The sequence below is a fragment of the Megasphaera massiliensis genome (assembly GCF_000455225.1).
In the GTDB taxonomy this organism is placed as follows: domain Bacteria; phylum Bacillota; class Negativicutes; order Veillonellales; family Megasphaeraceae; genus Megasphaera; species Megasphaera massiliensis.
In genome coordinates this window covers 1,299,588-1,357,258 of sequence record NZ_HF954537.1, presented here as the reverse complement: position 1 = coordinate 1,357,258, position 57,671 = coordinate 1,299,588, and the positions used below count along the sequence as shown (strand labels likewise).

At 43.4% G+C, this 57,671-nt stretch carries 70 protein-coding genes and 1 tRNA gene (1 of these 71 only partly in view); 66 read left to right on the top strand and 5 right to left on the bottom strand.

Annotated features, from left to right (window positions below):
* The 4 genes from TX77_RS09845 to TX77_RS09835 all read right to left on the bottom strand — a co-directional run.
* Positions 1–629, bottom strand: the 5' portion of a protein-coding gene (locus tag TX77_RS09845; protein WP_044504721.1) for a tyrosine-type recombinase/integrase. The gene continues 448 nt to the left of window position 1, outside the view; only the first 629 of its 1,077 coding nucleotides appear in the window; the start codon lies at positions 627–629; the stop codon falls past the left edge of the window.
* Between the two features lie 63 nt (positions 630–692).
* Positions 693–866: a hypothetical protein gene (locus TX77_RS13645; RefSeq protein WP_154651895.1), complete on the bottom strand. Its 174-nt coding sequence runs from the start codon at positions 864–866 to the stop codon at positions 693–695.
* 13 nt (positions 867–879) lie between these two features.
* Positions 880–1,272, bottom strand: coding sequence for an ImmA/IrrE family metallo-endopeptidase (locus TX77_RS14360; RefSeq protein WP_420891009.1), 393 nt, complete (start codon positions 1,270–1,272; stop codon positions 880–882).
* Between the two features lie 59 nt (positions 1,273–1,331).
* Positions 1,332–1,724, bottom strand: coding sequence for a helix-turn-helix domain-containing protein (locus TX77_RS09835; RefSeq protein WP_044504717.1), 393 nt, complete (start codon positions 1,722–1,724; stop codon positions 1,332–1,334).
* Positions 1,725–1,883: 159 nt separating this feature from the next.
* Between TX77_RS09835 and TX77_RS09830 the strand changes: the two genes are divergently transcribed.
* From TX77_RS09830 to TX77_RS09545, 57 genes are all read left to right on the top strand, one after another.
* On the top strand, positions 1,884–2,078 hold the full coding sequence (locus TX77_RS09830) for a helix-turn-helix transcriptional regulator (RefSeq protein ID WP_044504715.1): 195 nt from the start codon (positions 1,884–1,886) through the stop codon (positions 2,076–2,078).
* A 59-nt stretch (positions 2,079–2,137) separates the two neighbouring features.
* Positions 2,138–2,899 (top strand): phage antirepressor KilAC domain-containing protein, encoded by a 762-nt coding sequence (locus TX77_RS09825; RefSeq protein WP_044504713.1) that lies wholly within the window; start codon positions 2,138–2,140, stop codon positions 2,897–2,899.
* Positions 2,900–2,904: 5 nt separating this feature from the next.
* Positions 2,905–3,207: a hypothetical protein gene (locus TX77_RS09820; protein ID WP_044504711.1), complete on the top strand. Its 303-nt coding sequence runs from the start codon at positions 2,905–2,907 to the stop codon at positions 3,205–3,207.
* Positions 3,204–3,470 (top strand): LysM peptidoglycan-binding domain-containing protein, encoded by a 267-nt coding sequence (locus TX77_RS09815; protein ID WP_044504709.1) that lies wholly within the window; start codon positions 3,204–3,206, stop codon positions 3,468–3,470. Before TX77_RS09820 ends, TX77_RS09815 begins: the two co-directional genes overlap by 4 nt.
* Before the next feature lie 85 nt (positions 3,471–3,555).
* Positions 3,556–3,837, top strand: a complete 282-nt coding sequence (locus TX77_RS09810) for a hypothetical protein (RefSeq protein WP_044504706.1) — start codon at positions 3,556–3,558, stop codon at positions 3,835–3,837.
* Complete coding sequence (locus TX77_RS09805) at positions 3,838–4,899, top strand: DUF1351 domain-containing protein (RefSeq protein WP_044504704.1); 1,062 nt, start codon at positions 3,838–3,840, stop codon at positions 4,897–4,899.
* Positions 4,900–4,902: 3 nt separating this feature from the next.
* Positions 4,903–5,580, top strand: coding sequence for an ERF family protein (locus TX77_RS09800; RefSeq protein WP_044504703.1), 678 nt, complete (start codon positions 4,903–4,905; stop codon positions 5,578–5,580).
* Positions 5,581–5,609: 29 nt separating this feature from the next.
* The gene (locus TX77_RS09795) at positions 5,610–6,122 is read left to right on the top strand and encodes a NinB/YbcN family protein (RefSeq protein ID WP_044504701.1); all 513 of its coding nucleotides are present in this window, start codon (positions 5,610–5,612) and stop codon (positions 6,120–6,122) included.
* A complete protein-coding gene (locus TX77_RS14355; RefSeq protein WP_081651724.1) occupies positions 6,107–6,379 on the top strand; it encodes an HNH endonuclease signature motif containing protein in 273 nt (90 codons plus the stop codon). Before TX77_RS09795 ends, TX77_RS14355 begins: the two co-directional genes overlap by 16 nt.
* On the top strand, positions 6,372–7,184 hold the full coding sequence (locus TX77_RS09785; protein WP_049917340.1) for an HNH endonuclease: 813 nt from the start codon (positions 6,372–6,374) through the stop codon (positions 7,182–7,184). Before TX77_RS14355 ends, TX77_RS09785 begins: the two co-directional genes overlap by 8 nt.
* Positions 7,162–8,040, top strand: a complete 879-nt coding sequence (locus TX77_RS13010) for a hypothetical protein (RefSeq protein WP_049917339.1) — start codon at positions 7,162–7,164, stop codon at positions 8,038–8,040. The genes TX77_RS09785 and TX77_RS13010 overlap by 23 nt, the downstream gene beginning before the upstream one ends.
* Positions 7,982–8,548, top strand: coding sequence for a hypothetical protein (locus TX77_RS09775; RefSeq protein ID WP_044504699.1), 567 nt, complete (start codon positions 7,982–7,984; stop codon positions 8,546–8,548). Before TX77_RS13010 ends, TX77_RS09775 begins: the two co-directional genes overlap by 59 nt.
* A gap of 5 nt (positions 8,549–8,553) precedes the next feature.
* Positions 8,554–9,132, top strand: coding sequence for a hypothetical protein (locus tag TX77_RS09770; protein WP_044504697.1), 579 nt, complete (start codon positions 8,554–8,556; stop codon positions 9,130–9,132).
* Between the two features lie 14 nt (positions 9,133–9,146).
* Positions 9,147–9,533, top strand: coding sequence for a single-stranded DNA-binding protein (locus tag TX77_RS09765; protein ID WP_044504695.1), 387 nt, complete (start codon positions 9,147–9,149; stop codon positions 9,531–9,533).
* 206 nt (positions 9,534–9,739) lie between these two features.
* Entirely contained in the window at positions 9,740–10,183 is a 444-nt protein-coding gene (locus TX77_RS09760) for a dUTP diphosphatase (RefSeq protein ID WP_044504694.1), read from the top strand.
* Positions 10,184–10,195: 12 nt separating this feature from the next.
* The gene (locus tag TX77_RS09755; RefSeq protein ID WP_044504692.1) at positions 10,196–10,441 is read left to right on the top strand and encodes a hypothetical protein; all 246 of its coding nucleotides are present in this window, start codon (positions 10,196–10,198) and stop codon (positions 10,439–10,441) included.
* Positions 10,442–10,598: 157 nt separating this feature from the next.
* On the top strand, positions 10,599–11,051 hold the full coding sequence (locus TX77_RS09750; protein WP_044504689.1) for a RusA family crossover junction endodeoxyribonuclease: 453 nt from the start codon (positions 10,599–10,601) through the stop codon (positions 11,049–11,051).
* The gene (locus TX77_RS09745) at positions 11,052–11,297 is read left to right on the top strand and encodes a hypothetical protein (RefSeq protein ID WP_044504684.1); all 246 of its coding nucleotides are present in this window, start codon (positions 11,052–11,054) and stop codon (positions 11,295–11,297) included. It abuts the gene before it with no gap.
* A 36-nt stretch (positions 11,298–11,333) separates the two neighbouring features.
* Positions 11,334–11,609: a hypothetical protein gene (locus TX77_RS09740; protein ID WP_044504683.1), complete on the top strand. Its 276-nt coding sequence runs from the start codon at positions 11,334–11,336 to the stop codon at positions 11,607–11,609.
* Positions 11,602–11,967 (top strand): hypothetical protein, encoded by a 366-nt coding sequence (locus TX77_RS09735; RefSeq protein WP_044504681.1) that lies wholly within the window; start codon positions 11,602–11,604, stop codon positions 11,965–11,967. Before TX77_RS09740 ends, TX77_RS09735 begins: the two co-directional genes overlap by 8 nt.
* Position 11,968: 1 nt before the next feature.
* Entirely contained in the window at positions 11,969–12,367 is a 399-nt protein-coding gene (locus TX77_RS09730) for a hypothetical protein (protein WP_044504679.1), read from the top strand.
* Positions 12,368–12,385: 18 nt separating this feature from the next.
* A complete protein-coding gene (locus TX77_RS09725; protein WP_044504678.1) occupies positions 12,386–12,907 on the top strand; it encodes a crAss001_48 related protein in 522 nt (173 codons plus the stop codon).
* Positions 12,900–13,808 carry a DNA cytosine methyltransferase gene (locus TX77_RS09720; protein WP_044504676.1) on the top strand — a complete coding sequence of 303 codons (909 nt, stop codon included), beginning with the start codon at positions 12,900–12,902 and terminating at the stop codon, positions 13,806–13,808. The genes TX77_RS09725 and TX77_RS09720 overlap by 8 nt, the downstream gene beginning before the upstream one ends.
* Before the next feature lie 14 nt (positions 13,809–13,822).
* Positions 13,823–14,203: a hypothetical protein gene (locus TX77_RS09715; protein ID WP_044504675.1), complete on the top strand. Its 381-nt coding sequence runs from the start codon at positions 13,823–13,825 to the stop codon at positions 14,201–14,203.
* Between the two features lie 11 nt (positions 14,204–14,214).
* A complete protein-coding gene (locus tag TX77_RS09710; protein ID WP_044504674.1) occupies positions 14,215–14,517 on the top strand; it encodes a hypothetical protein in 303 nt (100 codons plus the stop codon).
* Positions 14,518–14,575: 58 nt separating this feature from the next.
* Entirely contained in the window at positions 14,576–14,908 is a 333-nt protein-coding gene (locus TX77_RS09705) for a hypothetical protein (protein WP_044504673.1), read from the top strand.
* Positions 14,886–15,278, top strand: a complete 393-nt coding sequence (locus tag TX77_RS09700) for a hypothetical protein (protein ID WP_044504672.1) — start codon at positions 14,886–14,888, stop codon at positions 15,276–15,278. The genes TX77_RS09705 and TX77_RS09700 overlap by 23 nt, the downstream gene beginning before the upstream one ends.
* Before the next feature lie 34 nt (positions 15,279–15,312).
* Positions 15,313–15,702 (top strand): hypothetical protein, encoded by a 390-nt coding sequence (locus tag TX77_RS09695; protein WP_044504671.1) that lies wholly within the window; start codon positions 15,313–15,315, stop codon positions 15,700–15,702.
* Between the two features lie 2 nt (positions 15,703–15,704).
* Positions 15,705–15,911, top strand: a complete 207-nt coding sequence (locus TX77_RS09690) for a hypothetical protein (RefSeq protein WP_044504670.1) — start codon at positions 15,705–15,707, stop codon at positions 15,909–15,911.
* Between the two features lie 17 nt (positions 15,912–15,928).
* Entirely contained in the window at positions 15,929–16,324 is a 396-nt protein-coding gene (locus TX77_RS09685; RefSeq protein ID WP_154651894.1) for a hypothetical protein, read from the top strand.
* 19 nt (positions 16,325–16,343) lie between these two features.
* Positions 16,344–16,556 carry a hypothetical protein gene (locus TX77_RS09680; protein WP_044504667.1) on the top strand — a complete coding sequence of 71 codons (213 nt, stop codon included), beginning with the start codon at positions 16,344–16,346 and terminating at the stop codon, positions 16,554–16,556.
* A gap of 19 nt (positions 16,557–16,575) precedes the next feature.
* A complete protein-coding gene (locus TX77_RS13640; protein WP_154651893.1) occupies positions 16,576–16,731 on the top strand; it encodes a hypothetical protein in 156 nt (51 codons plus the stop codon).
* Positions 16,732–16,749: 18 nt separating this feature from the next.
* On the top strand, positions 16,750–16,911 hold the full coding sequence (locus tag TX77_RS13635; RefSeq protein ID WP_154651892.1) for a hypothetical protein: 162 nt from the start codon (positions 16,750–16,752) through the stop codon (positions 16,909–16,911).
* 14 nt (positions 16,912–16,925) lie between these two features.
* On the top strand, positions 16,926–17,378 hold the full coding sequence (locus TX77_RS09675; protein ID WP_044504665.1) for a YopX family protein: 453 nt from the start codon (positions 16,926–16,928) through the stop codon (positions 17,376–17,378).
* 12 nt (positions 17,379–17,390) lie between these two features.
* Positions 17,391–17,576 (top strand): STAS domain-containing protein, encoded by a 186-nt coding sequence (locus TX77_RS09670; RefSeq protein ID WP_044504664.1) that lies wholly within the window; start codon positions 17,391–17,393, stop codon positions 17,574–17,576.
* Between the two features lie 12 nt (positions 17,577–17,588).
* Positions 17,589–18,194 carry a hypothetical protein gene (locus TX77_RS09665; RefSeq protein WP_044504663.1) on the top strand — a complete coding sequence of 202 codons (606 nt, stop codon included), beginning with the start codon at positions 17,589–17,591 and terminating at the stop codon, positions 18,192–18,194.
* A 5-nt stretch (positions 18,195–18,199) separates the two neighbouring features.
* Positions 18,200–18,595: a hypothetical protein gene (locus TX77_RS09660; RefSeq protein WP_044504662.1), complete on the top strand. Its 396-nt coding sequence runs from the start codon at positions 18,200–18,202 to the stop codon at positions 18,593–18,595.
* A gap of 209 nt (positions 18,596–18,804) precedes the next feature.
* Positions 18,805–19,239, top strand: coding sequence for a deoxycytidylate deaminase (locus TX77_RS14350; protein ID WP_044504660.1), 435 nt, complete (start codon positions 18,805–18,807; stop codon positions 19,237–19,239).
* A 382-nt stretch (positions 19,240–19,621) separates the two neighbouring features.
* Positions 19,622–20,137: a hypothetical protein gene (locus TX77_RS09640; protein WP_044504657.1), complete on the top strand. Its 516-nt coding sequence runs from the start codon at positions 19,622–19,624 to the stop codon at positions 20,135–20,137.
* Between the two features lie 230 nt (positions 20,138–20,367).
* The gene (locus TX77_RS09635) at positions 20,368–20,658 is read left to right on the top strand and encodes a hypothetical protein (RefSeq protein WP_044504656.1); all 291 of its coding nucleotides are present in this window, start codon (positions 20,368–20,370) and stop codon (positions 20,656–20,658) included.
* A 14-nt stretch (positions 20,659–20,672) separates the two neighbouring features.
* Positions 20,673–20,915, top strand: coding sequence for a terminase gpP N-terminus-related DNA-binding protein (locus TX77_RS09630; protein WP_044504655.1), 243 nt, complete (start codon positions 20,673–20,675; stop codon positions 20,913–20,915).
* Between the two features lie 10 nt (positions 20,916–20,925).
* Positions 20,926–21,477 (top strand): hypothetical protein, encoded by a 552-nt coding sequence (locus tag TX77_RS09625; protein ID WP_044504654.1) that lies wholly within the window; start codon positions 20,926–20,928, stop codon positions 21,475–21,477.
* 62 nt (positions 21,478–21,539) lie between these two features.
* Positions 21,540–23,066 (top strand): terminase large subunit, encoded by a 1,527-nt coding sequence (locus tag TX77_RS09620; RefSeq protein ID WP_044504653.1) that lies wholly within the window; start codon positions 21,540–21,542, stop codon positions 23,064–23,066.
* 134 nt (positions 23,067–23,200) lie between these two features.
* Positions 23,201–23,275 (top strand) — tRNA-Met (locus TX77_RS09615).
* Positions 23,276–23,308: 33 nt separating this feature from the next.
* Positions 23,309–25,549: a portal protein gene (locus TX77_RS13280; protein WP_071822353.1), complete on the top strand. Its 2,241-nt coding sequence runs from the start codon at positions 23,309–23,311 to the stop codon at positions 25,547–25,549.
* Positions 25,536–25,808, top strand: a complete 273-nt coding sequence (locus tag TX77_RS13855; RefSeq protein WP_044504651.1) for a hypothetical protein — start codon at positions 25,536–25,538, stop codon at positions 25,806–25,808. Before TX77_RS13280 ends, TX77_RS13855 begins: the two co-directional genes overlap by 14 nt.
* Before the next feature lie 5 nt (positions 25,809–25,813).
* Positions 25,814–26,980, top strand: coding sequence for a hypothetical protein (locus TX77_RS09600; RefSeq protein ID WP_044504650.1), 1,167 nt, complete (start codon positions 25,814–25,816; stop codon positions 26,978–26,980).
* A 15-nt stretch (positions 26,981–26,995) separates the two neighbouring features.
* Positions 26,996–28,192 (top strand): SU10 major capsid protein, encoded by a 1,197-nt coding sequence (locus TX77_RS09595; protein WP_044504649.1) that lies wholly within the window; start codon positions 26,996–26,998, stop codon positions 28,190–28,192.
* Between the two features lie 61 nt (positions 28,193–28,253).
* Positions 28,254–28,589 carry a hypothetical protein gene (locus TX77_RS09590; RefSeq protein ID WP_044504648.1) on the top strand — a complete coding sequence of 112 codons (336 nt, stop codon included), beginning with the start codon at positions 28,254–28,256 and terminating at the stop codon, positions 28,587–28,589.
* Positions 28,586–29,239 (top strand): hypothetical protein, encoded by a 654-nt coding sequence (locus tag TX77_RS09585; RefSeq protein ID WP_044504647.1) that lies wholly within the window; start codon positions 28,586–28,588, stop codon positions 29,237–29,239. The genes TX77_RS09590 and TX77_RS09585 overlap by 4 nt, the downstream gene beginning before the upstream one ends.
* Before the next feature lie 12 nt (positions 29,240–29,251).
* Positions 29,252–29,719 (top strand): hypothetical protein, encoded by a 468-nt coding sequence (locus TX77_RS09580; RefSeq protein WP_044504646.1) that lies wholly within the window; start codon positions 29,252–29,254, stop codon positions 29,717–29,719.
* Between the two features lie 4 nt (positions 29,720–29,723).
* A complete protein-coding gene (locus TX77_RS09575; protein ID WP_044504645.1) occupies positions 29,724–31,580 on the top strand; it encodes a hypothetical protein in 1,857 nt (618 codons plus the stop codon).
* Between the two features lie 5 nt (positions 31,581–31,585).
* Positions 31,586–32,029: a hypothetical protein gene (locus TX77_RS09570; protein ID WP_044504644.1), complete on the top strand. Its 444-nt coding sequence runs from the start codon at positions 31,586–31,588 to the stop codon at positions 32,027–32,029.
* Positions 32,030–32,116: 87 nt separating this feature from the next.
* The gene (locus TX77_RS09565; protein ID WP_154862485.1) at positions 32,117–34,177 is read left to right on the top strand and encodes a hypothetical protein; all 2,061 of its coding nucleotides are present in this window, start codon (positions 32,117–32,119) and stop codon (positions 34,175–34,177) included.
* A gap of 4 nt (positions 34,178–34,181) precedes the next feature.
* Positions 34,182–35,036, top strand: a complete 855-nt coding sequence (locus TX77_RS09560) for a phage baseplate protein (protein ID WP_044504642.1) — start codon at positions 34,182–34,184, stop codon at positions 35,034–35,036.
* Positions 35,037–35,587: 551 nt separating this feature from the next.
* The gene (locus TX77_RS09550; protein ID WP_044504640.1) at positions 35,588–36,184 is read left to right on the top strand and encodes a hypothetical protein; all 597 of its coding nucleotides are present in this window, start codon (positions 35,588–35,590) and stop codon (positions 36,182–36,184) included.
* Positions 36,185–36,328: 144 nt separating this feature from the next.
* Positions 36,329–36,844, top strand: coding sequence for a phage baseplate protein (locus tag TX77_RS09545; protein WP_044504639.1), 516 nt, complete (start codon positions 36,329–36,331; stop codon positions 36,842–36,844).
* 436 nt (positions 36,845–37,280) lie between these two features.
* On the opposite strand, the gene TX77_RS09540 is transcribed toward TX77_RS09545, so the two are convergent.
* Positions 37,281–38,225 carry a tyrosine-type recombinase/integrase gene (locus TX77_RS09540; RefSeq protein WP_230198101.1) on the bottom strand — a complete coding sequence of 315 codons (945 nt, stop codon included), beginning with the start codon at positions 38,223–38,225 and terminating at the stop codon, positions 37,281–37,283.
* Between the two features lie 95 nt (positions 38,226–38,320).
* On the opposite strand from TX77_RS09540, the gene TX77_RS09535 reads away from it, so the two are divergent.
* From TX77_RS09535 to TX77_RS09495, 9 genes are all read left to right on the top strand, one after another.
* Complete coding sequence (locus tag TX77_RS09535) at positions 38,321–38,608, top strand: hypothetical protein (protein ID WP_049917338.1); 288 nt, start codon at positions 38,321–38,323, stop codon at positions 38,606–38,608.
* On the top strand, positions 38,605–38,931 hold the full coding sequence (locus TX77_RS09530) for a hypothetical protein (protein WP_044504637.1): 327 nt from the start codon (positions 38,605–38,607) through the stop codon (positions 38,929–38,931). The genes TX77_RS09535 and TX77_RS09530 overlap by 4 nt, the downstream gene beginning before the upstream one ends.
* Positions 38,928–39,557, top strand: a complete 630-nt coding sequence (locus TX77_RS09525) for a GH25 family lysozyme (RefSeq protein WP_044504636.1) — start codon at positions 38,928–38,930, stop codon at positions 39,555–39,557. Before TX77_RS09530 ends, TX77_RS09525 begins: the two co-directional genes overlap by 4 nt.
* An 11-nt stretch (positions 39,558–39,568) precedes the next feature.
* Positions 39,569–39,985, top strand: a complete 417-nt coding sequence (locus TX77_RS09520) for a hypothetical protein (protein ID WP_044504635.1) — start codon at positions 39,569–39,571, stop codon at positions 39,983–39,985.
* Positions 39,986–40,084: 99 nt separating this feature from the next.
* Positions 40,085–41,443, top strand: a complete 1,359-nt coding sequence (locus tag TX77_RS09515) for a hypothetical protein (protein WP_044504634.1) — start codon at positions 40,085–40,087, stop codon at positions 41,441–41,443.
* Between the two features lie 11 nt (positions 41,444–41,454).
* Complete coding sequence (locus TX77_RS09510) at positions 41,455–41,913, top strand: hypothetical protein (protein ID WP_044504633.1); 459 nt, start codon at positions 41,455–41,457, stop codon at positions 41,911–41,913.
* Positions 41,914–41,917: 4 nt separating this feature from the next.
* Positions 41,918–43,033 carry a hypothetical protein gene (locus tag TX77_RS09505; protein ID WP_154651888.1) on the top strand — a complete coding sequence of 372 codons (1,116 nt, stop codon included), beginning with the start codon at positions 41,918–41,920 and terminating at the stop codon, positions 43,031–43,033.
* A gap of 5 nt (positions 43,034–43,038) precedes the next feature.
* A complete protein-coding gene (locus TX77_RS09500) occupies positions 43,039–45,321 on the top strand; it encodes a hypothetical protein (RefSeq protein ID WP_044504630.1) in 2,283 nt (760 codons plus the stop codon).
* A 17-nt stretch (positions 45,322–45,338) separates the two neighbouring features.
* Positions 45,339–57,473, top strand: coding sequence for a transglycosylase SLT domain-containing protein (locus TX77_RS09495; protein ID WP_044504628.1), 12,135 nt, complete (start codon positions 45,339–45,341; stop codon positions 57,471–57,473).
* Positions 57,474–57,671: the final 198 nt, after the last annotated feature.

Below are 57,671 nucleotides of genomic sequence, written 5' to 3'. Positions count from 1 at the left end.
TCGCCATAGCGCATACCGGTATAATAAGCTGTCATTACGATCGTTTTGTAGTATTCATACCCAATTGCAGTTGGGCTTTGTAGTAATGTCCTAAACTCCTCGCTCGAAAGGGTGCGGAGTTTTTTTCGTTGCCGCTTATCAAGTTTAATCCGTTTTACCGGATTTTCACGGATAATGCCATAAGTATTGGCTGCACTAGATAATACAGCCTTTAATATAGTAAGTCTAAGTCGTTGTGTTGCGACTGAATAACCTTCTGTTTTTCTTCTTGTTAAAATGCGTGCGACGTTTTGAGTGGTAATTTCGTCCATTGGAATATCTGCAATTTCCGGAAAAAACTTACACACATCACGATACTCAATAAGCGTTGACGAAGAAACATCGCCAGCTTTTGCCTTTAGAAATACGGGCAAAAATTGTCTAAGTGTTGTTCCCTTCATAGCGTTTGAAGAAGGAACAAATGTTCTTTTAAGGTCGGACAAAAGTTCCTCGCCCATGGCTTTTGCCTGCTGCTTTGTCTTTAGTCCCTGTTTGCTTTTTTGTCTCCATTTGCTACCGTCTTTATAAGACAATATGACTTGCCAGCCCTTGTCTTTTTGGCGGTAAGTGAAGTTGTAGTCTATATTCATAGTTACCTCCTGACAATACGCTGGCCGTGGATGAAGATAAAGGATAATTGGTTTTGTATTAGCCTACATTCGGTGAGATGATTGGTGCCCCTTTAAAATAAACCAAGCAATCATAAGAACGATAGTGATAATAAGAAGTGTAATACCTTTAGCCTTATTGTTTCTTTTTATTTCTCCTATGGAGTATTTGCCAAGACCAATAAGAGCAAAGAATACGGCCCATAATATAAAATTCATAAATAACACCATCCTATCTTTCAATACATCTACATAACAATAAATGAGCTTCTTTATACGTCATTACATCGCGATTCCTGGGGGCTGACTGCAATAGACGTTCATCGACGTCATAACAGTACGATAGCAGATACAGGGCAAATAAATTGGCCTCATATTCACTACGGGCGCAACAATAGTTAACCGTGTCTGCATGAAAAGTGCCTGCCGCACCATGCATAAGCGCATGACCTAATTCGTGCGCAACGACAATAGGGACTTCCCGTTCATCCAATTCGTCGTTAAGTACGATTATTTTCCTTCTAAGCGGCCTTGTAAGATAGCCTCTTATACCGTCCGGCAGTTTAGCGTACACGATCGGTATTTTCAGCGCATCCGCAATTTGAAGGGGGCCAGCCGTTCCCATTTTCCTCACGAGGTTTTTGACTCGCAATTTTATATTTTTCCTAACCATAGGCGACACCTCTATTTATCAGTTGTGTCGCTTTTTTTGCGCTTGTTAGCTTGCTTAGCCGCGTAGAAAGCGACTTCTAGGGACTTCATAACCATTTGACGTTCATCGTCGCTCAAATTGTACGTATCTCCATCAAATACAATTTCGGCTTGTTCAAGGAATTTATTTAAGTCCTTTGGATGACGTTTTGAATTGTCAAAGCGATTATTGGTTCTTCCGACGAGGTAGTCAAGTGAAACGCCATAATAATTGGCAATCGAAATTAATATGTCGGTTTTCGGCACCCTACGATTGTTTTCATAGTTGGCCAGGGTGCTTTGTTCAAGTCCTAAAGCACTACAAACTTCTTGTTGCATCAGGTCTTTTTCTTCTCTAAGCTGTTTCATTCTGTCTCCGATTCTCATGGTGTCACCGTCCTTTTTATTTCACATGGAAATATTTCCCTATGAAATAATTATATTTCAAAAACGATGATATTTCAAATTTCCTTATGAAATAATGATTGACAAAAATTTCATTATGAAATATAATAATAGTGTAGCAAGAAAGGGGGGAACGAAAAAGTGAAACCGAAAAACAAAATAAAATATTTCAGGGAAAAGCGAGAATTAACGCAGGTTGAGTTAGGCCGAATTTTAGGCATAAGTCAGACGGCCGTTTCTCTTTATGAATCTGGAGATAGGAATCCAGATGTAGAAATGGCAAAGGCTATTGCAAAGGCGCTTAACCAGACACTAGATGCTATTTTTGCGCCCTGAATATTTCTTTTCGAAATACATATTTCATATAGAAAAACAAACAGAAGGGAGAAAAGAAGATGAACGATTTAAAAATATTCAGCAGCCCAGAGTTTGGGCAGATAAGAACTGTCAGTATCAACAATGAACCTTGGTTTGTTGGTAATGATGTTGCAACGTCGCTTGGCTATTCAAACACCCGAGACGCCCTTGCAAAACACGTTGACGGAGAAGATAAGAATACCGTAGCGATTCGCGACGGTATTGGCAATCCTAACAAAACAGTCATCAACGAGTCTGGAATATACAGTTTGGTATTCAGCTCTAAACTCCCGACAGCAAAGAAATTCAAACACTGGGTAACCAGTGAGGTTTTACCGGCAATCAGAAAGCACGGCGGATATCTTACGCCGGAAAGGCTGGAAGAAGCGTTGTTGAATCCTGACACACTCATCCGGTTGGCGACAGAGCTAAAAGAAGAACGGGCCGCAAGAGTGGCTGCCGAACAACAAATTAAAGATGATCGGCCGAAGGTATTGTTCGCCGGGGCAGTTAGCGCTAGTCACACTAGCATATTAATTGGTGACCTGGCTAAGCTGTTGAAGCAAAACGGCTACGACACAGGACAACACCGACTATTCCGACAACTTCGCAATGAAGGATTTCTCATGAAAAGCGGCAGTTCACGGAATATGCCGACTCAAAGAGCGATGGAACACGGCCTCTTTGAAGTCAAGGAAACTACAATTAATAATCCTGACGGTACGATTCGGATTACAAAGACGCCGAAGGTTACCGGCAAAGGGCAGTTGTTCTTCATTAATCGATATTTAGGGAGGTGAACACAATGAAAATGCTGTACTCGGCAGAAGAACTTCAAAAACTGTTCGGGTGCAGCCGCTCAACCATTCAGCGGATGGAAGGAGATGGGCGGTTGCATCGCCTGTATGAAATTCCTGGGTGCTTCTACCGTGCAGCGGAAGTACAGGCTCTTTGCCAGTATGAAGAGCCTGCGCACGGCCCGCTAGAGTGGTCAGAGCTTGAAAACGAAAACAAGGCCTTGTCCGAAGAGAACAAAGCCTTGAAAGAAAAACTAGCGCGTATATGTGGCGTCCTTAGCGGCGCATTAAGTGAGGCGACAAGAATATGACCTTAAAAAAATGGGCAATACTTGTTTCTGTATCCGCTTTGGCTGGAGTAGCGTGGGGATACTGTGAAAACCAATTAAAAGAAAAACCAACGGCACCGACTGTACATGTTGTAGAAGAAGGAGAAACAGTTTGGTCCCTGGCCAGGCCGATTGCCGATCGTCGCGGCGAAGATATCCGCGATACGATCTGTCAACTGATGGCCGATAACGATATTGGCATTGATGCCGTTATCTATCCTGGGCAGAAAATCGTAATAAAGTAAAAAGGCTGCCGCCTGCGCCAACAGGAGACAGCCAAACAAAAAACATTGATTAGTTTTATTGTAGAGCAGAAAGAAGGGATAGTCAATGGATTGGAACGAAAGGTTTTGGGCTGACGTTGCTAGAGCCATTGAGCGTCAAAGAATTGGCGAAGAACTTGTTTCTATTGCGAACAGGCTTGGAATAGGAACACTAAAAACAATTGGAGAAAAAATCGTCGAAGGGACAGACACCTACTATATTGACTTTAATAGCCTTGTTGGAGCGTTTGAACACTCTATTTGGGAAGTTGAAGACAAAATAGATATTGAAGATCAGGATGAATTATATAACCTTCTCGAACGTGCTGAAATGGCGAAAGGAGCATAAATGATGAAAAACGTAACTAATAATAGTGAATTTAACGATGAATTAATTCCGGTAGTTCCCAAAATAACAAATAAGCCGGTTGAACTTGGATGGAACATGGAAGACGTCAAGAACTACTTGAAGTCGGTTACAGAAAAATACACCAATATGGTCGTGACAGATGAAAATGTTGAAGATAGTCAACGGGCGTTACGCGAGGTTGTGTCATTACGGACCAGCCTTAAACGATTTGAACGGGAAGGCAAACAGCTATTAAGCATGCCCACTCACTTATTCAAAAACCAATGTGACGAGCTGGGAATGATTATTGAAGACGTCGAAAAGCCGCTCCGAAAACAATTGGATCGATATGAAACGGCTAGAATCGAAGCTATCGACAGGATGGTAAATACAGAGTTTAGCAAAAAGGCTTCGGCGGCAAAGTTAAAAGCAGAATACATTGCTAAGTTTGTTCCGGATAAACGCTGGTACAACAAAACGGCAAAATGGTCGGATACGACCAAAGCTATCGATAGTGAAGTAAGTCGATTGATGGCAGAACAAACCGCCGAAGAAGAAAAAGTAAAAATGATGGAAGAAAAGAAGGTTATGGTAAAGACCTTCATTACTATGACCAATGAAGCCGAAAAGCTTTCTACGCCAATTAATGCAAACAAATATATTGGTATGGTGGAAAATATCAGTTTCAACGAAATTAAAGATTTCATTGAGTCGGATGTGAAAAGACAGAAGGAAATTGAAGTTGCTGCTGCAATGAGAGCGCAAGAGGTCCAGAAACAGCAAGAACAAAATGAAGACAAGATTTTATCGATTGATACGGTGAAACATGAATATGAAATTAACTGGAATAGCGCCGAAGACGAAGAGAACTCGTTGCCGGAAACAAAAGAAACAACTGTATTACCACCAGCTACGAAATCAGCCACCGCCAGAGAAATCCCACAATATACGGTAACCGTAAATTTCTTCGGAGTTCTAGGTGAATACGATCTTGAACAATTACAAGATAAGCTGGAAAGAATTGGTTTTGAATTTGAAGTTACCGAAGTAAAGGAGGTGTAAGGCATGGCTTCTATCTATGAAAAACTTGTTGACGTCCAAGTTAAGCTCCGGGCTCCAAAATCACAGTACAACAGTTTTGGGAAATATTCATACCGGTCCTGTGAAGATATAGTGGAAGGCGTTAAGCCTCTTTTGAAAGAGAGTGGTGTAACCTTATTGATTAGTGATGACGTTGTTTTGATTGGGGAAAGATACTATATAAAAGCGACGGCAACGTTGATTGATAATGAAAACGGTGAACATGTATCCGTATCTGCGCTTGCTCGTGAACCACAGTCCAGAAAGGGGATGGATGATAGTCAGGTTACTGGCTCATCATCGTCTTACGCAAGAAAATATGCCTTAAATGGACTGTTCTGCATAGACGATTCAAAGGACCCTGATACGCTGAATAACAAGTATTCTGAAGAAGGGAAAAAAGAGGAGAAAGAAAAAAAGGATAGCGTCGTTCCTGCTGGTGTTCCTCAAACCGTTAGGGAATACTACCAACTTGTAACTGCCTGGGCGAGAAAAAATGGAGCAGTTCCGTTTATTATCCCACTCGTAAAAGAAAAGTATAAAAAAGAAAGATTTTCTGAGTTAACTCTTCCGGAAGCGAAGGCCTTCTATGAAAGCGTCGATAAAATGGTAGCTGCCATGCAGGAAAAAGACGATGCCGCTTTGATGGACGGTGTTGGTTGATGAAATTCCGCTGCAAAGGTGTGCAGGTAATGAAAGGCATGAGTGGTTATCAGCTACTCATGCCGGCACCCAAAACCGAAGATATCAACAGACTCAAGAATGACGTTGAGTATGAAATTGAAATAAAGCGGCCTGGCCGTAAACGCTCATTAGACGCAAACGCGTTATGTTGGGCTATCTGCCAAGAGATTGCCGAAGCATTGAGTAAGGACGGCCAATACATTTCAAAAGAAGAGGTGTATAGAGAGGCTATTCAAGACTCGCAGCCGTTCCAGGCGATTCCGGTTCGGGACGACGCCGTAGATACCTGGCAGCGCAACTGGGAAGCCGGACATACTGGGCAGATATGTATCGTCGTAGGGCCGTGCAGACGAACGCCAGGTTACACCTTGACTCAATGTTACTACGGCAGCAGCACGTACAATACGGCGGAAATGAGCAGACTTATAGATTGCTTGCTTGACGAATGCAAGCAACTGGGAATAACGACCAAAGCACCGGAATACATTGAAAGTCTAATTGAAGAATGGAGTCCCGCGTGAATAAAAGAAAACGTCAAGACGACGCACTGTTCAGAAAAAACAAAATAATTGCCTATGAACGGGCTGATGGACTATGTGAAGTCTGCGGGGCGCCGGCGGTCGAATGTCATCATATTATTTTTCGATCTCATTGCGGTACAAGTGTGTTAATTAATCTGATCTGCTTATGTCGGGCTTGTCATGAAATGGCACACGGACCAAAGGCAAAGCAGATGAGAGAACTATTTATAAAGATAAGAGGTAGAGACAATGACTAAAAGAAAGGATTTGTCGAAAAGACTTCGGTTTGAAGTTTTTAAGCGCGATAGCTTTAAATGCGTATACTGCGGAAAATCAGCTCCTGACGTTGTGCTACATGTTGACCACATTGTTCCGGTGTCTAAAGGTGGAACAAATGAAATAACAAACCTTGTTACCGCTTGCTCCGACTGTAATTTAGGCAAAAGTAACATAATGTTGGACGACAAAAGCGTAGTAATTAAGCAGAAGAGACAACTAGACGAATTGAACGAACGACGCGAACAACTAGAAATGATTAAGCAGTGGAACGATGAATTAAAAAATCTTGAGACTGAAACCGTAGATTATGCTGCCGACTTCTTCACGTCAATAACCGGATATACTCCAAACGAAAGTGGAAAGCGAACATTGCATCGACTATTAAAGAAATACGGCACACAAACCGTACTCGATGGAGTTAAAGATTCTGTTGAAAAGAATTTCATAGATACGGATGAAAGCGCGGAAATATCATTTAACAAGATTGAGAACAACATTTTATATGAAATTAGAAAGAAGACAGACCCGGAGTTAAATAAGATTCTCTATATTCGTGGAATTTTGAGAAATAGATTCCCAACAGAATTAAAGCCTGGCGACCTTCGCTTTATTGTGCAAACCATGAAAAATGTTGTTTCCGAAGGAATTATGACGGTTGATGAATTGCAAAATAACGCATTGATCGCGGCTGATATATGCGAGTGGTATACGGCGATTGATTGTCGAACCGCCATGTACAAGAAGGAGATGGATAAAGGTAATGAAAGTAAAGAGGATAGTTAGTACTGGATTTTGGACGGACGAAAAAGTAATTTACTGGACGCCAGAAGATAAATATTTCATGTTGTATCTTCTTACAAATCCACATTCTGAACCATGTGGGATATACGAACTTCCACCAAAGATAGCAGCCTTTGAACTGGGATACAGTGAAGATGCTGTCAGAGGCCTTCTTGATCGTTTTGAAAACAACTACAAAGTGATAGCGCGAAGCGGATGTGAAATAGCGATTAAGAATTTTTTAAAATACTCTACCGTAAAAGGGGGTAAGCCTATCTTTGATTGCCTCGTTAAATCAGCAAATGGCGTAAAGGATAAAGTACTGTTAAGCGTGATTAAAGAACACTTGAAGGATAGCGATGAAATTAATCAAACCGTAAAGGACTTTTTAGACACAATTAAAGAAAAAGAAAGTAACAAAGAAAAAGAAAGTAATGAAAGTGAATGTGTATGTGTATGTGAGAACACTGAGTGTACGGTGCAGCGTACATCGAGTGTACGTGAAGTGTACGCTGATGAACCTGCAAAAGAAAAACGGACCAAGCGCTTTGTAAAGCCAACCGTGGAAGAAATTCGTGCGTATTGTGAAGAACGTCAAAACGGTATTGATCCGGAATACTTCTATGACCACTACGAAAGTAATGGGTGGTATGTTGGGAAGACCCACATGAAGAATTGGAAAGCAACGGTCCGTAACTGGGAGCGTAATAACTATAACAATCAGCAGCAGCCCAAACGAATGAGCAGGGCTGAACGGCAACGGTTAGAAGATGCAGAGTTAGAAAGGTTGTGTAAAGCCTATGACAGCGGAAACAGCGAAACAAATCCTAATGATATTGCGGGGAAGTTATCCCGCTGATGGATGGAAGCTGGATGCAGACAATGCCAAGTTGTTTATCGCGTCTATGTTGGCGCAACTTGGTAAGTATCCGGACAGGGTGGTTATGCGGGCCATTGAAAAGGCGATTGAGGCGTCGCCAGAAAAAATACCAAGCGTGCCGTTGATACGCCAGATTGTAAAACAGGAAGTCAACGCGGTGCAGGAATACAAGGCCCTGCCAACGCCGCCGATCAATGAAGAAGGCCGGCAACGAATAAAAGACAAGATAGACAAAATTCAGGAGCGATGGAGCAACTCGAAAAATCGAGAAAAAGAAAAGAAACCGCCGGATATAAGCGACCTTCCTAGAGATCTGATTGAATTCGTACATCGTGTATTTCCAGACATGGACAACGCAACGATCATCAGAAATGCAGATGTATTTAGGGAAGGACAGCGTTCCGCGATGATGATGGGAACGGATAAATGTAAGTTTTCTTATCAGCCTGAAACGGGACTAGTTGATATTGTGGTAATAAGGAAGTGAAATGATTGAATTGGGTTACGAGTGCGCTTGATAAGCAGCAGGAGAAACGGCAACAGATCAGACGGGAAGCAGGAGCAGAAAGCGGAACGGACTGGGCGACAACGTTGTTATTCAATTGCTTGCACGATAAATACGGGTTTGGCCGGAACCGTTTTGCAAAAATGAACGACATGTGGTCGCACTTAGATGAATTTCAAGAAGGATTCATTTATGACTGGCGAGATGAGTTAGAAAAATATGGCTTTAATCGATTTGATAACGAGAAAATCGCGGAAAAGATGCAGCGGATTATTACTGGGCCGACGAAAGACAGAGTCTTAATGGCCCATACACGGGACATGGTAGCCGGAGTCGCAATCGTTATTTTCTGGACGATGTACAGCGTATACGGGTGGAGAAAAAAGAGAATCACGGACTTATTCGGGTATTACAAAGACAAGGTGTATGTCTTAACACACGGAGAAGTACCGATTTGGGAATTTATGAAGTGTTTGAACGTCGAATGTGGGGTTGAATATCCTGCATTAGACGAATATGAAAGGATAAACGGTCCCGTAGACATTTACGGCGGCAATAAAAATTAAAAGGAGCAAACAACATGAACACAATCACGATCGTTGGAAACATTGGCAAGGACCCAGAAAGTCGCGTCACAAGAAAAGGAACGCCTATCGTTTATTTTTCCGTAGCTGACAATAAAAAGAAGCCAGGCGGACAGGGAAATGAATGGGTATCCCAGTGGTGGCGCTGCACGGCATTTAAAGAACAGGCGGAAGCAATTGTTCAGGAGTTACATTCTGGGGATCGTGTCGAAGTAACTGGTCGATTAGATCAACAAGAATACGTTTCTAAGGACGGAAATAATAAGGTTGCCTATAACGTCATCGTTAATCGGATTGCGAAGGTTGTACGGCCGATGAGAAACAATAACGGAGACTTTAACAATATGGGGAGCGAGGTCGTTGAGGAAGATATTCCGTTTTAAGAGGTGACGGTATTTGAAAAGTTGCTATTACTGTCACAAGAAGATTTATGGTTATTGTCATTACGTTGTAACAGCAGACGGCAAATTAGTGCCTGTATGCGCCGATGACAGGGCTTGCAAACCGCGAGCTATACAATGTCATGGAACGCGGCCTAAAATCGCCCACAAGGCTAAAAACAAAGCATTAGAAAGAAATAGGAGACACTATGAAGATTAAAGTAAAAAAAGTATTGGGAACATATCCAAGCGAAGATATTAAGCTGCCACTAATTACCGATGGTAACGCCTGCTTTGATTTTTATGCACCAACGTCGTTTTTGATTTGTGGTGGTGCTAAAGGTCAAAAAATACCCACCGGGTTGGCGTTTGAAATTCCAGCGGGATATCACATGAAGCTGTTTATGAGAAGTAGTTACGGAGCTAAAAGTAAGTTGCGATTATCTAATTGTGTGGGTATCATTGATGCTTCATATAGAGGCGAAGTACAAGGATTGTTTGATAATGTTGGTTATGACCTTGAGGGTATTCAAAAAGGCGATAGGTTCATGCAGGGATTGATTGAAAAGAACGTTGATATTGAGTTTGAAGAAGTCGACGAGCTTACCGAAACAAAGCGAGGAACGGGCGGATTCGGAAGCACTGGGAAATAAAGGAGAATTACTATGGATACAAATCAATCGCTTGATATTATCGATCAGTTAACAATGACGACCGGATTAATGAAGTCCGTTGAACGGAATGTATTTGCAGGCATGGATAGGGACTATGCATATGGAGTTGTCCCAATGGCTGCAACTAGAACGGCCATACATAACAAAATAGTTATTTTGAGAGGCGAGTTACTCCGTTTAGATCAACTCGTTCAAAGCGTAGATATCTATGGAGGTAGTAGCGATGCTGAAGAGTAAACGTTGGTCGTTTAGAGAAAAAACATGCAGACAAAAAGAGCTGGGTGCAAATCTATGGATGTGGTTATATGCCCATGGTGAAGACCTCAAAACGACTCGTATTGTGATGTTATACAGGGCATATAAGCTATTGAAATTGAAGCGTAGGTCGTGAGACATGATGAAGACGTACATTATAAAAGGCCGGCCAATAACCAAGAAAAACTCCATGCAGCGGACAAAACACGGCCTTATACAATCAAAACAGTATAGGGAATACGAAGAAAGCGCATTATGGCAGTTAAAGCCACAACGGCCACGTATCCCAATTGACTGCGCGGTGTGCATGACGGCCCGGTATTATATGCCGGACCGGCGCGGCTGGCCTGACTTATTCGGATTGATCCAGGCGACCGCCGACATACTGGAAAAGGCCGGAATAGTAGAGGATGACGGATTTATTGCTGATGTTGATGGCTCGATGATAGTAGGCATTGACCATGATAATCCGCGAGTAGAAATCACGCTAGGTGAAATCACTGACCTTGATTTTCCGGCGTATTGGCTGCACCCCAAACTCGTAAAAAGAGTGGAAAGTGGGCAGTTTGAGAGATTTAAGGAGGTGCGATAAGTGACACAAGACGAACTAGAAAGATGTGAAGCCGGCATTGAGTTGTGGGACGATATTGAAGACACGAATGCGGTCATTAAAGTGCTGGAAAATGACAAATGCAGTGAGATTAAAATTATTGATTGTCATAACAAAGATTATTCTTCAAATCTTTTGACAGATACAAAAAAGGACCTCAAAGCGATGTTATTAAAAAGACTGGAAGAAGATTTAGAAATGTTAAAGAAAAAATTTGAAGAGTTATGAGGTCGGTGAAAGGAACTGTAAAAGAGAGAATAAACGATGAAAAAGGACAAGATGAAGAACCAGGTCAAAAGCACTATGTGGTCGTTCCTCATGATGGGTGGCCAAAAAGCGAATATTCCGGCACTCAAAGAAGCCGTACTGAAATTATGCAAGGCTACACGGCAGAAAACGGCCGGTCAGCGTAGAAAGAATGGAGACGTTGATTGGGACGAATTGTGGATATACCAAATGACCATTGTCTGTGAGGCAACAGCACTTGTATTGTCTGGGGAACTCGACAAATTAGAAGAAGGTGAAAATAAGGATGATTAGCTCGAATGGAGAATGGACTTATTCCATATACGGCGAAGAATACAGCAATGTATTTTTTAGCAGTAAAGAACAGGCCATTCGCGCGGCCCGCATAGACGCGGTACTACATGGAGTGGAATCGTTTTGGGTTGGCATGGTATATAGACAAGCCCCGTATCGAGATTTTACTGAAGATTTGAGTCGCAAGTTATTACGCGAAGGCGTTGCTGTTTATCCGGAAGCAATGGATAAACTTGCTAAAGCGATGGGGATCGAGTTTTGGAAATGGGTTGATAATAATCCGGAGTATAGAACGTGTTTTTGGTTTGTCGAAAACGCTGAAAAATATGATCTTGAATCTATAGGGAGAGGCGATTGAAATGCTAAAAAAAACAGGTGAATGGGCGTATTCATTTAATGGTGAAATTTATGAATTTGTTTTTCTTGACAGCAAAAAAGAGGCAATTAAGACAGCTACTGAAGAAGCGAAAGAACGGGGGGAGACTATATTTTTTGTCGGTCAAGTTGAACAGTTTGTGCCGGAAATAGACGTCGCAGAAAACATGCTTTATGGTTTACAGGACCAAGCTGATGAGGATTTTGGTGAGTGGAGTGATGGGTATTTAGAATCAGTCAGCAATAAGGAAATGGACGATTTGAACAAAAAAATAGAAGCAGCCTTCTTTGCTTGGCTTGAAAAATATCCCCAACACAAACCAGGATTCTTCATAATTCGGGACGGCGAAGAATATAACGTTAATGAGGAGAATAAAAAGTGAAATTTGGAGGTAGTAAAAATGGGAGATTACTATGTTTTTAAACTAAAAGAAGAGCGAAATCAGTTGAGTGAAAGACTCATGAAGCTAATTCGTCATTTAGATAACAACAAAGACATTATGAATACCGTAGAGTATTATCTAATGGCCAATCAAATAAAAGCGATGCATAAGTATTTACGAGTTTTGGAGGCCAGGATTGAATACACCGGCTCTAATCGCACGACGCAAGATGAAGATATCCCATTATACAAAGAACGAGTCCGCATTGGTCCGTACGTTTCAGACGAAAATGCCTTTTCCATGGGTACTAGAGATTATGAAAGATTTTTCGTATCTTTCGACAATGGGTATGGCGCGAAAATCATTAGATATATAGCCTTATCAGGAGATGTTGAGTACGAACTATCAGTAGTAAAAAGCAATAAAAAGGGAGTATATGGGTCTTGTAATGAGCCAATCAGGGAGTATAACTGCCGATATCAAAGTGAAGAATACATTATCAATACATTGCGGAAGATTGAGGAATACAAAAATGATTAAAATCTTAGAGCTATTCGGGGGGATTGGAAGTCCACGGATAGCATTGAGAAATCTAGGTGTGCCGGTTAAATCAATCGATTACGTCGAGATAGATGAAAAGGCGGTCCGGTCGTATAACGCGATGTTCCGAAACGACCTTGATTATAAGGCCCAGGACGTTCGTGGTTGGGATTTAAAGCCCGATATCCTGATTCACGGTTCACCGTGCCAAGATTTTTCTATCGCAGGAAAACAAAAAGGTGCCGATCCAGGCAGCGAAACACGTTCTTCGCTGATGTGGGAAACGGTCAACATCGTTCAGAACATGGGCGTGTGGCGTCCAAGGATCATAATTTGGGAAAATGTGAAAAACGTGTTATCAAAATACATGGTCCGGAATTACCAACAATATGTATTGGCCTTGGACCGGTTAGGATACACCAGCTCATACGAGATTTTAAATGCTATTGATTTTGGCCTTCCACAACGCCGTGAACGAGTTTTTACGGTATCCATGCTAGGAAGTATGCCGTTCGACTTTTTAAGGCTTAAAAAACGGAATATGCGGCCAATCAAAGAATTTCTGGAAGCCGGTCCAGTAGACGACTATTACAGAGTAAAAGCCCCGTCTATGCTTCGGGCAATCGGAAACAAGAAAGGTGTAAGACGGTTGCCAATTATTAAGGACTACTGTTACACGATAACGGAACGTCCGGACCGCGCACCTGGAAGCGGATGCTTACCAATCGGTAACGGGAAATACCGGTACTTGACAGAACGCGAGTGCTGGCGGCTGCAAGGATACAGTGACGATGATTTCGCAGCGGCCGCGGCGGTTAATTCTAGGCGGACACTGTACCGCCAAGCGGGAAACAGCATTCCCGTCACTATATTTGAAAGTATGTTTCGTGAGTTGTTATAAGGAGGAACTATATCATGTTTGAACGAGTATCCAGTTTATTAGTTGTTGTTATGTTGTTCGGTGGTGTAGGCGCTGGCATTGCTTATGGCTACCCTAACTATTTGGTATGGCAGCAGGGAAAACAGGGCGAAGCGGCACTTGCTAAAGCTACGCAAGATCGTCAGATTAAGGTCCAGGAAGCGGAGGCTGAATTAGAAGCCGCCAAAAAGCAAGCAGAGGCCAATAGAATTTTAGGCGAGTCTGTCCGTGACTATCCGGAAGCGATGGAACAAAAGTGGGTAGAGGCCATAAAGGAAACTAAGAATCAGGTCATCTATCTGCCGACGGAAGCGTCGGTTCCGGTTACGGAAGCGGGACGAATGGCAGTAAAAGCGCAGCACCAGGAACAGAAATAGGAGAAATAAAAATGGAACAAACAAAGATTAGAGTAACCATAGAGTCGGATGTATATAGAATTGTAGCCTATAAGGGTCTACACGAAATTGGAACGGTCTCCATTTTGCGAGGAGAATTTGGGTTTTTAGTCTACTACAAAGATGGCAATGGTCATGGTATACAACGAGGCCTTAGATTTGATGAGGATGGTAGTAAAATCCTTGCGACACAAATGGAAAGATATGGCATAGATACTAGGAAAATATGTGAATCCCTTGCTGTGTTGGAAGCAGGCGCAAAGTATTTAATGATGGACTTGAAACAAGTTGAGTGATTTTTCCTTCCGACGGAAGTATCTATCCCTGTTACAGAAGGAGGTCAGAAAGTTTGAAATGGAAATCAAAGTAACCATAAATCAAGATCGTTATACAATGAGCGTATTTAGGCATGGCGAAGAGATTGGAAAAACAGTAATTAAGAAAATAGGAGATAAAACCATAGAACAGTACGAAAACGGTAATCATATTATGTACCGTGAGATTGACTATGATCGTGTCGATGGAATGTCCCTTGCTATGCAACTAGAAATGGCTGGCGTAGACATGACAAGCTTAAGAGAACCGCTTGATCGCCTGGCGTTGTCAGTGGTTAAAGTAAGCCACGAATTGGAACAGATTGATTCAATGTTACGAGGAGAAAAAAATGAAACCATACGACCTGTGTAAAAAAGAAAAAGAGTTAGCCGATATTAAAAAACAAATTGAGAAGGTAGCGACAAAGATAACTGATATGAAGAAAGGCATGGAACATAGTCGGGAATTTTATGAGCTTGGTTTCCAGTTAGGGGAACTAATGAAGGAAAAAACAAGGCTGGACTTTGAGGTGAAAAAATATCGCCAGGAAAGAGGAATGATTAATCCTGATATGTTGATGGATGGTACTAGACTGTTATATATGCTTAGACATGGTTTTTGCGAGGAACAGGCAGGTTGCGCCGGTTGTCCGGCAAACGTCGAACTGGATGACTGCGCAGGCGATTGTATTTTCGAAATGGCGAGCTATGTCTTAGAAGATAGGTTAAGATCTCTTAAATGATAGAAGGCGAAAGTATCACATAAGGAGGCAAAAAATGGAAAAAAACAATGTAAACAAAAACGCCACGAACGAGCTTTATATCGTGGAAGCATTGGTATACGAGTTAAAAGCTGGATCCCCCTTCAAAATCGGGTGCGGGGATATCTTATACATTGGCAACGACCAGCACGGGAAGACGGTGAGAAAGGGGCTTATTAATGTACTCGAGGAGTATCAGTACGATTTGGAAGACCGAGAATTCTACGAGGTAAGACAGGCGGTAAACACTATCATCGATTATTGTGAGAACTATTGTACCCAACAAAGAGAATGCGACGGTTACGTAGAATGCGACCATTGCGCCATATATGATTTTTGTAACAAGGCAACGAACGGAGATAATTTGAGTGAACTCCCCAAATATAAAGTCGATAAGGAGGAATAACCATGATAATTGAAACAGACACGCAGATAATTCGACCGGAATATATAGAGAGTATTGAATTGTTAGAAAGCACTGGGGGAGAACATAAGTTAAGATTTTACATGGTATCTGGGAATATACTGAAACTTACAGGAACCGAAGAAAAAATAAAGGAAATATACAATAAGTTGGTAAACATTTGGAGTGAAGATAATGGATTGGGGGAATAGCAGTGACGGTGGGGGATATGTTGGAGATAACAACAATAACTACATTTCTGATGATAATTTTCCTTATTGTCTTTGGAATTGTGCAACATTATGCCTTTAATATACTCGATCGGCTAGAGCTGTATTTAGAAAATAAACATAAAAAAGAACGGGAAGACATGTCGCCAGAAGGAATCTATAAGCAGGTCAGGTCGTTATCAACGGCTATTGGCAAGATACCGGCTAATGACGATGATGTCGTAATACTATTGGCGGATTTTAGACGGTTGGGGTGCATTGGTGGCATAAACGGTAAAACAGGATCGGCACTTGTACAGCTAATTAAGTTGGTCAATAAGATTGTTGATAGGTGTGAAACGGAAGATAAAGAAAAGGCAAAGAAGTTAGTAATAGAAGCAGTCAAGAGAATGTAGAACAAAAGGAGTGATAACCATGGATAAATTCGACAAAGAGGAGTTAATCAAGTGTGCCAATACGCTCATAAGGTTTTGCGATAAATATGGTCCCATGGATGGTAATGGCAATAAGGTTAGGGTTTGCAACGACTGTATAATGTATCGGTTTTGCGACCAAATAGACCATAGCGAAGGGCTTGATGATATTTACGAGTTGGATGAAAACGGAAAATCGACTCATCGATATTAATAAAAAGGAGTAGATAACCATGGAAAAAGAATTAAAGCAGTATCGTATCGTAGCGAATGTAATTATTGACATATACGCGGAGTCGGAGGACGATGCATGGGAAAAAGCATCAGAAGAATTCGGCGGCCTGACCGGCTTATATGAATATGACATTGAAGACGTCTGGGATGATTAAGGAAAAGGAGCAATAACCATGGATAAAGAAATCAAATCCTATAGAGTTGTGATCGTTACGTCAATAGATATTGATGCTGAATCGGACAACGAGGCCAAACAGATTGTGATTGAGCAAATTAAAGAAAAGTTGCCAGCAGCAAACAGCAATGTATACAGTGTCGATGAATTAGAAGAATAAAAGGAGAGATAACCATGAATCCTAAAAACATAAAATATCGAGCCTGGCACAAAGAAAAAGAAGTAATGATCCAGGTATCGGAGCTGGACTTACGCAAAAAACGCATTAAAGGCCGCGCCGGTGATGAAGTGATTTCAGCCCGGTTTGATGAAGTCGATATTATGCGGGCAACTGTATTAGAAGATAGTGACGGGCAACTGATTTATGAGGGCGATATAGTAAAAGTTGTTGAAGAAGATGTCCCAACTTATTTTTTTAAAATTAAATTTGATGAGCAAGACGATCGTTTTTATTTCTATGACATACGGCCGAAGGGATTGCGTTATTGTTTAAATGATCTCTTCGGGTGTGATTCTATGACGGTAATAGGGACCCAATACGATGAAGAAAAGCTTAATGATAACAACTATGAATTATTGCATTATAGTTTTATGGACCAAGACGGCACCGTTATTTTAATAGATTAGGGAAGTGAATACATGGATATCAGCGCAAGACATATCGATAAATTAATTGAAAAGGCGTACAGGCACGGGAAGCAGTACGTGGCCATTGACCTTACGGGAGATGATAACGTAGATCGTGCATTGGCTCATACGCTCGATGAGTTAGGGTATAAAGTGGCAATGAACGACGACAATATCTTGATTAGATGGGGCTATTAAGGGGGGATAATCATGAAAGAATCAGAGACAAGATACCAACTTATATTGACAGAAGAGCAGCTGCAACTTATTGAAAAAGCACTTGAACAATGGGGTAGGTTACATATTGGGCAGTGCGATAGCTTAATTGATGACTTGTCACTTGAAGGGAAGTCGCTGACGGAGAAAATAGCCGACGATGAAACGGACGAGGACTACCAATATCGTAAAGACGTTGCTTATACATACATGAATGATGCGCTGTCAGTGGCGATGCCAAAAACCAAGTATCAGCATGACGCCGACAGTAAGCTGGCCTTCGACGTCTTGAGACATATCAAGTACCGGTTATATATTGACGACGGTGGCGAGCCAAACAGTTGGAATGTTTGGTCGTATAAGCCTGACATGCTTTTTACCGGCGGGACTGCACCAAAAGTAGAACAATACGATTTAAAAAATAACGTACTTACGGCTATTGATGAAATGAGTGACTATATGTGTGAAAAGACGGAAAAGACCAGTAAGCAGATGTGGCCAAACTGCAAATCATGCCCGGCACACTTAACCTGTAATGGCTCGAAAGAGTGTGTTATGGAGTTGGCAAAACAAGCGGTATGCACATTTTGGAAGGAGTGAAAAATATGGGATTAGCACTGGACTTTCTTAACTTCGACGCAATGCGACGAAATAACTCCCGTGTATATCTTGTACATGAAATAGTAGACGGGTGTGTCGGTAACGCGCACGAAGTAATAGCAAAAAACAAACAAGATGCCATTGATTCTATTGATAGGAGATGCAAACAGAAGCCAGATGAATGGTACGCCGAAGATATTACAGAAATGGCCATGGACTACAAAAACAATGTATTAACGTCATTAGACGGGTTAGTATCAGAGTTAAAAAAGTTAAAATTAGCGGCCTGCAATCGGCATGGACGAGACTGTTTTTCTTGCATGTTTGCCAGCTATAAAGATGACTATTATGATGAGAGTTCCGGTTGTAGAATTTTGGACTTGCTATATAGAATTGAGTAAATTGTATGGAGCGTGATTGTAGTTGGAAAATTATTATAAGCCAGGTGATGTGACAATTAGTCACATGACGCCGGAAGAGTTAGCAGCTGATCGGATTAAAATGAAACGGGAAGCTAAGAAATATCCCTGGCGGAGAAAGAAGGACGCAGCGAGAGACATTGAGCAGCATATTTTTGGCTCTATCAGGGGGCGGAAATGGGGGAAGAGGAATGGCAAATAGAGAGCGACCGACGAAGGACCAATATTACTTAGACATTGCTAAGGCCGTAGCGCAGCGGTCAACGTGCTTGAGACGTACATACGGGGCCGTTATCGTTAATGACGATGAGATCGTTAGCACCGGTTATAACGGCAGTCCTAGAGGGGAGCGTAATTGCTGCGATACCGGAAAATGTTACCGCCGCCTGCATCAAGTGCCGCACGGTCAAATGATTGAACGTTGTGTGGCCGTACATGCAGAGGAAAATGCAATTATATCAGCCAGTAGACGAGCAATGACGGGTGCGACCTTATACTTATGGGGCTACGATGTAGAAACAGAAGAAGAATTGCCCAGTCCGGAGCCGTGCAAACAGTGTCAGCGCAGAATCAAGAACGCCGGCATTACACGAGTAGTCACGATAGCTGGTGATTATCATGCATAATCTGCAACGTCAATCATCCGACGCAATGACGCGATGTGTTGACGATAAATTTTATCGGGAAAGGGAAATCAGGTACGCGGTAACACGCCGGAAGGCCTGCGACTTGTCGGGCCAGGAAATAAAAAAGATAGTCTTGATGGACGGAACCATTATAGACTATCCGGAACGGTGGCTGAAGGTGATTGACGCAACGTATGAAGAATTAGAAGGCCTGGCAGTAGCCGTGAAAGAGAAATACCGCCGTCGTGATTACAAGGATATCATCACAAGGCATGGATTGACTAAGGACTGTTACTATACAACGGTCAACGAGGCGCGTGTATTCGCAAAATGCGCAGCGTGCCAGTTAGGACTTATAAGGGTTATAGAATAGGAGGAAATCATGGAATATTGGATTGGTATATTGATTGAGATATTAAACAGTTGGCTAGTAAAAGTTATTGTTGGGTATTTAGTACTTAGATTTTTATGTAAGGTATTTTTATACACCAAATACAAAAAAGGCGTAAAAACCGGAAAAGAAAGCGACATTGTTACAATGTATAGCAACTGGCTTATGAATAACACGGTAACCAAAGCCGACGATATGTATGAAATGATATGTTTGCCATACTTAGACATCAGGAACGATCACATAATGGTGCTTGTTTCCAAAATATCTAATGGCAAATATAGTGTGTCGGACGGAATATATGTGTTTAACGAGGCGCGGTTATATGGATTTCAAGGTATCCCTGATGAAATAAAACCTATGATTAATAGCGCTGATATAAGAGTTGAGTTTGACTTGTTGGAAACCTTTTGTACCAAAGAAGAGCTGCCACAGGCCATTAATAATATGGCAATGGCAATGGTAGTAGCTAGTTATCTGCTGCCGGAAATGGCTACCAAAAAATAAAATATCGATAAACTAAAAGCGCCCACTCAAAAGAGCGGGCGCTTATTTGGCGACTTACTGTTTACTGTCACCACATTACGCTTATTCGCGGAATAAGTATGCCCATAAAATGAGATAATTAATATAAGAAATGGGCGGCGAGTGGCGCGGAAATGGTTATAAGTACGCGCTCCGCCGCAACCAATGGCAAATTATCTGGGATTAATAATGATACAAGGGAGGGGCTGACTATGGAAAACGAAAATAAGACGGAATGTTTTATGGAGGCAATGGACATGTCCAATGAAAGCAAGAAGACACTGATCCACAAAATACGCAATGAAATTAAGTCAAGCGCATTGAGTGGGCAGTCTGCTGTGCTGATTAAGCTTCCGGGGACATATGATTTCATCGTGGTTGATGAAATTATGTTGGACCTCAAAAAACTGGGATATCATGTGGAGCGCAGGCATAGCACAGATGAGGTATATATCGACTGGATGTTGGGACACATTCCAGGAATGACATTTACGGCTGGGTAAGGGGGAGCTAGTGTATGGCAAAAATGAAAGAATGGGTTAAGAAAGCACATTGGCTATCTACCGCGGGACTTATGAGTATTGAGTATTGCCGATCATTTAAGGGCTACAGTAAGGAACGGATTGCGAAGGAAATTGGTGTAGACTATAACACCTTGATGCGATGGGCAAAAGAAGATAAACGACTTGCCAAGGCGTTAGACGGCAAAATGAGTCCCATAGCGGAGATGTTGTTAGGACCTGTATTAGGAATTAAATGAGAGCGGGTGATTGGATGGGGTGAAGCGTAAAAAACAGCGTCCTAGTGCTGAAAAGCTGTATTGGTTATCGCCTGCCGGACTAGCACGAATACGGTATCACAGGGCAATTGAAGGCTACAGCGAGGAAAGAATAGCCAAGGAAATCATGGGAATTGCCTACAGCACGTTACAGGAGTGGAAAAAGACTGATTCGGGACTTTCGGCGGCGTTAAAAAGTAACAAGTCTGCGGAGATTGCACGAGCCTTTGAGCAGCTTGACAGGAGTTCTGAGGGTGGCGTAATAGCTGGCAAGGTAACGACTAAGTACCAATACAAGTACGATGAGGACGGAAACGAGGTGGCTACAGGCAAAGAAGTGACTGTCACGGAAGAAAAAGCAGCACCAAACACGACGGCCATTATATTTAAGCTTAAGAATCTTGATCCGCAGCATTTCAAGGATCGCGTGGAAAACGCAGTAACGGGTGCAGATGGTGGACCGGTACAGATTGAGGCACTTACAGGTGACGCACTGACAGCCAGGATTAAAGAATTACAGGACAAATTACAGCAGGACAAGTGATAAATTGTTCTGCTTTTTGTTTAATTATTCAATATTGATTGGATTGACGCGGGGTTGATTGTATGAAAGCGGCAAAAACAGCAAATAAAAATGAAAAAGAACGTCAAGAGCTGGCTATGTTGATGCAGTTGCAGGTATGGTCGCAAAATCCGACGGAATTTATCGATAATTGCTGCTTCACGGTCAACGAAGCAAAACGCGGTGCTGTCGAACACTTCCCCAAGCTGGACTATCTCGCACGAGTAGACAAGATAATACACGGTGAGCAGGTCGCCGCGTTCCCGAAATCACGTCGAATGATGATGACCTGGAGATGTTTGGCTAATCTGCTGCACTTCGCAATGTTTGGCAAAAATCTTTCTATATTCGTCCAGTCCAAGAAATACGATGACAGCGCGTACCTATTGGGAGATAGCCGCTTATTATTCCTGTATGAGCATCTGCCTGCCGGGTACCCATGGCCGAAGGTAGAGCGTAAGACACGATCTAAGATGGGCTATGACTACATTAAGCTGTCTAATGGTGTCGAGTTCCGCGCGGTCGCTGAAGGTGCTGACCAATTACGTCAGTACACTGCATCCGTCGTATATTGCACCGAAATGGCCTTCTGGGACTTCGCACAAGCAACATGGAATAGTTTACGACCGACGATTGAGGGCGGTGGGCGTATCTTCATCGACTCATCGGCCAATCCTGGGTTTTTCTGCCAGCTAGTTACCGGCCAACTCAACGAGGATGAGCCGGAAGAAGAGCAGGAGCCACACGACGTAATGCAAGGCGTACATGAGTACCGTCGTAACGGCGTGTACGTAGCAAGGATACATTACAGCGCGGACCCGTCGAAGCGGTCGGAAGAATGGCGCACCAACGAAAAGAAAGGTACGACTACAGAAGGTTGGGAACGAGAATACGAAATCAACTGGACTGTCAGTGCAGAGCCTAAATATTATCCGGAATTTAATTATAATTTCCACGTTGCCAATGAGGAATTGAAACCAGTCCCAGGACGTCCGCTTATACGCGGATGGGACTACGGATTAACTCCGGCAACTGTAATCGGTCAGACGACGGCCAAAGGGCAGTTACTCATACTTACAGAGCTGCAATCATGGGATTGTGGCATGTTGGCTCATGGTCGTGCTGTATCGGCTGAAATGGCTACGTACTACAACGGCTATGACTGTACCGACATAGGCGACCCGGCAGGCAATCAACGCGCACAGAGCGATGAGAGTACTGCCAACCAGCTACTGTATGACAACTACGGTATCCGGGTAGATCCGGGCGAATTGTCACAGACCGGACGCAGCGAGGCAATACGTTACTTTTTGACGACGTTGACGCCTGATGGCAAGCCATTATTGTTATTAGACCCACGGTGTCAGATGCTTATCGAGGCATTTACGGGCGGTTATCATCGTAAGGTAGTCGCAGGCAGGACACTGGATGAGCCGGAGAAAAATGAGTATTCGCACCTTATGGACTGTCTGGCCTATATGTGTGCTAAGTTATACCGCGACAAGGACAATGGAGTGGACAAGTGGCGCAAGATGACACGAGGCAAGATGCATCGTGCAGGATTCATGTAATTTCACGCGGGGCAACGCAGCAACGGCGCCCCTTTGCGACCCCGCGTATTCATAGTTACACCTCCTTTCTGGCGGTGGACGTTTTGGGGGTTAGCGACCGTTTCCCAGACGGTCCCCAGGCGTCCACTTGTCATGCCGGAATATCTCAATGGTAGAGACTCCGCCTCATAAGCGGCACTATCGCGGTTCGAGTCCGCGTTCTGGCACCATTATTGTTATTTGCACAGTTACGAGGTGATGTAATGGACGATATTAACAGCGGCCTGTCTAATGCACAGGAGCAGTCATCCTTATTTGGGCGGGATGCACCGCAGATTAGTGTAACTGACTGGCTCTTACAGCAAGCGGAGCCAGAAGAACGTCCCGTATCATTGGACACACTCAAGGATGCGGAAATCGAGAAGATTATGGCAAGTGTATGTGACGGCATAGACGTAGCCAATAAGTATTATGAGGGTACTGTAGAGCCTAAATTGATACACCGGCAGCGTCTCCGATACGGGGAACAGAAACTCTACAAGGAAAAACTGCCTAACCTGTCACGTAAGAGTAAATTCGTGAGCATGGACTTGGCCAACGTCATCGAGTGGATGAAACCGTCGCTTGTAGAGGTATTTACGGGAAACGAGTCTCCGGTAACTATCGCGGGTAGCACGATACAGAACGACGACACAGCGACCAAGATACAGCAGCTCATTGAGTACCAGCTCATGCGTAAGAATAACTACACCTCCATGGTATCTGACGTAGTGGATGAAGCGTTATCGACCAATTTAGGAGTTACCAAGATATGGTGGAAGCGGGAAGAGAACCGTACACGATACAAGCTGATGTACGACGTAAACGATATGCAACAGGCTATGATGCTTACGCAGGCGTCATTATCCGGTGAAATTGAAATCAAGAGCATAAAGCCCTTGAAAGACGCGCCTGATCTGTACGAGGTGCAATTCGACCATGTTAAGGTGACGTCTAATCATCCGGTAGTTGAGTATGTACCGCCGACGGAGCTTAGATTCACGCCGGAGGGCAGTAACCTTCAAAGCTGCAAATTTGTCGCTCATCGGAAAATTGTGAAGGGAGACTACCTCAAGCGCAAAGAGTTAGACGGGACCTATCAAAACGTCGATAAGGCACTGGATGACGCAGGCGATACAAGGTACACCAATGCCGATGAGTACGTCAATCCGGCACGTAATCAAGGTGGTATGAAGCCAACTGATCATGACAAGGCGTCCAAGGACGTTGAGTTGTACGAGTGCTATGTAGACGTCGACTACAACAACGACGGCGTATACGAGCATCTTATCGTGCATTGTGTCGGTAATGTACCGCTGTCTATCCAAGTCAATGAGTTTGACCTGGCTCCGTTTTTTGCCCTGGGAAGCGTTCGGGAAAGTCGCAAAATATTCGCAGACCATGCATTAGCAGAGCAAGTAGAGGGGCTGCAAGACCTCAAGACCGCTCTTATCCGTCAAATCATCATCAATGTCGCCAAAAATAACGACCAGCAGAAATTTATCGATTATTCCAAGGTTACTGATATTGATGCGCTCATGAATGGCGATGAATACGTGCCTATTAACGGCGACCCAAGCGCAGCGATTGCCAATCCGCCTCCGGCTAATCTGTCTCCGCTGTCTATGGATCTAGTCAACTACGCAGAAAGCGAGTTGCAAAACCGTACAGGCAGCACCAAGTACAATCAAGGCCTTGACTCCAACAGCCTTAACAGCACCGCGACCGGGATTACTGCAATATTAGGCCAGGCAGATAAGCGTATACGACTTATCGCACGATTATTTGCCGAAAACTGGATTGTTCCCATGATCCGGTTCTTGATATTGCTTAATCGTAAGTACGGCGAGGATGTACAGACGTTCCGATTTAAGGATTCAGAAGTCTCGATATCAAGCAATGACCTTGATATCGACTACGACCTTGTAATCAACGTCGGCAATGGAGCAGGAACCAAAGAGGCGCGTATCCAGTCTTACATGATGTTGTTATCTAATGTATATCCGACGCTTAGCCAGGCCGGAGTTGCAACGCCAAAAAGCTATTATGCAGCCGGCACCGCATTACTGGAGGAAATGGGACTCAAGAACACGCAAGGTATCTTGCTTGATCCTGACAGCCCGGAAGCACAGCAGATACAGCAACAGGCGGCACAACAGCAGCAGGCGCAGGAAGCGGCCAAAGAACAGGCAGACCTGCAAAAACAACTCATCATCAAACAGGCGGACTACGAAGGCAAGGTTGCCGTCGCAAGTATCCCGTCGGTACGAGCCAACATGAACGATTTGCCGCTTAATACGCAAGTCGGGATTATTAACAGTCGGACAGCCGGTAATGCAACGATTGACGACTTGATTAATAAGGTCGCTCATGACGACTCATTACAGGTTCCTAATCAGCCACAAGGGCCGATACCGGAGCAATTGCAGCAGTTACAGCAAGGGATGAACAATGGCCAGACATGACGAGCTGACGCAAGCACGCGTAACGGGTAATAGAGACAGATACCTCGCACGAGTGCTTACGGACGGCAGAAGAGCAGAAGACCTACAAGAATTTCTAAATGACTGGATGGAAGTCGAGAAACAAAAGGCACTAGAAGAATTAGCAGCCAGTAAGACACCGCAAGATATACAAGCCTCATATCAAGCGGCGATTAGATTTTACCAATATATGAATGGCATTATCGTGCAAGCTAAAGGCGCACGACGGAAAGGAGAATAGACGACGTGACCAATTTTGAATTTAATCTTCAGTTGTTTGCCGAAGGAGAAGAAGCCAGTGCAGCAACCAATGAAACCGTCGCGGTCCCCGCCCAGGAGTCAACAACAGATACACCGGCGGCAGAAACGCACGAGCAACCTCAGTCTAATGACACCGGAGCTGTATACCTTGTAACTGATCCGCAGACAGGCCGAAAACGTATCGTAAGCAATACGCCGCAGGCCAGTGAAACACCGGAAGAAGAAAGCGGCAACGACGATGCCGAACAGCAGCAACCGGAAGCGGAACAGAAACAGGAAGAAAGCACTACTCCGGAGCAGCAGACCAGCCAGCAGGAACCACAGGCACAGCCTTTACTGCATACCGAACCGTACACGTTGGATGAGCTTAATAGCGCAATTCAAAACAATCATGTCGATGAATCGCGTATTCCGGCTCAGTACCAAGTACAGTATGCACAATATCGACAGGAGCAGATGCAACGCCAACAGCAGTTACAGCAGCAACAGCAGGCGTTTGCCGCGCAGCAGCAACAACAGCAGTTGGAGCAGCAGAAGCAGATGTTCGCGCAAATCGACCAGGCCGCAACTAATCAAGCAATGCAGGCCTATGGATTGACGCAGGATGACATCGACACCGCTGAATATTCGGACGATGAAGACCTGAAAAATAAGGTCGCACAGTATCACACCGCGAAAGATTATTTTAAAGGTCAGTTAATCAACGCTATTCAGCAACAGCAGATGCAGACGCAGGCGGCGCAGAACGAACAGAAGGCAATATATGCCAGCATTGTAGATTACACTCGCAAAATTCAGGCGGAAGAGCCTAATTTTGACGAGATTAATCAGATGATGGGTACATATTACCAGTCCATGCCGTATAAGGACGCCGCGGCAGTGTCGGACGCTATCAATGCGCTTAACGCCGGCAATATTAACCAGGCGCAGTGCAAGGTGCTGGAAGGTTATTATAACCAGTGTCGCACCGCGTACTACGCCAAAAAGAACGACTTAACGAAGACACCGAAGAAAGTACCGGTGCCGAAGGTTGAACAGCCCGGAAACGGAGCGAAGTCTCAGCCAAAACCGTTTGATTTTACACAGCTTAGAAATATGACAGAACGTGAACGCCGCGCAGCTATGGCACAGTACTGGCACAGCGGCAAATAAAAAGGAGAGATGCAAATGCCAGATGTAATTCGTGACCTTAATAAATCGGTAAACCAGTCCTTTACTTATGATGCGATTGGCCATGCTGAAGACCTCAGTCCGATTTTGACCAATATCAGCCCTGAATCTACGTTATTTTACAGCAAGTTTGGTAACACCAAACCGGCAACAGAAACGTCTTTTTCTTGGATGACTAAAGGCCTGCGCCCGCCTCAGACGAACGCACACCTTGAATACGAAAAGTATGAATTTGAACCGGTCGGTTCCATTGAAGGTATGAGCAATAATGTTCAGAACTTCCAGAACAGCGGCCTTGTATCGGACATACAGAACGAAGTAACCAAAGCATATAACAATGAACACGGCACTGATCTTGACGACGCTAAATTCGACGCCTACAAATATCAGGCCCAGGACATTGAATACATGCTCGTCAACGGTGAAAAGAAGGTGGATGGGGCAAAAGACGTTGCGCCCCTTTCCGGTGGTGTACCGTTTTTTATGTCAATGAATACTATCGACGTAACCGTAAGCTCTACAGACGGTACTATTACTTGCGATAAGAATCCGAACCTTGATACTGGTGATATCGTCTATTTTGTTGCCAAAACCATGCCTACGGGCCTCAAGAAAGGTATGTATTACTATGTCCGCGTAGACGGTACAGACCGTAAAAAACTGACGTTGTTTGACACGCAGAAAGGCGCTGTCGAAAATATTACCGATAAACAGGTTAAGCCTACCGCAGCAGGCACGTCGGTGCAGATAGTTGCTAACAACATTATCTCTTGTGGAGGCAATGCAGATTTTACTCTGGATGACATCAATGATGCGATGGAAATGGCCTTTAAGCGTGGAGGTAACCCGTCTGAAGCGTATATGTCGTCTTCTAAGTTCCGTCACTTCTCAGACCTTGTATTGGCACAGACTACGACCTACCGTAAGTCCGGTGAGAAAAAAGCGGCTATGGTCGCAACTACGTACCAGGGCGCGTTCGGTGTAGTCAATGCCAATATTCACCGCCTGTATCCGGACGAACGTATCGATATCCTCGATATGCAGTTCTGGGACATGCGTTACCTGTCTCGTCCGCACGAAGTCAATAATCTTGGTAAGGACGGCACATATGAAAAATTCGTCATTGAAACGCGCGTCGGCTTACAGGGAACACAGCCGAAAGCATCATGTGCAATCGTCGATATTCAGCGATAGTTTTAAGTAATCTTATAAGGGGGTACTCGTAGTATCCCCTTTTTTATAAGGTGGTGATTGGATGATAACAAACCAACGACTGTATAAAGACGACGGTAAGATCGTGTTGCGAAACACTGTTAACGTATCTAACGAAATCGACGCGACACGGAAGGCCAATGAAGCAGATAACGGCGGGTGGTTTGGTGACAAAAACGAACGAATGCAGCTAATGGGATATATACCGCCTGAATTTTGGATGTTTGATCCATGGTTAATAACCGCCAAACGCGCACAAAAAGAAGGCGATATGCGTACTTACATGAAATGCATGAAGAAGTTTTTTGAGGTACACAGCGCATTTAAAGTCAATCATAAGCGTACCGTATGGCGGGGAACCGGGGCGGTGCTGTTATGATTACAGCAGCCGAACTCAAGCGACTCGTAAGGTATAAGGCAGGCGATAACAACGAAGTAAAATACAGTGATTATGACGTGTTGCAGGCCATTAATGAGGTATTACGGTATATCAATCAATACTATATCAATAGCGATTTTTTAGAGAAGATACAGCACTATCGCCAGGACGCAATGAATAAGGTTATCGACGAATATAACGACAGCATCAAGCCGGACCCGGACGACGAAACGATAGCTATAGAGCCTAAAGCGCACATCGACATGCGCTATACCGGAGTAGACTTGCCAGATGATTTCTTAACGTTGGTAAGGATCGTTGATGGTCACGGCCATGATCTGCATACGTGCGACGCTATCCGGCCTCCGCGGTGGGACGAATACAAGATACTGCAAAATAAGCTGTATACGGGCGTAAAAGACGTAGACATGTTATATAATGCAGCTTTTCTTAGTGTTGATAGCCTAGAGGACAGCAAAATCGAATTACCGCGCGTCTTTCTTGATGCGATGTGCAAGCTAGTTGTTATGGTGCTGACACAGCAGCCGGACGGAGATACGATGCAACAGGCCGTAGAAGACATTCTTTCCCATGTCGTACCAATGCGAAAATACGCCAACGTTGAAAAACGTATGCCGTTCATATGTTAAGGGGGTGAGGGCATGAACGTAGATACCGCAGTAACGAGAATCCAGCAGGAAACGCATGATATCAGTGATGAGTATAGCCGCGAAAGGTGCATACAATTCATCAACACGGCAATACAGCAGGTATCAAGCCTTCTCATAGCTGCAAAATGGCCTGTACTCGTGCAGGAAACAACCGTGCGTGACGGCGATTCTATTCCCCGAAACTATATGAATGCATGTGGTACGTATCCCTTATCTATGACAAGCGGAGCCGTAAAAATAACTGATCCGTCCGTAAAGGATGTACGCTTTAGGTATTTTGCGACACCTAATTTGATTGACGATGCATCGAAAGCGCTGCCGTTTACGCATGATGCAATAAACGATGTTATTGTTAAGTCTGCCGTGCTTATCGCACTCAATGAAAATGAGTACGATATCACGCAGGACACGAATATTGTTAATGCCTTACAACAGGCAATAAGCGCGGGAATGAGTTGATATTATGGCGGATTATAAGAAACAAGTATTGTCTATGCCGGACCTTCCGACCGCGATACAAGGCGACGGTAGGCAACTCATATCATTGCTTAGAAAGTACCTAAAATCAGTCAATGAACAGGTCAATGTAGCTAATGGCTTTACGGCTGACGATGTGGACGCCTCGAACAAAGGCGATTTTCAAATGCCACGCAACTTCACTTTGACGTTTGACCGACTAGGCGGCGTCATGAATTGGGATTCCATAGAAAATGACGATCTGGCGTACTATGAACTGCGCACAAACGCCAATGTAGGTAATGCTAACGGCTTACTAGAGCGCACGACGGCAACGTCTAGTTTGGTTATTCCTCCTACGGCTAGTGGCAAGATATATCTGTTCGCTGTCAGTAAAGAGGGCAAGGTATCTAATGGACGTACTTTGTCGTATAACAAGGTACGACCTAACGCGCCGGCTGACGTATCATTCACTAAAAACAATGAAGGCACGCTCATTACCTTCCTTGAAATTCCCTCAAACTGTATCGGTGCCAATCTATATATCTACGGCGTTAAATATCAAACGGTCGACAATGTATATCTGTATCCATATCCCAATATCAAAGATATATACATCGCTTACTACGACCAATTCGGGGAAGGTGAGCGTACATATCTTTCCTGCTACGTTCCGAACGTAACCGGGTTTTGGGCCGAAAAAAATGGCGCAAACCTATATTTTTATTGGGATGCGCTAAGCATATACAATATCAAGTATATCGTAAAAGTAGGTCAAACACGGGACTGGGAACAAGGTACGGAGATTTTCCGGAGCAAGGTCAACAAGTATCGGTATATCCGACCTAATCAAGGCGACTACTATTACATGATTAAGGCGGTTGATGACCATGGAAACTATTCACAGGATGCTACATGGTATCTCATGACCGCCGACAAAGAAATCAATAAGAACGTCATCATTGATTATAACCAATTGGACGTCGGTTATAGCGGTATCAAGACTAACATGTATTACAACGCTCAAATGCAAGGCTTGAGACTCGAAAAAACGTCATTTAACGGCGAATATCTCATGCAAATCAATTTACCGCAGAAAATCAAGGCCCGTAACTGGATTGACTGCAAACTTAATGCCGTTACAGAACAGACGTTACGAGTCCGTGACATGACCTTCGCTGTCAATTCTTACGAGGCCGAACACGTCCTTGTATGTGGAATTTTAGGTGACCTGGACGGAGTTGAGCTGCAAAAGCAGATAGCACGTTATACAGGCAAAAACGATGACGTTTTTAACGCTATTATCGACGGAACAACAAAGCCGACTAATGGCACTATCATAGAAGAACGTAATACGCAATTTTCTCCGGTTAAATGGGGCGATGGTGTACTTATTACCGATACAACGTCACTAGCCTATTCATGCGATATTAACGCCAGCTTTTCTATGGGCTTTTGGTTTAAAAACAATTCGCTGCTGAACGATTGCATCATTCTTGAGCTGCGCGGCTCTAAACCTAATAAGAGTGACTATATTTCAGTCGGAGAAATGTCTTTTACAGTCAATTCTTATGAAGCTCAACATTTATGGGCTGACGGTATATTTAGGGATATTACCTTATACATTGGCTATGACGCTCGATCAAACCAATTTTATTTAAAAGACAGTGTAAGCAAAAAGACACTCACGGTATCCGTTCCTAAACTAAATCATGATTGGCTGTATTTTGGTGTATCCCAGACGGATACGACACGGTTATTTTTTATCCGTGAGTTCAACATGGATACGAGTAAGTACGCGAAAGCATTTATCCCGCCATGTAGCAACTCATTTGACCGTTTATTTTTGAATCCAAAGGAGTAGACATAATGAACAAAGACGATATGAAAATTAAAGGTGCGCTGGAATTAGTTATTCGGCACGCGAACGGCGACGTTGAAACACGCCGAAAAGATAATCTTATTTTGAACGACGGCTTTGATTTTATCTGCGCTGCTATTGCAAATCCTACACGACCGGCCCTCATGGGATATACGGCAGTCGGCACCGGCACAACAGCGGTATCTTCTTCACAGTCAGGACTCACGACCGAAATTAAGCGAAAAGCAGCCAGCTATTCCCATAGCCAGGGTACGAAAGTATTCACACTCACGACGACCTTCGCAGCCGGAGAAGCTACGGGCGCTATTACCGAAGCCGGTATTTGCAATGCTGCCAGCGGTGGCACCTTCTTGGATCGTGTCGTATTTGACGTTATCAACAAGGCGGCGGATGACACGATGACGACGACATTCCAGTTCACTTTGTCGTAAGCGCTTATGGTAGACCTTGCCAAAACATTCACGCTGTACAAAATTGACGATGTAGCATTTCCGCTAGACGACGAACGTTGCCGTCGAGTGTTGGATAAGTTTGGCAAGACATTTTTCAGTGTGAAGGGCAATGAATACGCCTACATCGTCGAAGAATATGGCCGTCGACACGGTATGCCTAGATTTATACTTGATATATGGCTGCACTATTATCGGGCCAATGAGTATGAAAAGCCTGTATCGGAAATAACGACGCCAGTAAATGAATTGTATCATTGGGATTTTGAAGCCATACCAATTGAAACGACTAAGATAGCCGATACACGCTCTAATCGTCTTTATCATAGCTTGAAAGACAGAATTATCTTCCGTGAAACATATTGGGATAACGTCAATTTCAATCTGCATATGCTAGAAGGCGTCAAGGTTCGGGATATCAATAAATCGGATTATACATCAGGGACAAAGAAGGAATCGTTTGGTATTAGTGACAGCAATCGCACAGCATACACCAAAAACAACCGCTATTCGCTCCGTATCGCAGAAAAGAGCGCCAAACATATAAACACTCTAAGGCTGGATGTAACTGGCGTTACAGACGAATATAGCCGTGATTTAGAGTGGCTACGCGCCTCTGATGAATCGGTGTTGATGTTTGAAAACCAAAGCAGCGTTTCCCGAAAGCAAACTAAAGAGGATTTGCAAATAATGGAACGACCGATAAAGGCCGTGTACATAAATCCTTGTGAAGTTGTTTTGATTGTTGATAGTCATGTCGCCTTCTTTAATTGGTTCCGGATGATCAGAGAAAAAATAACGGTATTGGATCATCAGCGGAAACGATTGTATCCCAGAAAGAAAGAATCGCTAACGGTTACGCCGCTCCTTATAAATAACCTAGCCCGCTCTTTTCCTGAAACGATAAAAGCCATAGACAGGTATATGAGTCATGCCAAACCAAAGTACAAAGAGCAAACGGTGACACTGACTGATGATGAGAAGAATATTCTAAGTATTATCCGAAGTGAAATGCTCCATGTAACGGAAATATATTGGGATAATGTACTCTTTCTCATTAATATTTCTGAAAATATACGTGCTACTGACGTTATACGGAAAACGGCCCAAAAACAGTTATATGACGCGCTATATTTTATGGATTTTTTACGCAAGGTATCAAAAGTTAAACAGGCGGAGTCTATATCTGTAATTGAAGGACAAAGACAGACACTTGAACATGTCTTATATGAATCGGTCCGGGTATCTGATGAGATTGCCCGTTATATGCGAAAGTATATGCGTGAACAGATACAGGCGATGGATGCGATATCAAAGCGCATGGATACGGTAAACCATGAACAGCTATCTATTAACGATGGTTGGTACAAGGTTTGGGATACCATAAAAACCTTGCGAGAGGAATTGAAAACCTTGGATAAGATAAATCGTGATATATACAACCAACAAGATGAACGATTAATCATCGCAGATAAATTACTCGTTCAGACGGAACATAAGCTAAAAGAGGCGTTATCGGTAGAAGAATCTTTCAATAGAGACGCTGTATTTTCGCGTGTATTAAGCGATTTAGTTGTCGTAGGTGATTCTCTTTCAAAGGATGCCGGGAAGAATCCAGCCGAAGATATTGCCGTATACGATGCTTATTTAAGGGCTAGTAACGCTTATATAGAGGCTTTGCAGGTCGTTAGTTCGGCGAAAGAAGCGGCTGATTTCTTGGCTATGTCAGACACGCCGCCGCTGTATGAAGAATTTACCGATTTTAACGTTGGCGATTATGAGTACGAGAAAGCAATGCTACGCTTACGAGTGGTAAGCAACGCGACACATTCGCAGCCGCTCTTATATGACGTTGCACCTCATGTAGATATTGATGATACCGACGATCGTGGACAAATACAGATTAAAGACGCGACCAGAGCAACAAAAGTATATTACAACAAACATTACTATAATCCGCCGGAAGTACAGGTTACGGTAAAAGGTGGCAGCAGTACTACATCACTTGTACCTCGCATTATATCAACGGACAAGTCAGATGACGGCGGACGATATTTTGAAGTTGAATTACATGATACGGACGATAAGTTAACAACTGGCGTCATATCATGGGTAGCAAAAGGATGGTGACAATATGCAGGAATACAGCCAGTTATACGATACTGATGCGTGTAACGTGTACCTAGGCAAGGCGGATAAAAACATACAGTCTGTAGCCAGTAATTTCAGTGGTACAGTGTTCCCTACCGAAAATCTGCAAGTAGGTATGACATGTGTTCGGACTGACGATAATAATAATATGTACTTGCTGACAAACTTATCTCCGGTTAAGTGGGAATTATTGCCGTCAACAGGATATGTGGATAATGCCGTTGGGAGTGGTGTTAAATCTATTACCAATTTTAAAGGAGCAACTTCAAACGCAGCCGGAAAACAAGGGCTAGTACCGGCACCTGCCTCAGGAACGCAAACAGATTACTACTTAGCAGCCGATGGAACGTGGAAAAAGGTACAGCAAAGAAGCGTTAAAGAGGTAATTGACATTGTGTACCCTGTAGGCTCTATATGGGAGTCTACTACGAGTAGCGACCCGAATAAGTTATGGCCGGGAACAACATGGTCGCTCATGGACGGTGGTCGCGTTCTTGTATCTAGTGGTTCATATTCTGATAGTAGCGGTTCGTATAGTTATTCTCTTGGCGCTACAGGCGGTGAAGCTAAACACAAACTCACTACCAATGAAATGCCTTCGCATTCACATGGTGCAAGTTCAAGTACGAATGGCGGTCATAATCACACCTTGCGCGTTATTGTTGACGGTAAGGACGAAAATGCTGGTGCTGGCGGTGCTAACTATTGGAATAATCAAACCACTAGTTGGAATGGCGACCACTCGCACACCATTACTATTAGCAACACAGGCGGTAACGGAAATCATGAAAATAGGCCTCCATACGCCGTTGTAAATAGATGGAGAAGAACAGCTTAACCATTTCGTTTCCACCTATTAATAACAAGATACGGCTGACGATTTTCATGACGATCGTTTCCGCCCGTATTCGAAAGACTAATTGAATGCCCATGTGAAGCATTAACAGTATATTTGTAGTACCCGTAATGTCCGCTTGGGTTAACACTACCATTCATATCTTGGGCCGACACAATACCACTAGCTAAGTGGTCCCATGTATATGCCCCTAACGTACCGACTAAACTGGTGCTAGATATACTGGCTCCATGTCCGTGAATTGCCAATTCATTGGTAGTTATGCCGTGCGTTTCCAGCGGTTAACGACAACATACGGCGGTCTATTCTCGTGATAACCATTGCCGCCAGTTGCAGAAATATTGATTGAATGCGAATGACTATTTTGGCTTGTAGTAGTATTACCCCATTTACCATTATTGCCACTATGTCCACCCAGAAAGTCGGACCCGCCGATAACGGTCCAAGCCGTATGAGTATGACTATCTGTCGAGGCGCTTGCTCCATGTCCGTGTGAGGCCAACTCATTGGTAGAGAACTTGAAAGGAGAAAAAATGAGAGTTTTTCAAATCATTGATAACGCTGTACTTATCATCAAAGAAGGTGAACAGTACAGCGACACCGCTGATAATTTCAAAGTGGATAGCGGAATTACCAATGTCCCGAATAAAATCATCTATGATGACACGCAGAAACAATGTTGTGTAGATGATGAATTTAAAGACTATCCTGATGCTATGTATGAAGGCTATATCGACAATGTTACGGCCTACATCGAAGCAAAAGCAAGGCGTGAATATGTACCGCCTACACTAAGCGAATTAAAAGAAAAAGCCTTGTCAATTCAGTACAATAAATACATCGCTAAAAAAGAAGCTGATGTTGTAGTGGACGATCTGCGATTTAGCACGGACGAAAAGAGCCAGCGTGAATGGCAGACGGCCTTAACACTTATTACTGATAAAGGTAAGTATAAGGTGCGCGATTCGTCTAATAGCCTTGCCTTCATCGACGTAACAAAAGAACAGCTCATAGCAGCCGGGAACGAGGCTAGAAAGCAGCAGATAGCGGCTTACGAGTGGTTCATGAAAATCCGTGACGCAATTAATAATTGCAAAAATGAAGCTGAACTATCAGCCTATATGACGTGATAAATGGCATGGTTAAGCCGTTTTATGGATTATTATCGTAAAGAACAAATAAATAACACGAGTAAATTACGTATTTTACGAGATTGACCGTTGTTATTTGTTCTGCAATAAAGAACACGTTAAGAACAGAGGTGAAATAAATATTTGGGTAAAAATACAATTGATTTGACGCAAAACGTCGACGACATAATCAAGAATATGGCCAGCATAATAGAAAATATTCTATTGCAGGCACACCCTGTTGGTAGCTATTATTTCTCCGATGACCCTACGGACCCAAGCGAATTGTTTGGCGGGACCTGGGAAGCACTGACACCAGGCTATACATTGGTGGCGCAAGGGAAGGCTACAGAACAGCATGGAAGTACAACGTGGACGAAAGAATTTAAGGCCGGTCAAAAGTACGGTGAATTTGAGCATCAATTAACCGTTGGGGAGTTGCCGTCTCATCAGCACGAAATTCCATTTTGGATGTGGGCCGTATCTTTTAGATATAACTCTGGCACCTATCAAATACCTCAACAAACTAACGGCAATGCAGTTGAATACGCTAACGGAAAAACTAATCAACAACAGCTCGTAACCGCAACTGGTGGTAACGGCTATCACTATAATGTTTCTCCGTGTAAATCAGTATATGTGTGGTATCGGATTAGCTGATTCTTTTCCAAACATATACAGCCTTACAAGGAGATATGTTTGTATGGTAATTATCATTGCCAGTTGGCTTGGTTATTCCGCACGTATCACCGTATCTTCCGCCAGCAGTTGTGAATGTTGTATTACTCCATTGAATAACTCCGCTTAGCAGATAACCGCCGTTAGAGCCACTAACACCTGTTTCATTATTTTTGTTCCAAATGGAATTGTAATGTTCGTGCGAGGCTAACTCCCCAACGGCTACATAGTACGTTGCCAGGCGTATGCGGCCTTTGACGGAGAGATGTTATTGTGATATTCATCATTGCCAATCTTCCCCCACGCGTTAGGCAACGAGCGTGGCCCGTATTGGTCCCGGCAGTCAACGGTTTTGAATAGTTCCCTAGAAGGTTCACCGGAAGGCATGCCAGAGTCGCATGAAACGCGCGGATAATGACTAGCCAACTCCCCAACGGTAAACCGCGTCAATAGCCTTCCGCAACTCACGAATTGTTTTATGTGTGTAGTCGTGTTTTGTTACACCGCGGCAGGCATGACCCAGTATTTTCTTTATGGCCGTGTCGTTAGCTCCGACGCTATCAAGCATTGAGGCTAGAGTATGTCGACACTCGTGTGGTGTGTGGTGCATCCCGAAAGACTTCATAACGGAGTCAAACCGTCGTCTAAATGAATCATAGGTATATGGAGTCCCGTTTTCGTGCTGACAGATGTAGTCTTGTTCTTTACGAGATACAAACCATTTATAAATGTTTTTATGAATGGGTACAGCGCGTCCGGTGCCTGATGCTGTTTTAGATTGTTGGACGATAAAGTAGTGGCTGCGCCACTTCACATCGTGTGGCGTGAGTCGCAAATATTCTCCAATTCGAAGGCCTGTATAAATAAGGATGAGTACATCAATGACATCCGGATTATCATCTACGGCACGCCAAAGCTTATTTCTTTGTCTGACCGTGAATGGCTTTTTCTTGTATTTCTTAATGTGTGGTTTTAGCTCAATATATCTTGCGTAGTCGGTGCTAACGATATCGTACTTGATTGCGTGACGGTATAGTTGTTCTAATAGTCCGCGACACTTCTTTTGTGTGCAGTATCCTGCCTGTATGTCGTCGATAACGTCTTGCAAATGACCATATCGGATACTACGAAAAGGCAGTTTATGCAGCTTGTGGCAGTGTCTAAAGGCATTGTCATAGCTCTTGCAACTGGATACGGATAACCGACTATATTTCAACTGTTTCCAACGTAGAAACAGTTCAGCGAAGGTAATACTATCGTCGATTAATGGCGATTCATTGACAGAAGAAAGGTAGGCGATGCCATGAGCAAACGTATCGAAGTAGCCCAGTATCTTTTGTCTTCCGTCTATCGTCTTTTTCACGACAAACGGCCTCCTCCGATTCCCAGATAGTTTATAGCAAGTTCCGTATCCATTAGGTAATTTCATATTTCAAAGTTCCTTTCGAGGGGGTATTTATGGTTGAACAAATAGTAACGACAATAGTCATTGCGGCTATTTCAAGTGTCTCCGCTTATTTCTTCGGCTTGTACCGATCAACATTAACATTACACAAAGGCGTACAAGCTTTGTTGAGAAATGACATGTTAATGTCGTATGAGCGGTTTAAAAAACGGGGATGCTCCCTTGATGAAAAGCAAAATTTCTGCAACATGTACGATTGCTATCACGAGTTAGGTAAAAACGGAGTCATGACAGCCGTATACAATAACGTCCTCAAGATGAAAGAGGGTGAATCAGAATGAAGAATAAAATTATAGATTTAGGCGAATGGGGGCAAAAACACTGGCTCCAATTAGTTGTTATCATGTCAGTCATCATGATGATTTTCCTTTGTTTGGTATTATTCAGTTGGCTGTTTGGGTATTGGTCCAACGCATTACGCGGTACCCATTTTGAATTGACCAGTTGTTGGAGCGGAGTAACTGCGGTTGCCGGCGGTATTGCTACGGTTGTCGGGCTGGCCAAAGCTGCCTGGACAAAGTACGGCATGGACTCGCGTTTTAATTCCGCACGATATGCAATGCCGGTTACAACACAGAGTACAAAACGGGAGGTGGAAAGATGATTCGAGGGTTTGACGTATCGGAAAATAACGGCTATTTAGACGCGGACTTTTGGCAGTCTGCGGTAGATGCAGGCTGTAAATTCGTCTATGTACGTTGCTCTTGGGGGAATGGGCATGAGGACGGAGAGTTCCGCCACAACGTTCAAATGGCTCATGAGTACGGATTACTAGTTGGCGCATACCACTACGATTATAGCCTGTTCCCTGTAACGACAGCCGAACACGCGCGAAAATGCGCCGCAATCATCGCAGACAGCGGCGTATTATTGGAACTTCCTGTATTCTATGACCTCGAAGACGCTGACGGCTGGAAAGAGCGTAATGGCTACGTTTTTTCAGGGGATAACGCTACAGCTCAATGTCGTGCATGGATTCAGAATATAGGACTTCAAACAGGCGTATATGCGTCTTACAGTTGGCTTGAACGCGCTGTCACTGATAGCGGCGGGCGCGGTGGCGGGCCGATTGACTGGCGGACGTTGGATTGCTCCGTATGGAACGCCGAATGGGGCGGAACCGATGATATCCGTGCTTTTGTCTGGCAGGACACGGACCAGTTACCGATTGGCGGCCGCTTGGTTGATGGTAACTGGATGTATGCTGATTACTTGTTTTCGGAAAACTAGGAGGTGATCCAGTGTTTTATCTGTCGCAGTTAAAAAGGGAGGCTGATAAGTTTGCACAAAACAAAAAGAATATTGTCGTTGCTTGTGTTCTCTTGTGCGTTGTTATTGCCGGCGGTTGGCTTGTGTACCGATACTACAACCATAGCGCAGAACGAGAAAATAGAAATGTCGTTAACACAGTACAATCAGTTGAAGACGATAATCAGCGAGCAAGAGACAACATTAATACAGCTACAGAGCAAATTAGACAAGCTAGACAACAACTCGACGTCGTTACAAGAGCAATTGACGATAGCCAGAGAACAGTTGACGAAAACAAAGCAGTCATTAACGACAGCAGACAGCTCATTGAATCAAGCCAACGAAAGCTTGAACAGGCAAAAAGAATCTTTGACGAGATTGACAGAGCAAATCAACGAAATGACTAAAAAAGACGCGCGTTTGAAACGGCAACGCGATACATGGGCAGTCATTGCGGGTACGTTGCTTATAGGATATATCGCAAAATAAAAGACGGAGGGAAGAAAATGAGACGACTAAACAAGCACAACTCACAGTCTATCACGTTTTCTTCACTCGTCGGTGGCATTAATATATCGCAGGCTCCGGAACAGATTGACCTGTCTGAATTACAAGAAGCGCAAAATTTTATTTATGCGCGAGACAGTAAGCGGCTGACGGGGCGGGCTGGACTGGGCCTGCTTTATACTATGAGCGACGATGAAGGTATCCGCGATATGTGGTACGACGTAGATACGAACCTTCTCTTGTGTTTTACGAATAAGAACAGGGCTTACCGATATATAATAGGTCAAGAGCCGGAATATATTGGAGAATTGACCGGAAGTTATGAACCGACGTGCGCTAAATTTATGGATAAAGTATGGATTGCTAGTGGCGGTAAATTGCAATACTACGACTACACTCAAAACGGTACGTTGCAAACGGTATCATCCAGCCCGACGTGTAATTTAGTATTTCAGCGATTTGCCCGTATAGCCGTATCAATGGAAGGCACCGACGGTTTTTATTTATCCGGTATTGGAGACGGTACAGATTGGGAAGAAGACACTAATAGAGCTGATAAAAACCAATGGTTGGAAGTTGGTTACGGTGACAGCGGTACCATAGTTGCCATTGTACCACTTGCGACCGACATCATATTCATCAAATCAAATGGCAAGATATACCAGTTATCCGGGGATGCAGAGCCTAGTAATTGGCAAGTAACAGAAATTGCTAACAATACAGATATTGCTGGTACTCGATGCGCGGTTAATATAGGCAATTCAGTTATATTTCAGTCTATCAGGGGATTAAAGACCTTATCGGCGGTCATGGAATACGGAAATATTCAAACGTCCGATATTGGTGATAAATTTAATGGCCTGATAACAGAAAACATGTACGAACCTCGCTTTTTCCACTTACAGCGGCATTGCATGATATTAATCCGTCCGACAAGCAATTACAGATACTTTGTTGCCTATAATTACTTGCTTGGAAGTGCTACTACATTACTATTCAATGTTCCTGTAAATAGTATCGTTGAAACGACGGACGATATCATCGTAGCTAGTGAGGGTAAGTTATACTCATGGTCCAGCCAGTATCTTGACGACGATGGAGAGCCTATTTCATATATCCTTCATCCCAAAGCCGTTATTAGTGCCAATCAGATACTTATGAAACGAGTCGATACAAAATTCACAGCAGATTATGCAGGCACGGCGACATTGACCGAAGGACAGTTATCCGTGCCGGTATCTACGGCCGATAGGCATGTGTTCCGCTGTAACCACTCTACCGACTGTATGGACATAATAGTTAAATCTAATGATCGATTTACCGTGGACCATATCATTGTCGACGTAGCGGACCTTTGAGGAGTAATAATATGGAACGAAAAGAGTTATTAGCATGGATAAAAGAGTATGAACGTAAAACTAACGATGAATTTATGTTTTTGCCTGGATTTACAACGTGGTATATACCGGAACGCGGGTTTTGCCAATGGAAGGGCTTAGATGAAGATCATGCCATTCTATGTTGGAACCTGTGCAATGACGCTAAATTCTGGCGTGATGCACTGGAATGTGTAGCCTTGCAGTTTGGGTACGACCGCATTATTACGGTGTGTATACTGCCGATTAAGGCATATATCCGCTATTGGGGATGGAAGATTGAGCAGGACTTTGAAACGAATGGTGTACACCGGTATATCTGTTCAGATAAAAACGGTCGTGAAGTTGTTTGTACACCGAAGGAAAATGACGACGGTACCATTGATTATTATGTGACGAACGAACTCCGAAGGCAGTATAAGCCATGGAAAAACGCTAATGAAAGGTCGTGATTGAATGGGCAAAAAAGGCGGATCAAGCTCCAATACGCAAACTTATACACCGACAGCGGAAGAAAAAGCTATGCAGCAACAGGCCTTAGAATACTCTAAGTACGTCATGCCGAACGCAAAAAAGCTCAATGACGTTGCCGGCAATATGTTGTATAACTCCCTGGGCGATACACAGGTTGATTATAATCAGCTCATGAAAAACGCTCTTAGTCAAATCCAGTGGGGACAAAATGGCCTTAGAGGTTTGGCACAAGGTCAGATTCCAGCCACCTATCAAACGGCGATGGAAAACTCTATTAAGAGCGGCGTTAATAACTCCATGGGCAATCTTTTGCAGGATATGGGGGCTAGAGGCGTCGTTAATAGCTCCGTGATGAATACAGGGATGAAAGGGATTAGCGATAGTGCTAGTGATGCTATGGCTCAAAATTGGAACAATACCTTATCCCAGTTAGCTAACATTTACGGTCAAAATATCGATGCATCCGGGCAGCCGATTGCAACGGCCGCAGCTGCGCAGGAAGGAGCACAACAGCCGGCAATTAACTTGTGGAATGCATCCTTGGGACTTAATGGTGCAACGACCGGGGCATTATCTAGCCTAGCAGGAAAGGGAACGACAAAGCAGACACAAAGCACAAGCGGCGGCGGTTTGTTTGGCGGGATTCTTACAGGCCTTGCAAGCAATGCAACTATTTTCTGTTTTGCGCCCGAAACCAAAATCCGTATGGAAGATGGAACCGAAAAAGAAATTACAGACGTTAAAGTTGGCGATGCCGTACTTTGTCCGCATGAAGACGGGACCGAAACGGTTGAGACGGTCAAACAAACTCTTACGCCTAAATACAACGATGTTTGGAACCTCGTATGTAAGGACGGCGTGAACACGAATTATGTTAGCGCAACATTGACGCAACCGTTGCTTACTGACGACGGCTGGAAAGAAATCGGCAATATGACTCTTGGTACGACGCTTAAAGGTAAGGGCCGCGTCGTTAATATGGTTTATTCCGGAGAGCGAAAAGTATATGATTTGCAGCTTACCGGTGACAACAATTATTATGCCGATGGATTTATCGCTAAAGGCGGTAGTACCGATAATTGGGTAGAGGGGGAATAATATAAATGGCTAAATCTCCGGACTATATTGCTGCTAATGCTACACGGCAATACACTCGTCCATATAATACGCAGACGTTGCCACAGGTTAACTTTGCAAAATATGCCTGGGATGACCCGAAGTATGCGCTTGGCATGTTAATTGGCAACGCTATTGGTCAGAATTATTTAAACAATAAGCAGAAACAAGCGGATCAGATGTTGTTTAGACAGCAGAATCCCGTATCCATGCCGGACGATGTACCTTTGTATGATACTAACTCGACTCCCATGATGGCAGACGGTAAGACGGCCGCAATTGGTAACGCCTATAGCGGTTTTGGTGCAAATCCGAACCAGGTAGCAGCCGACTATCTTACTAACCTGCAAAATGTTCCTGGGCGATTAAATTACAATGCCGATACAGGAGCCGTAAATTATCAATCGCCTACGTTTTTACCGTCCATGTATGCTGATAACAATCTGGGCAAATATTATCCGACGGCTACGGATGCAGATGGGAACCTCATGGGCAATATCTCATTCGCTGACTATCTTAATAATCAGAGCAAGGCCGGCAACGGTAAAGGATTATTAGACTTTAATACCTTGCAACAAATGGCCGCGAGTGATACCGCTAAAAGTAATAATCCACAGGCTACGGTAGCGCAGAGCATGGGCGTATTACCCACGGCCAACGTTGATATACCGCCAGTAAGCAAGCAGAACATTCCTGCCATAACAGGCCAGCTTGGCCAGCCTATTAACGGTAATTTATCTTTTGGCCAGTCAAATCTCGATAACGCTTGGAAATATAAAAATCCGTATTTAAAAAGCGATGGTAATGTAGCCGACGCATTGCCCATTGATACAACGTCGGCAATTCAGGACAACGTGCCTATAAAGCCGGTAGACGATACACCAATCAAAGAACCGGATGCGCCAATCAAAGATAACAATGAACAGCCCATAAAGGCCGTGAATGACGCTCAGACTAATCAACAGATACAAGGCGACACTCAGGACCAACAGCAAAATAAAACGCCTTCTAGCGTCGAACAGGCGGCAAATAATGGCGATAATAAAAGCGGATTATTCCCGAACGACCCGCAGAAACTCATGAATCAGTTGTTCCCAGGCGAAACACAAATAGATAATCCGGACTACAAAGACTTGCTGGATAAGTACAACAAAGAAACCGATCCGACGAAAAAACAGGAATTGTCTAGCCAGTTGGACAACACTCCGGCATATCTGCTTAGAAGTGAAAACCCGGAATATGTTGCTGCTAAGCAAATTGTAGACGCCGAAACAGATCCCAAAAAGAAAACGGAAATGAAAGGGTATTTAAACAACATTGCAAGATATAATACGCGCCCGCTGGCACCAACGGAAGGCAGTTTAAGAACCAGTCTTAACGGAAACATTCCGCCGCACATTGATGCGCAAAAGAATGAATCCGACTTTACACACTGGGCAATTCAACATGATATGCCTATCGAGGTCGTAAACTCGACGTTGGAACGTTATCGACCACAATGGCAGGCACAAGAAAATGACTACAACCAATATAGAGCCGGTCAAATAGCCGCCCAGTATTGGAATGCAATCAATCAAGGTAACTATTCGGACGCTTCTATTTATGCCCAGGCTATGCAACAGTACGATCCTAATATTGCCTCTTACCTGCTCTCGAATACTCCTGGAGGACGTGATTTCTACGCTACCGGCGTAAAGAAAGAAATGGCCGACATAGGCGACCAGATAAAACGACGACAAATGGCAGTTACCAATCAATACGCTAACGACAGAATTATATTGCAAGGAAAGGTTAACAGCACACTTCAAAATAATCGTATGAGGTGGCAGTCAAGCGAAAAAGAAAAAGAACGTAAGTTTAAGGAATGGGAAGATAACTTCAAAGCAAGCCAAAGACCATCCGGTCGTAGCGGCGGATCGTCGTCTGGTGGAAACACAGATAAAGACGCAGTAGCAAACGCCTATAAATTCGTTAATTATTGGGAAAAGGAACATGAAAAAGATGAAGATAATAGCTGGAAGTCGAACAGTGACTATATTAATTCCAAAAATCTTATATCGAGGTCGGTTAATCCGAACTATGACTTGAGTAACTACAATGACTTATACAGCTTTGCAACTGATATGATAATGGACAAGGCTAACGGGCAGAATAATCTTTCCGACGTTGAAATCGCGAAAGCACTCTATGCAGCAAATTCGGCCGACGCACCGTCTGTTATTCAAGACCTTAGAAAGTCAGGCTATTCAATACCTTTCTTAAATCCTTAAAAGGAGTGTGACAGTCAATGCCATATTATGATAAGTTCGTCCGCATGGTGAATGGCGGTGACTTAGAAAGCGATAAAAATCTGGATTACTACAAAGAACAGTCCGCAGCCGCGGATTCGTCTGGCCAACAGTCGGGAGACTCGTTTCTTCCTAACCTTACTTCGTGGGCCAATGCTGCTGCTAACTTTATAGCTCCAGGTCGTGCAGAGGCACTTGCACAATACCCGACGTATAATGGCGGGTATGTTAAACCGTGGGATGTGTGGGGAGAAACCACACAACAACGATTTAAAAAGAATGCTCAAGAATATCCACACGGTACCGCCTTTGGGATGGGCTTTGCAGAAGGCGCGGCGAACGCCATGGGCTCTCCACTTTCGCTCGTTGGGATTGACAGCGTACAAAACGCAGTCGACGCCTATGAAAATTATTGGAAACCAGTACGTGACGAATGGGACTCACAATATGGCGATAATATTTTGACAAATCCTAACCAAGCTGCGTTTTGGTTAGGTCAGGGGTTTGGCTCGACCGTTGCAATGGTGCCAGCGGCCGAAGCAGTCCCCGCAAGTATTGTTGGCCGCGGTGCTGGTGTTATGGGAAAGGCTCTTAGTCGCGTCGGACTGGGGAAAGTAGCTGGATCGGCGGCGTTTAAAGAAATTGCACCGGATATGGTTAAAGGTGCCATTGGTAAGAACCTTCTTGAATCGGCTGGTGAATATGGGAATACCGTAAAAGATTTGCAGGATGAGGGCCTTAGTTATGGTCAAGCAATGCTTAAAGGCGCTCCTGTAATGGCTGAAAATATGGCATTAGGACTTGTTACAAGCCCGGTTGAATATGCCTTGATGAAAGGTGCTGGCGCGAAAGTTTTCCGACCAAGTGTAACCGAAAGCGCTGCTAAACGTCTTGGAATGGCTATCCCTAGATCGATTCCTGGCGTAGCGTTGGGTGCAGCCAACGAAGGGATGCAGGAAAATATACAGCAGGTTATTCAAAACAATGCAGAAGACAAGCCTTGGGGGAACCCGTTCAATCCATATGCATGGACGGATGATCAGCGAGACAGTTTTTTAGCGGGGGCTATTGGTGGTATTGGCATGAGTACACCGGGACATATTGCTGCGTCTATGTCTTCTAGACCTAATATTACGACCGATGAAAGTGGCAACCCTGTATTTAATACGAAGCAAGCAGCTGCCGAATATATTTCTAACAGTAAAGACCCTAACGTTTCAGCTATTGCTAGACTTGCATCTGATAATGCAGAAAGTCAAAATGATAATGCGCAGGACTCTATAGATCAGTCTATGGCTGATTTTGATGCATTCACTCAGAAAGAAGAAATTTATAATTTCTTGAACAATAATACGGTAGACCAGATTGGCCAGGAAAACTATGACTGGCTTGTTGGTGTTATCCGAAATGGCACTCCAGAAGAAGTCAACAACGCTTATAACAGTGTCATTAAAGCTCAAAAAGAAACGGCTGCACAAAAACAGCCTGTTACACGCAGCAGCATGAATGCTAATACCGGTAATTCGATGGTTAATGCAGTCATTCAAGCGGCTAATGATTCTGACGTAGACCCGCGGTTGGGCCTGGCCATTGCAGCCCGCGAAAGTGGAGGCGATGATGTTAATGCAATCGGGATGCCCGAACCTCATGATGGAGTATATGGCATTATGCAGGCACAGGACGAAACCGTTGAAGATTTAGGACTCGACAAACAATATCCGGATTGGAAAACAGACCCGTATCAAAACGCCATGGTCGGTATGGCTATCCTTAAAGCTAAAATTGCCGGTGAAAACGGTGACGTATGGGCAGGCGTTCGTGCTTACAATGGTTCTGGCCCAGAAGCTGAACAGTATCGGGACATGGTTAAAAATAACTATGACAATATGGGTGACGTTGGAAATTCTAGTGGCGGCTATGACGGTAACGTTCTCGATGAAAATGGAAATCCCTACTATGATATCAGTGAAGCTGATGCTCCAAACGTAGAAGGTGAAACCCAGGATACAATCAACAAATTACAAATTCTTGTGCATGACTTCTATAAACAATTCGGACAGCGACTTTCTATTACATCGATGAAAAGAGACGGGGACCCGAACGCCTCGTACCATAATACCGGCAATGCCTTTGACACTGCATCCGATTTTCTTGAACAGAATAAAGATGCTCGTGAATGGCTCATGCAACGCGGGCAGGAATTGGGACTGACTCCGCTTGATGAATACGAACACCCTAGCGCTAATGCAACTGGCGGCCATGTACATTTTTCTAATAATGGAGGCCCTATTTCTGGCAATGCGACCGTTTCTAATAACTCATCAGACAACGATATTGAAAGAATGCAAAGTCAGTTTGATAGCGAAATGAATCAAATTCAGGCTGATAGCAATGCTGCTATGAACGACATTATGAATGACGATTCTATGGAGCGTACAAACGCTGAAATTGATCAGGAAGCGCAGGCAGCACGGAAAGCAGCACAGGAAGATCAGGCCAAACTTAACGGAGAAAATAAAGTAACCGCCGATGACGTTGTTCCGGATGTAGCTAAAAATGTTCTGGATAGCTCTCAAGACATTGATGAAGTGAATACGTTGGACGGCATGTTTACGAACGATGCTAATGGACAGCCGAAATTCGTAGACACTCCAGAAAACAGAAACTACATTAAGGTCAATTATAAGAAAGAAATTGGTGATGCCGTTAAACAGGCAATTGCCGATAATGCAACGCCTACAACAAAAGCCGCCGACAAAGTTACACCAAAGAATCAGACGGAAGCACCACACGCCCAGTTGGGCCGTATTCTGTCTACGTTTGACCGCAATCATCCGCAATTCAAACAATATATGGATACGTTCAGAAACGGAACAGAAGAACAGCAGGCTTCATTGGCTGACCAGTTGCAGCAGTCCCAGGCACAGGCAAGAGAAGCCGCCAAAACGACCATAAAAACGACTGCTACGCCTTCTCCCAACAACAAGCAGGAACTTGTACAGAGTCCTACGGATAGTGACGTCTCCACACAAAGACAGAATGAACAAAACGATATTCCGACCAAAAAAGAAAAGCCAGAATCTTTCAAAGCAGTTTATAAAGAAGACGGCAATCAGTGGAGAGGCGGTCTAAAAAACGGGGAAATTACTACATGGAGTACGGCCGTTGGCAAGGATGGACCGTGGACGATGAAATTTGACGTAAATCAGCTCCATAGGGCCTTTGAGAATGCTAAAACAGAAGCAGAAGCGAGAGCTATTATCCATAATCAAGTTCGGAACGAGTTTGCAAAACGCATAGATGGTGCAATAAAAAGCGCTGGCGGGGAATCAGCACTTAACGAGTGGAACATGAACTTTAAGGATAACCCTGCTATGAATCTGCTTTATGATGGAGCCGAACAGGCGGTTGCAAATCTTTACGAGCAAGCCAACGGACAATCTCTAAAAGATAAATTCAAACACATTAAACCAGAAAATGCCAAGATGGTTACTTCAAGAAAGGAAGTCGATACAAATGAAAAAGGCAACGAAGATAACAGCCGGAACGCCGAACGTCAGCAAGCTGAAAGTAAAGACGCGCAAAGTACCGTTTCCGAAAAAAGTACCGAAGGTGACGTACAAGAAGAAATAAATCATTCAGCCGATACCATTACAAGCGAAGAACGGGAAAAATTAGCCTATTACAAGGATTTAAATGACCGTGTAAATACAACTCGTGACGACGCAAAGTCAGGAAAAATCACATATAAGGAAGCTGAAAAACAACTAGATGAACTAAAAAAAGAATTCCATGATGCCGAAACAGCAAATAAGGTAGACAGGAATGACGATGAACATCATCAGATACATATTGATCTTATAGAGGCTAACGATGAAATTACATCAGGGGCTTTAAGAGAACACATCCGTGAATTAAAGGCAAAAAAAGAGCAAAGTAAAAAGTCTGAACAGGAAACGCCAAAAGTACAGTCATCTCATACTGATCCGTTCAGAAAGGTCATTGACGATATTTCCAACAAGTTACAGAATAAAGAGCTGACTCCGAAGCAGACACAGGATAAACTGAAACGTGTCTTGATGGATGCTGGCCATGCTACATACGGCACGTTCGATGACATGGAACTCGTCAAGACTGACAAGCAGTTAAGCAATGACGAACGGACTCAGGTAAACAGCATGGTTAATGACGCAATGGCTGTCGCTAATCAAATGAGTGTAGAAGCGTCCAAGAAACGCAAAGAAAAGAAAGCTCAGAAGGAAGCGGTTGTAAGTGCTAAGGACGATGCACAAGAGAAAGTAAAAGACGCCGCTAAAAATAATACAAGCGAGCTTGCTAGAGAAGATGCTCGATTTGGAAGTGTGGCTGATGCCGAAGAAGCCGTTATGGCCGCATTTGGTATTAAAAAACACGACAAGCCAAAAAACACACCTTCTAAAAAGGGATTCTTTGATAGTCCTAGTCCTGCAAATAAAACGACAAAAGAAACAGTCAAACAGAATAAAAAACCAAACCCTAGAGAAACACAGGAAACACCTAAAAAGGCCACGACTCCGAAGGACAATGAAACAATAAACAAGACGTTCCATTTGTTAGATGATAGCGACGCGGCATTGGAAGCTGAAAAGAAAGCCATTCTTGCTGAACTTTCTAAAATTAGCTCTAATCCTATGTTTAATCCAACGCTCATGTACCACATGGTTAAGCTAGGAGCCATTCATGTACAACGCGGACTGAATACATTTGCTAGTTGGGCAAGGGCTATGAAGGAAACCATGCCACAAGGCGAACCGTTTTTGCGTTCGGTTTGGACTTCGTTACAATCGATGCCTAAAAATGCCAGCCTTGACGAAAAGCGGTTTACGGCGGCGGTTAAGTATGTCGGATCAATGTATGACCATGGAATGACTGACAAAGTCCTTTTGCGTCGTGAATTTATCGGGACATTAGGCGCACGTAATGCAAGATACTTTGACGCGGTGTATAATGCAGTTATAAACTATCCTAGTGTTGAAGAATTGAAAGGAGCGACGAACAATGTTAATAGCAGCACCGATAAGTTGGCTTCACGATCTGGCGAAGGGGCCAGTGAAAACGTATTGGGGCAAGGTAGTGTTCAAAGCGGAGGACCCGTGCGCAGCGGCGGACGAGATTTTACATCGACAGGAAAAGAACCCGAAGAACGAAAAAATGGCGATGTCGGCGTTTCAAATCGTGGCACCGCTGTTAGCGGAGAGACTAGCAATCGCACAGTACAAACTGAAAAATCCTCGGATCGACGCTCCAGAAGTGTTGAGCTATCAAGAAGCGTTAGAGATAGCTTTGAGGGATTGCCCGACGATGAATCAAAAGGAAATGACGAATCTGTTAGAGCTGTTGAAAACAGACCCAAGCATGAAAACCCGATAGAAAAGGTACAAAAAGAGCAACGTGACAGCACTCTTGATAGCATAAAAAAAGCATTGCCTATGCTTTTTCCAGAACAGGCTGAAGACGTGATGCTTGCAGAAGATCGTTTTAAAAACCATAATGGTATGATGTTTACTAATGGCACCGGAACAGGCAAAACTTATACGGGGCTAGGTATTGTCAAACGATTTATGGATGCAGGCAAAACAAATATCCTTATCATTGCTCCTAGTGACGGCGTGTTAAATCAATGGGAGGGGGATGCAGAAAGATCTTTTGGTATTAAGTTAACGCGACTCGAAAATAAACAAGATGCAGGCAAAGGCCCTGTTACGGCTACATATGCAAATATTGGAGATAACCATGTACTTGTAAATCGTGAATTTGATTTAGTAATCACAGACGAAAGTCAAAAATTAATGGGTGGATCCAAGGCTACACCGACACAAGCGCTTAACTTAGTACGTGCAATTACGGGGCATGAAGATGGATTCCAGCGGTATCATCACGATAAACACCCCGAACTAGATGAGCCGATTACGAAGTTAACTGCCAAAATAAAGTCAATCCATGATAATATCGATAAACTAGATAAAGAACGAAGTGACGTTCTCCGTAAAGGGAAGTTACCGGATGCTGAAATCGATAAAAAGATAAGCAGTCTTGAGGATGAAGCTCGTGAATTGCAGGAACAAGTACAAGGCCTTAGAGGAAAACTAAAGGCCTTTGAAACCGAAGATAAAGCTGAATTTGCTAAGCGTAATCAATCTAAAGTCGTGTTCCTGTCAGCTACGCCCTTTGAACATGTTGCTAATCTCGACTATGCGAACGGATATCTCTTCAACTATAGCGATTATGGACCTATGGAAGAACAGGGCTATAACAATGCTAATGGCAAAGAGACGTTCTACATGGAAAATTTTGGCTATCAAATGCGTTACAATCGCTTGGAACGCCCTGGCTCCGAAGTAGATACCGACCTTTTGGAACGGCAGTTCAATCACAAACTCGTTGAATCAGGGGCTATACACGGACGTATGTTATCATCTGAATATGACTACGATCGTGGCTTTATTCGCATTGATGCCGGAGTTGGAAAAACGATTGATGAGGCCTTTGAATGGTTTAGAAACAAGCCTGAATATAGAGACTTATATGAATTCCTGAACAACCAGTTTAAAGGGTTTAAGAAGTTGTATCTTCTTGAAGCAATCAAAGCTAAACAGGCGGTGCCACTCATCAAAGAATATTTGAAGTCTGGAAAGAGAGTAGTTGTTTTTCACAACTACAATAAGGGCGGTGCCAACAATCCCTTTGTCATGAGTTCCGAATTAAGAAGCCAGCTAGAACGTGCAGCAGACCATGAGTTGGCGGGGAAGGTCCTTGAACAATACGATAAGTTTAGCCAAGAACGGCCAGATTTAATGAGGCTCGACTTAAACGGCCTTGAATCTCCAATCAATGCTCTTACAACCGCATTTGGCGATAGTCTTGTGTTGTATAATGGTACGCTTAGCAAGAAACAACGTGAAGCCAATAAAAAATCTTTCAATGATGATAAAAGCAAAACTAAAGTAATTCTTATACAGTCTGATGCAGGTCAAGCGGGCGTATCCTTGCATGATACAACCGGGAAGCACCAACGTGTATTGATTAATTTAGGACTTCCTACAAAACCTAGTGAAGCTATCCAACAGGAAGGGCGTATTTACCGTGTAGGGAATAAATCAAATGCTATGTTCCGGTATCTAAACACAGGTACATATATGGAACAGGCTGCATTTGCTACTAAACTAGCAGAACGCGCGGCAACCGTCGAAAATCTTGCGTTGGGTGATATGGCTCGTGAATTAAAAGCGTCATATGTACAAGCCTTTGAAGAATCTCAAGAAGGCGACGAATGGCACAAATACCTTCCTGGAAGTGCAACCGAAGGCACTGGTGGCAAAGCTATCGACTATAAGAATCAGCATGAAACGACAGACTTTGACCGTGCTAAAGGCGTATACTTTGGCAAGCAGAAACGAAACGCGCGGACAAAAGCCCGTGAAGGGATAGATTTCTTTGCGACTCCGGAACCGCTAGGGCTTAAAATGGTTGAATGGCTCGACAGCAAACCAGGTGACAGTTTGCTTGAACCGTCTGCCGGTGACGGCGCTATCGCTAGGTGGATGCCGAACGACACCTATAATACCGTTGTCGAACCGTCGCATGACTTGAGTCCCAAACTCATGCGTAATGTTTCCAATGCTAAAGTTGTTGAAAACTACTTTGAAAACCTTGACCTGCACAACAAATTCGACGGGATCGTTATGAATCCGCCGTTCGGCAAAGGCGGGAAGACGGCCATTGAACATCTTGCAAAAGCCTACCGACATTTGAAAGACGGCGGTCGAATCATTGCAATAGTTCCGGATGGTCCTTCTTGCCAGAAACATTTTGACAAATGGATGTATGGCGACCAGGAAGCAAAACGTAAGGAAGATAGAGGCGTTCCAGATGCTGTTATCATGGCCGAAATAAAACTGCCAAGCGTAACATTTGAAAGAGCTGGAACAAGCGTCGGGACAAAGATCTACGTTATCGATAAATACACCGACGAAAGTACTCGTGAAATTGCCAATACAGAAGCACGAGGGCCGATTGAATTAATGGCCAACAATATCAATGACTTGTTCGACTCACTCGAAAACAGAACCATGCCGGATCGTATCGGAAGTATGTCGGAAGATACTCAATATTCCGCCCGTAAGGCTGGCGAGGCCATTATTCAGTCCAAAGAAGAATTAAAGGCTGGCATTAAAGAAGCATTTCCTACGGCGAAAGATATCAAAGAATACGGCGACCGCATTACATTTACCATGCCAAACGGCTCACACATCGTTGTAGACGTTAAGAATCAAATAGTTTTGACAGAGGATGAGTTGTCCAGAGCAAAAAAAGACCACTCCATTGACGGAAATGACAATGTAGTGGTAGAAGGTTTTGCAAAGACACACGGAAAAGATGCGTATATAGCTTTGGCACAGGGTAGCCGGCAAGGTACAGTGTTTCATGAAGCTTATCACGTTGCCGAACAAGCTGTATTGACGAATGAAGAAAAGGCGGCCATTACTAAATCTATCCCGAACGCCGAAGACCGTGCCAACAAATATGCCGAATGGGTGGAAGCTCGTAAACATGGCCGCGGCACGGCGTGGGGCAAACTCTTCCAGAAGATTAAGGATTTTGCCGCAAAGATGAAGATAATATTCACTCGTACAGAGAACGTACACGACGTGTTCCAGAAAATTGAGTTGGGCAGAGTGTGGGAACGACCAGAAAACAGCGATGGTAGTCAGCCCAGAAGTTACTCGATGTACGCAAAAAGAAAATTAAAAGAGGATATGCAGTCCTTTGCAAAAAAAATAGACGACTTTATGAATCACAAGTTGTCGTATGATGAGTATGTGCGGGTGATGGATACTCCTCTAGTTTTAAATTTGATTGGTGAAAAAATGTTGCCAGTGTATATTTCCCCACGCGTATTAGATAAAGTATTGCATTGGAAACACGGGCTCGAAATTTCTCCAGAAGTACTAAAAGAAATACCTCGCAGGATTGCAGACCCTATGTTTATTTTAAAAGCTGTTGACAACAAAGGTGTTGAAGATATATCTTCAAAAATTGTAGTCGTTGATTTAAAAGATAATGATGGGGCAACTATTATGATCCCGTTTGTTATGGAACAGAAGACGAGAGACGGAAATAAAATTGTGGGTAACATTATAAAAAGTGTTTATGGAAAAACAATCGGAAAAGGCAATAATCACCCAAACAATACATGGTATATCGATAGGTTAATGCGTGGCGATTGTATTTACATAAACAAAAAAAGAACCGACCACTGGCTTACTGGTATAAATACCTCAGCCCGGACGCCTAATGGTCCACTGGTGGTCGATTCCTTTAATTTGTCTAATATTATAGCAGACGAAACAGATTTAGGCAAGTTAAAAAAAGAGGATCCAATCCATTATTCTATTCGACAACAAGAACAGAAAATAGGCAATGAGGCCAAAAAACGCTTCATGAGCCATATTGAAATATCTCAGAAACAAGAATCGGAAAACGACATCGGCGTTCATCGAACCTTGTTGCAATCTCCGTCAAGAATTGCAGAAAAGAAGAAATATTTCAAACCGTTCTTTAAAATGGCGGACGATGCCATGAACCTTCTTACTAAATTACGGGCTGATTACCAGCGACATTTGGATTCCGCATTAGATTTAAGCAAGAAAGATAAAGCTACCTTGCAAGAGTTATTATGGTCCGGTGATATGGAAGGCAAGGAATATACACGTGAGGAACTTCATAAACAAGGATATAACGAAAAAGTCATTGACAGTTATTTGGCAATTCGCAATCTCTTCCGCAAGGCTTATAACCAACTCAACGAAACTAGAAAACAAGCCAAGACAAAAACAGGACATTTTGCTGGCCATAAGTTGGATGAGTTGAGGAACAATAAGTTCGTTGAAATACTTCGCGAAACGAAGCAAGATGATGGCAGTACCCTCGTTTCTTATAAGGAGCATGGAAATTGGCAGTCTCATTATTTAGTCAATGAGTATGAATTGAAATCATTAGAAAATGACGATAACATCCAAATCTTGGAAAAGGCTCCAACGAAAGAAGGCCCCATGGACGGGAAGAAGCATTGGAAAGTAATTACTCGTGAAGGGGTACCGGACATTCATAACCGCAAAGGCTATATTCCCCATTTCTTCCATGAATATATGGTAAGGTGTGTAGATAGTCACGGTAAATCTACCGTAGTTTCTAGTGGGCGTACTATTCGTGAAGCTACAAAAAATGCCATTAAATGGCAAGCTGAAAACGAAGAGATGCTCAAAAAAAATAACGAGGGAGATTGGAAAATAACAATCGCCCCTAAAGTCTTTGATTTTGGAGAAGTCGGGTTAGATGAAAGCCAATATGCTACCACGGTTGGCGATAAGGATTTCTACCGGATGGCAAAAAAAATAGCCGACAAACATAGTTTGACATTGTATGAAGCCAAAGAAATGCTGGACGGGATTGTCAAGAAAAAAGGGCGTCATCGTTTCTTTGGTAACTTCATGCAACGGACGGGGGCGGATGGCTATGAACAAGAAATAGAATGGGTATTGCGACATTATTTCAACAGCACATCGCGATATGTAGCTATGGAAAGTAAATTCAAACCTCAAGCGATTTCTTTGTTTGAACGCCTTTTTGGTAGGTTTGATAATGAGTATCACGGATTGCCCAATTATATTAAAGAATATATTAATGATATTAATGGTAATCCATCTACGCTTGAAAAGCAGTTAAATGATTTGCTGAACGCCACACCTGCTATCGGTAAATGGGTCAACGCACGCTTCGGAGATCGAGCCGCGGTATCCCTTGCAAATTCCATTACCAATAAAATTTCCATTGCCAAACTAGGATTCCTTAATGTGTCTTCTGCGATGTTAAACATTTTACAGGTTGCCAATGCGGCTGCGTATACTGGCAACATATCAACCTTATGGAAGGCGTTGTTAAAGGGAGCACACCGGAAATATAGTTTGCACGACTTAAAGATACTCCGTCAAACTAATGTATTGAATGATATTGGACTTGATAGTGGAGCTGGGTATGGGAAATTCTCTGCTGGGAAATGGGCTAACCGGGGAATGATTCTTTTTAAAGAGTCAGAGGGGATTGTTCGCCGTGGCGTAACTTTAGCGGCTTATGAAGCTGCCCGCAAACGTAGCATGAGTCATGAAGAGGCTATTAGATACGCGAAAGACGTAAACCGTAAATCAAACTTCGATTATGGAGTCCATGATGCACCTGGAATTTTTCGGCGTGGTTCGATAGCTTCGCAGATATTATTGCAATTCAAGAAGTATCCTATTAAACAGTTAGAAGCAATGAAAGACTTTCTTCCATTTTTTGGCAAGGAAACCACTAAAAAGCAAAAGACTATTTTCTGGGGTACCTATTTTGCCATGGCTGGTTTGTTCCAGATTCCATTTGCAAACATTCTGGGATTGCTAATTATGGGAATTACCGGTGATGATCCGGAAAAAGAAGCCAAGAAGAGCTTAATTGAACTTGCTGAAAAATATCCATCACTCAAGCCTATTGCCAAGATAGGTATGTACGGTATTGGTGCTTTCGCAAACATTGATATTACGAGTCGAGTTGGTATCGGTGATGCAGTTCCAGATGACCTGAATAGCTTGTTTGGACCTGCTGCTAGTACGTTGTTTAATGTCACTAAAAGCGCGTATGGTGGGGATGGTTGGATAAAACAGGTGCGTAATATATCGCCTGGACTAGGGAACTTATTGATGGCTACACAAGGAGAATCTGTTGGTAAGCGCGGACGTACAAACCAAGAATACACGACACCATATCAGCGATTACTTCGTGGAATGGGATTCCAATCTACAGATGAAAGCGATTCTTATTTAATTCAATCAATATTGTCTTCCGAAAAGAAAAAGGCAAGTAGCAAAAAACAACAGCTTGTTGATGAGTATATCGAGAATCCGACAGGAGAAAATGCACGCAAACTAAAGGAAGCTGGTATCAAGCCTTCCACTGTAAAAGCAGAGCAGAAGAAGAAAAAGCTCGATACCCAAGGAAGAACAGTGTCAAGTATGAACAAAAGCGACAAGAATCAATACCAATATTTGCTTGACTGGTAAAAGAAACGGCCTGCTGTCCATCTCGGACGGCAGGTTGTTTTTTGTTTATATAAATGAATCATCGTTAATAGATGTAAAACAAAAGTCTTGAATAATCTGATTTATACTTGTTTTGAATTTGATATATACTTTTTGAATGATTTGCGAAAATGGTAAAAGTAGCCTACTATCTATATCAGGTAGCAGGCTACTTTTTTT

Excerpts from the sequence above, each read along its gene's own strand:
- TX77_RS13645 (WP_154651895.1), bottom strand. The coding sequence starts at position 866 with ATGAATTTTATATTATGGGCCGTATTCTTTGCTCTTATTGGTCTTGGC.
- TX77_RS14360 (WP_420891009.1), bottom strand. The coding sequence starts at position 1,272 with ATGGGAACGGCTGGCCCCCTTCAAATTGCGGATGCGCTGAAAATACCG.
- TX77_RS09835 (WP_044504717.1), bottom strand. The coding sequence starts at position 1,724 with ATGAGAATCGGAGACAGAATGAAACAGCTTAGAGAAGAAAAAGACCTG.
- TX77_RS09825 (WP_044504713.1), top strand. The coding sequence starts at position 2,138 with ATGAACGATTTAAAAATATTCAGCAGCCCAGAGTTTGGGCAGATAAGA.
- TX77_RS09820 (WP_044504711.1), top strand. The coding sequence starts at position 2,905 with ATGAAAATGCTGTACTCGGCAGAAGAACTTCAAAAACTGTTCGGGTGC.
- TX77_RS09815 (WP_044504709.1), top strand. The coding sequence starts at position 3,204 with ATGACCTTAAAAAAATGGGCAATACTTGTTTCTGTATCCGCTTTGGCT.
- TX77_RS09810 (WP_044504706.1), top strand. The coding sequence starts at position 3,556 with ATGGATTGGAACGAAAGGTTTTGGGCTGACGTTGCTAGAGCCATTGAG.
- TX77_RS09805 (WP_044504704.1), top strand. The coding sequence starts at position 3,838 with ATGATGAAAAACGTAACTAATAATAGTGAATTTAACGATGAATTAATT.
- TX77_RS09800 (WP_044504703.1), top strand. The coding sequence starts at position 4,903 with ATGGCTTCTATCTATGAAAAACTTGTTGACGTCCAAGTTAAGCTCCGG.
- TX77_RS09795 (WP_044504701.1), top strand. The coding sequence starts at position 5,610 with ATGAAAGGCATGAGTGGTTATCAGCTACTCATGCCGGCACCCAAAACC.
- TX77_RS14355 (WP_081651724.1), top strand. The coding sequence starts at position 6,107 with ATGGAGTCCCGCGTGAATAAAAGAAAACGTCAAGACGACGCACTGTTC.
- TX77_RS09785 (WP_049917340.1), top strand. The coding sequence starts at position 6,372 with ATGACTAAAAGAAAGGATTTGTCGAAAAGACTTCGGTTTGAAGTTTTT.
- TX77_RS13010 (WP_049917339.1), top strand. The coding sequence starts at position 7,162 with ATGAAAGTAAAGAGGATAGTTAGTACTGGATTTTGGACGGACGAAAAA.
- TX77_RS09775 (WP_044504699.1), top strand. The coding sequence starts at position 7,982 with ATGACAGCGGAAACAGCGAAACAAATCCTAATGATATTGCGGGGAAGT.
- TX77_RS09765 (WP_044504695.1), top strand. The coding sequence starts at position 9,147 with ATGAACACAATCACGATCGTTGGAAACATTGGCAAGGACCCAGAAAGT.
- TX77_RS09760 (WP_044504694.1), top strand. The coding sequence starts at position 9,740 with ATGAAGATTAAAGTAAAAAAAGTATTGGGAACATATCCAAGCGAAGAT.
- TX77_RS09755 (WP_044504692.1), top strand. The coding sequence starts at position 10,196 with ATGGATACAAATCAATCGCTTGATATTATCGATCAGTTAACAATGACG.
- TX77_RS09750 (WP_044504689.1), top strand. The coding sequence starts at position 10,599 with ATGATGAAGACGTACATTATAAAAGGCCGGCCAATAACCAAGAAAAAC.
- TX77_RS09740 (WP_044504683.1), top strand. The coding sequence starts at position 11,334 with ATGAAAAAGGACAAGATGAAGAACCAGGTCAAAAGCACTATGTGGTCG.
- TX77_RS09735 (WP_044504681.1), top strand. The coding sequence starts at position 11,602 with ATGATTAGCTCGAATGGAGAATGGACTTATTCCATATACGGCGAAGAA.
- TX77_RS09730 (WP_044504679.1), top strand. The coding sequence starts at position 11,969 with ATGCTAAAAAAAACAGGTGAATGGGCGTATTCATTTAATGGTGAAATT.
- TX77_RS09725 (WP_044504678.1), top strand. The coding sequence starts at position 12,386 with ATGGGAGATTACTATGTTTTTAAACTAAAAGAAGAGCGAAATCAGTTG.
- TX77_RS09720 (WP_044504676.1), top strand. The coding sequence starts at position 12,900 with ATGATTAAAATCTTAGAGCTATTCGGGGGGATTGGAAGTCCACGGATA.
- TX77_RS09715 (WP_044504675.1), top strand. The coding sequence starts at position 13,823 with ATGTTTGAACGAGTATCCAGTTTATTAGTTGTTGTTATGTTGTTCGGT.
- TX77_RS09710 (WP_044504674.1), top strand. The coding sequence starts at position 14,215 with ATGGAACAAACAAAGATTAGAGTAACCATAGAGTCGGATGTATATAGA.
- TX77_RS09705 (WP_044504673.1), top strand. The coding sequence starts at position 14,576 with ATGGAAATCAAAGTAACCATAAATCAAGATCGTTATACAATGAGCGTA.
- TX77_RS09700 (WP_044504672.1), top strand. The coding sequence starts at position 14,886 with ATGAAACCATACGACCTGTGTAAAAAAGAAAAAGAGTTAGCCGATATT.
- TX77_RS09695 (WP_044504671.1), top strand. The coding sequence starts at position 15,313 with ATGGAAAAAAACAATGTAAACAAAAACGCCACGAACGAGCTTTATATC.
- TX77_RS09690 (WP_044504670.1), top strand. The coding sequence starts at position 15,705 with ATGATAATTGAAACAGACACGCAGATAATTCGACCGGAATATATAGAG.
- TX77_RS09685 (WP_154651894.1), top strand. The coding sequence starts at position 15,929 with ATGTTGGAGATAACAACAATAACTACATTTCTGATGATAATTTTCCTT.
- TX77_RS09680 (WP_044504667.1), top strand. The coding sequence starts at position 16,344 with ATGGATAAATTCGACAAAGAGGAGTTAATCAAGTGTGCCAATACGCTC.
- TX77_RS13640 (WP_154651893.1), top strand. The coding sequence starts at position 16,576 with ATGGAAAAAGAATTAAAGCAGTATCGTATCGTAGCGAATGTAATTATT.
- TX77_RS13635 (WP_154651892.1), top strand. The coding sequence starts at position 16,750 with ATGGATAAAGAAATCAAATCCTATAGAGTTGTGATCGTTACGTCAATA.
- TX77_RS09675 (WP_044504665.1), top strand. The coding sequence starts at position 16,926 with ATGAATCCTAAAAACATAAAATATCGAGCCTGGCACAAAGAAAAAGAA.
- TX77_RS09670 (WP_044504664.1), top strand. The coding sequence starts at position 17,391 with ATGGATATCAGCGCAAGACATATCGATAAATTAATTGAAAAGGCGTAC.
- TX77_RS09665 (WP_044504663.1), top strand. The coding sequence starts at position 17,589 with ATGAAAGAATCAGAGACAAGATACCAACTTATATTGACAGAAGAGCAG.
- TX77_RS09660 (WP_044504662.1), top strand. The coding sequence starts at position 18,200 with ATGGGATTAGCACTGGACTTTCTTAACTTCGACGCAATGCGACGAAAT.
- TX77_RS14350 (WP_044504660.1), top strand. The coding sequence starts at position 18,805 with ATGGCAAATAGAGAGCGACCGACGAAGGACCAATATTACTTAGACATT.
- TX77_RS09640 (WP_044504657.1), top strand. The coding sequence starts at position 19,622 with ATGGAATATTGGATTGGTATATTGATTGAGATATTAAACAGTTGGCTA.
- TX77_RS09635 (WP_044504656.1), top strand. The coding sequence starts at position 20,368 with ATGGAAAACGAAAATAAGACGGAATGTTTTATGGAGGCAATGGACATG.
- TX77_RS09630 (WP_044504655.1), top strand. The coding sequence starts at position 20,673 with ATGGCAAAAATGAAAGAATGGGTTAAGAAAGCACATTGGCTATCTACC.
- TX77_RS09620 (WP_044504653.1), top strand. The coding sequence starts at position 21,540 with ATGAAAGCGGCAAAAACAGCAAATAAAAATGAAAAAGAACGTCAAGAG.
- TX77_RS13280 (WP_071822353.1), top strand. The coding sequence starts at position 23,309 with ATGGACGATATTAACAGCGGCCTGTCTAATGCACAGGAGCAGTCATCC.
- TX77_RS13855 (WP_044504651.1), top strand. The coding sequence starts at position 25,536 with ATGGCCAGACATGACGAGCTGACGCAAGCACGCGTAACGGGTAATAGA.
- TX77_RS09595 (WP_044504649.1), top strand. The coding sequence starts at position 26,996 with ATGCCAGATGTAATTCGTGACCTTAATAAATCGGTAAACCAGTCCTTT.
- TX77_RS09590 (WP_044504648.1), top strand. The coding sequence starts at position 28,254 with ATGATAACAAACCAACGACTGTATAAAGACGACGGTAAGATCGTGTTG.
- TX77_RS09585 (WP_044504647.1), top strand. The coding sequence starts at position 28,586 with ATGATTACAGCAGCCGAACTCAAGCGACTCGTAAGGTATAAGGCAGGC.
- TX77_RS09580 (WP_044504646.1), top strand. The coding sequence starts at position 29,252 with ATGAACGTAGATACCGCAGTAACGAGAATCCAGCAGGAAACGCATGAT.
- TX77_RS09575 (WP_044504645.1), top strand. The coding sequence starts at position 29,724 with ATGGCGGATTATAAGAAACAAGTATTGTCTATGCCGGACCTTCCGACC.
- TX77_RS09570 (WP_044504644.1), top strand. The coding sequence starts at position 31,586 with ATGAACAAAGACGATATGAAAATTAAAGGTGCGCTGGAATTAGTTATT.
- TX77_RS09560 (WP_044504642.1), top strand. The coding sequence starts at position 34,182 with ATGCAGGAATACAGCCAGTTATACGATACTGATGCGTGTAACGTGTAC.
- TX77_RS09550 (WP_044504640.1), top strand. The coding sequence starts at position 35,588 with ATGAGAGTTTTTCAAATCATTGATAACGCTGTACTTATCATCAAAGAA.
- TX77_RS09535 (WP_049917338.1), top strand. The coding sequence starts at position 38,321 with ATGGTTGAACAAATAGTAACGACAATAGTCATTGCGGCTATTTCAAGT.
- TX77_RS09530 (WP_044504637.1), top strand. The coding sequence starts at position 38,605 with ATGAAGAATAAAATTATAGATTTAGGCGAATGGGGGCAAAAACACTGG.
- TX77_RS09525 (WP_044504636.1), top strand. The coding sequence starts at position 38,928 with ATGATTCGAGGGTTTGACGTATCGGAAAATAACGGCTATTTAGACGCG.
- TX77_RS09515 (WP_044504634.1), top strand. The coding sequence starts at position 40,085 with ATGAGACGACTAAACAAGCACAACTCACAGTCTATCACGTTTTCTTCA.
- TX77_RS09510 (WP_044504633.1), top strand. The coding sequence starts at position 41,455 with ATGGAACGAAAAGAGTTATTAGCATGGATAAAAGAGTATGAACGTAAA.
- TX77_RS09505 (WP_154651888.1), top strand. The coding sequence starts at position 41,918 with ATGGGCAAAAAAGGCGGATCAAGCTCCAATACGCAAACTTATACACCG.
- TX77_RS09500 (WP_044504630.1), top strand. The coding sequence starts at position 43,039 with ATGGCTAAATCTCCGGACTATATTGCTGCTAATGCTACACGGCAATAC.
- TX77_RS09495 (WP_044504628.1), top strand. The coding sequence starts at position 45,339 with ATGCCATATTATGATAAGTTCGTCCGCATGGTGAATGGCGGTGACTTA.